The organism is Streptomyces sp. NPDC052687 (assembly GCF_040678395.1).
GTDB lineage: Bacteria > Actinomycetota > Actinomycetes > Streptomycetales > Streptomycetaceae > Streptomyces.
Genome location: NZ_JBFATR010000045.1, coordinates 1 through 48,426 on the forward strand (window position 1 = coordinate 1; position 48,426 = coordinate 48,426).

The window sequence follows — 48,426 nt, forward strand, 5'->3', positions numbered from 1 at the left end:
CTGCTCGTGCCGGGCGGAGAACGCCTGGAGCGTGGCGGGGACGGTGCGGTGGCGGGCGAGTTCCTCGGCGAGCACCAGCGCGTCCTCGACGGCGAGCCGCGATGCGCCGCAGGCCGGCCGCTGCCACGAGGTGCCGGAGGCCGCCACGCGGCGCGTGCGGTGGCGGCCGCCGCGGCCGTGACGCCCGGCGCGGGTCAGGCCAGGCTCTGAACCGACGTCTTGCGGCGCGCGGCGTACAGGCCGAGACCGGCGACGGCCAGGACCCCGAGGCCGCCCGCGGTCACCGTCGGGGCGTCCAGGGCGCCGCCGCCGGTGTGCATGCCGCCACGGGGCTTGTCGTGGCCGCCGCCCCAGGACTCCTTCTCGCTCCGGGAGTCCTTGCCGTACCCGCTGTCCTCGTGGCTGCCGGAGTCGCCGCCCTTCTGGTAGCCGCCCGACTCGTGCTTGCTCTCCTTGGAGGAGGAGCCCGAGTCGTACGTGCTGTCCTTCTCCTGCTCCTTGCCGTACGAAGAGCCTCACGGTCCGAGCCGTAGTCGTCCGCGTAGGCGCCGGGTGCGCCCAGGGCGAGGGCAACCGTGGCCCCCGCGGTGACCGGACGCGTCTGTCGGAGTGTCTGCGCGCCGCGAGGCCCCGGATGCGGTAGGGCGAAGGGCGCCGAGCGGCGCGCTGAGCGCTCTGCCGCCCCGCGGCGGAAGACCATTACGCTGAGTGCCCGATGCGCGACGCACCGGCGGCGACCGTACGGCGGGTCGACGGGGCGGCGGCGGCCGTACGGTTCGGGAGGCGGACACACATGGACTACTACGATCTCGGCACGCACACCCGTCCGGTGACGACCACGTCGGCCGAGGCGCAGCTGTGGTTCGACCGGGGCCTGGTGTGGACGTACGCCTTCCACCACGAGGAGGCCGTCCGCTGCTTCGAGGCCGCCGCGGCGGCCGATCCCGGGTGCGCCATGGCGTACTGGGGCATCGCCTACGCCCTCGGCCCCAACTACAACAAGCCGTGGGACTTCTTCGACGAACGGGAACTGGCCCGGACCGTCGAGCGCACGCACACCGCCGTCGAGCGGGCCCACGAGCGGGCCGCCGACGCCGCCACGCCCGTCGAGCGGGCCCTGATCGGCGCGCTGCGCGCCCGCTACCCGCAGGCCCGGCCGGCCGAGGACTGCTCCGTGTGGAACGCGCCGTACGCCGACAGCATGCGCGCCGCCTACGACCTCGCCCCCGACGATCCTGACGTCGCCACCCTGTACGCCGACGCGCTGATGAACCTGACGCCGTGGCAGCTGTGGGACCTGCGCACCGGGGAGCCCGCCGAGGGCGCGCGCACGCTGGAGGCACGGGCGGTCCTGGAGCGGGCGCTGCGCGCGCCGGGCGGACGCGACCATCCGGGTGTCCTCCATCTGTACATCCACCTGATGGAGATGTCGCCGACACCCGAGACGGCGCTGCCGGTCGCCGACCGGCTGCGCGGCCTGGTCCCGGACGCAGGTCACCTCCAGCACATGCCCTCGCACCTCGAAGTGCTGTGCGGGGACTACCGGCAGGTCGTCGCGGACAACAGCGCCGCGATCGCCGCGGACGAGAAATACCGCGCGTGGGCCGGGGCGATGAACTTCTACACCCTCTACCGCTCGCACAACTATCACTTCAAGATCTACGGCGCGATGTTCCTCGGCCGGTCGGACGTCGCCCTGGAGACGGCGGCCCGGCTGGAGGCGTCCATCCCGGAGGAGCTGCTGCGGGTGGAGAGCCCGCCCATGGCCGACTGGCTGGAGGGGTTCCTCGCCATGCGCGTGCACGTGCTGATCCGGTTCGGCCGGTGGGACGACATCCTCGCCCTGCCGCTGCCCGAGGACCCGGAGCTGTACAGCGTCACCACGGCGATGCTGCGGTACGCCCGGGGCGTCGCCCTCGCCGCGACCGGCCGGGTCGCCGAGGCCGAGGCGGAGCGGGAGCTGTTCCGCGCGGCGGTCGGCCGGGTGCCCGGGACGCGGATGCTGTTCAACAACACCTGCCTCGACATCCTGCCCATCGCCTCCGCGATGCTGGACGGCGAACTCGCCTACCGCAAGGGCGAGTTCGACGCGGCCTTCGCCGCACTGGAGCGGTCCGTCGCCCTGGACGACGGCCTGCCCTACGACGAGCCGTGGGGCTGGATGCAGCCCACCCGGCACGCCCTGGGCGCCCTGCTGCTGGAGCAGGGCCGGGTCGCCGAGGCGGAGGCGGTCTACCGAGCCGACCTCGGCCTGGACGACACTCTGCCGCGCCCCTGCCGCCACCCCGGCAACGTCTGGGCCCTGCACGGCTTCCACGAGTGCCTGCAGCGGCAGGGCAGGACCGCGGAGGCGGCGATCGTCGCCCAGCAGCTCACCGTCGCCACCGCCCTGGCCGACGTCCCCGTCACAGCCTCCTGCTTCTGCCGCACCGAGCCCGCCGGGCCAGGCGTGGGGGTGACGCCGTCCCACTGCTGCGGCACGGACGGGTGAGGCCGGCGCCGGTGCGGATGCCGATGTCGGTGCCCGTGCCGGGCCGATGCCGTGTCCGTGACGGCGCCGGTGCCCATGCCGGTGCGCGGCGGGCGTCGCGCGGTCGGTGGGACGCGACGGCCGGCGCGACGCGTGAGGACCCGATCAGCTGCCGGCACCCCTCGGCGCACACCGGCGAGCTGCTGGTGCCGGACGGCCACCCCGAACTCCGATCGGCTCGAACACTCGCACCAAAGGTGAATCCAGGAGGATGCGCGGACCGCGGACGCCGGTCGCTGTCAGTCTGCTGCTGACGATCGCGGGCGGCGCGGCGCCGGGACAAGCCCGTGGCGTCGGGCAGGCCCGGCGGTGACGTACCTGCCTCGGGGGCTTGGAGGAGCGGGCGTGACAGTGCGGCAGTCCACGGACGGCGGGATGTCCTCCGCACCGGCTGTTCGCCGGGAAACCACGGCGGCGACTGCGGGCCCGGCCCACTCGGCGCGGGCGGCGGCGACTCCACGGGACGTGCCGCGTCATGTGGCGTGTGTCATGGACGGCAACGGCCGGTGGGCGCAGCAGCGTTCGCTGCCGCGCACGGTCGGGCACCGGGCCGCGGAGACGACGGTGATCGACGTCATCGAGGCGGCGCGTTCGGCGGGTGTGGGCTGGCTGAGTCTGTTCGCGTTCTCCACCGAGAACTGGCGCCGCCCGGACACCGAGGTCGCCTTCCTCATGCACCTGGTGCGCCGGGTGGTGCGCAAGCACGCGCCACTGCTGCACGCGCGGGGCATCCGCTGCCGCTTCCTCGGCATGACGGACCCCCGCATCCCGCCGGAGCTCAGCCGGGACATCGAGGACCTGACGACGCTGACCGCGGCGAACCGGGGCATGACGCTGACCGTCGCGTTCGACCACGGCGGCCGCCGCGACATCGTCGAGGCCGCACGGTCACTGATCCGCAGCGGTGTGCCGGCCGAGACCGTGGACGAGGAGATGTTCGCCGCTCACCTGCCCATGGCCGACACCCCGGACGTGGACCTGGTCATCCGCACCTCCGGGGAACAACGCATCTCCAACTTCATGCTCTGGCAGGTCGCCTACGCCGAATGGCTCTTCCCGCCGGTGCTGTGGCCCGACTTCCGCGCACCGGACTTCCTTCAGTGCCTGCACGCCTACCGGCAACGCGAGCGCCGCTTCGGCGCCGTGCCCACGGACGAGAACGGAGCCCCCCGATCGTGACCACCACCGACAACGGCCGGACCGAGACCGACGACGCCGCTTCCACACCCCCGGGCGGCGGGGACGGCGGTGCTCCGAACGAGGTGCTGTTCGGGCCCGGCTCGGAATTCCACGCGCTCTTCAACGATCCGCGCTGGGCGCTGGCCATGGTCCGGGCGACCGTACTGGAGGCCGCTCACCCGCAGATCGGCGCCGCTCTGGCGGACAACTCCACCTTCGTCGCCCACCCTTGGCGGCGGCTGAAGAACACCTTCCTCAGCATGCAGCGCATGCTCGGCGCCGACGAGCAGGTACGGCAGCGGGAGGCCGCACGGCTCAACCGCCTGCACGCCCGCCTGCGCGGCGCCAGCACCGGCACCGACGCCGGCGCTGGCACTGGCACTGGCACTGGCACCGGCACGGGCACGGGCACGGGCACGGGCACGGGCACTGGCCAACGGCCCTATGACGCGATGGACCCGGCTGTGCGGGCCTGGGTGGTGGCGACCCTGTTCGAAAGCGCCGTCACCATGTGCAGGCTCAGCGGACAGCCCCTCGAACAGCGCGCCATGGAGCGGTTGTACGCCGAGTTCCGCGCCTACCTGGCCGCCATGGGCGACGAATCCGGGCATCTGCCGGACGCTCTCGCTGACTTCTGGCCCTACTTCGACCAGGTGGTCGAGCGGGAACTGGAGAGCACGGACGCCATGCACATCATCCTGTTCAAGCTCTTCGACCACCTCCCTGCCCCGCCGGTGCTCAGCGGGTTTCCCGCCCTGTGGGCCGCCGGCCGGGCCGTGGCCGGCCCGGTCATCGGAGCGATCACCGTGGCCTCGCTGCCCGAATCGTTCCGCCGCAAGGCCGGACTGCCCGAGATCGCGGGAGTGCAGACGCTGATGCAGGGCGCCTACCTCGCCGCCGGCCTGGCGCGTTTCCTGCCCGACGGCTGGATCCAGGCGGCCGGCATCGTCGACCTGCTCGCGACCTCCCCGCACAGCGACGACCCCCGCGCCCGCACCGTCACCGCCCTGCGCGAGCAGATGAAACGCGCCGGCGCCCTCCTGAGGCTCCTCACCCCCCTTCCCGCGCAGCCGGAACCGGAACCCGCGGGGGACACGGCGACGCGGCGCAGCGCGCAGGAGTTCTTCGCCGAAGTCCTCGACCAGACCGGCGACGGCTACCTGGACTGGCCAGACCTCGCCGCCATGGCCCGCGAAATGGCCGGCCGTCTCGACCTGGACGAACCAGAGGAGACCAGGCTCTACGACGCCTGTGCCGACTGGTGGCGCGAACTGCAGGCGGCGCTCGACACGGACGGCGACGGACGCGTCAGCGCCCGCGAGTACGCCGCCGCGGTTCCCGCCATGGCCTGCCCCGCGCTGATCAGGTTCGCCGAGGTCCTGTTCGACGTCACCGACAAGGACGGCAACCAGCGCATCGACGCCGGCGAATACCGGGCCCTGTTCCGGACCGCCTTCCACCGCGACACCACCCACGGCGACGGCACTTACACCCGCGGTGCGTTCGTCAGCGAGTTCCTGTCCTTCATGTCCGGCCGCCACCGCACCACCCCCTACGACCCGTTGCTCGCCGAGGCCTGATCACGCGGGCTGCTAGCGTCACCACCGTGGCAAACCGTTCATACCTCTACTCCGCGGACTCCCTGCCGAACGAGGCGGAGATTCCCCAGTGGATCCGGTGCATATCCGAACACAACTGGGACATCCCACTCGCGCACAAGCTCATGGTGGGGCGCGGAACGACGATCGTCCCCTCCATGATCTGGAACCCTCCGATCGGCATCGCCGCGGACTACGCCGACGGGGCGGCCCTGCTGCGTGACCTCCTGCGCGCGGTCGGCAAGGGCCTGGAGGACGACGCCGAGTTCGCCGAGTGCGTTGCCAGGACCACGGCGCACCTCGAGAAGCAGCAGGCGCGGTACTTCGTCCTCGAGACCGGGGAGATCGTCTCGATGACGAGTGACGATCCGGCAGCGAGCGTGCGGCGTCTGGTGTCCGTGGACATCCCCGACGCCGTCGCCAGGGCGGAGGCGGCGATCGCCGGCCGGAACGACGACTGGCTGGCCTCGGTCCGAGCCGACTGGCAAAGGCACTTCGCGTCCTTCTACAGCGAAGCGCTCCACTTCTCCTTCCCCGACTGACGCAACCCGCGGCCGAGGGCGCCACGGCAGAGGCTGGAGCCCCGCACTCGCAGCAGGGGTCCCCCGCTCGCGCCGTGGTGTCCTGCGCCTCCCGCCCCGACGAACTGATCGAGTCACGGGCGTCCGTGTGGTCTCCAACCCTGCGGCCGAGGGCTTGCATCGGAGCTGAGGGCCGACACCGAACACGTCGCGGAGCGCGCCTCCGCGCACCCCGATGAGCGCCACCGCCGCCGGCCAAGTGTCGGTCCGGCGGCGGTTCAGCCGCTCGCGGCGGCGTAGTGTGCAGAGATCGAAGTCGGCAGCGGAGAACTTTTCAAGGCGTCCTGGGCCACTGGACGACACCGGCACGGCCGGTGACGGGATTCGAACCCGCGTACCCGCTTTCGAGGCGAAGTATCCGCAGCCTGCGCACCTGCACGGCAGCGACTGTAGCAAGCGGGGTGATGGCCGGCACCAGGTTTTCGCGCCGCCCGGAGTTCTCCGAGGGCCCCGCCACGCCCGCCCCCACCGCGTCGTCGGCCGCACCGCTGCAGGGATATTGCCACCGCGTCGGCCACCGCTCTATCCTCGCCGTCCAGAAAGCGCTTTCCCCAGTGGCGTGCGGGGCCGCTGTCGAAGCGAGTGCAGCAGTGCGTCCGGGCTTCACCCGGCATTCGGCGACGCGTGGCGCATGCCGTACGTCGAGTGCCGCGTGGCGAGTGACGCCTGACGAATGGGGAGACGACATGAGACGACCAGCGGCCCTGCGCGTCTACGCGGCGCTGGGCACACTCGCCCTCGCGGCCGCGGCCGGTGCGGTGGTGTCGGCGCCGGACGCGTCGGCGGCGGTGACCGGCAGCGCGACCGGTTACGCGACGCAGAACGGCGGCACGACCGGCGGCGCGGGCGGGCAGACGGTGCGGGCCACGACGGGCACCGCGATCCACCAGGCCCTGTGCGGCCGGGCCGGCAGCAGCACTCCGATCACCATCCAGGTCGAGGGCACCATCAACCACGGCAACACCAGCAAGGTGTCGGGGTCCAGTTGCAGCACCGCGGACGGGGTGATCGAGCTCAAGCAGATCAGCAACGTCACGATCGTCGGCGTCGGCAGTGGTGCCGTCTTCGACCAAGTGGGCATCCACATCCGCGAGTCGAAGAACATCATCATCCAGAACGTGACGGTCCGGAACGTCAAGAAGTCCGGCTCGCCCACGTCCAACGGCGGTGACGCCATCGGCATGGAGAGCAACGTCCGCAACGTGTGGGTGGACCACGTCACGCTGGAGGCCTCGGGCGGGGAGTCGGAGGGCTACGACGGCCTCTTCGACATGAAGGACAACACCCAGTACGTGACCCTGTCCTACAGCATTCTGCGCAACTCCGGCCGGGGCGGCCTCATCGGCTCCAGCGAGAGCGACGTCTCGAACGGGTACGTCACGTTCCACCACAACAAGTACGAGAACATCGACTCCCGCACGCCCCTGCTGCGCGGCGGCGTCGCCCACATGTACAACAACCACTACTTCAGCCTGAACGAGTCCGGGATCAACTCCCGCGCCGGCGCCCGCGCCAAGGTGGACAACAACTACTTCGAGGACTCCAAGGACGTCCTGGGCACCTTCTACACCGACGCCGCCGGTTACTGGCAGGTGAGCGGCAACGTCTTCGACAACGTCACCTGGTCCCAGCCCGGCACCGACAACAACCCCGCCGGGCCGAACCCCCAGTCCAACACCACCGTCAGCATCCCGTATTCCTACCGCCTCGACGCCGCGAGCTGCGTGCCGGGTGTCGTGAGCCAGACCGCGGGTGCCAACAAGGGGCTGCGGGTGTCGGACGGCAACTGCACCCCGCAGACGCCCACTCCGACGCCGACCACCCCGGCGCCCACCCCCACCACGCCCACCCCGACGCCGACGACGCCCACGCCCACGCCCACCCAGCCCGCCGGCACCAACCTCTCCATCGGAGCCGGTTCCGACGGCTCCAGCAAGGCGGACGGGACCAGCTACGGCAACGTGCGCGACGGCAACCTGAGCACCTACTGGTCACCGGCCGGCTCCACCGGTTCCATCTCCATCAAGTGGGGCTCCCCCACGACCGTGTCGGCCATCAACATCCGGGAGACGTCGGCGGCCGCGGGCCGGATCGGCTCCTGGCGGGTCGTCAACGCCGACACCGGAGCGGTCCTCGCGTCCGGCAGCAAGGCCGGGGTGATCGCCGTACCCCGGACCACACTGAGCAAGATCACCTTCGAGATCACCGGCTCCAGCGGCACACCGCAGGTCGCCGAGTTCGAGACCTACGCCGGGCAGTGACGGCGGGCCGCCGCCCCGCCTGTCCTCCGCTCATGCCGAATGGTGGAGGACAGGCCGCGGCACCGGAGACGGTGCCGGCCGGGGGCGGCGGCATCGCGCCTCCCCGCTGACGGTCAGGAAGCCGGCCCGGTCCACAGGTCGCAGTGGTGGGCCTGCGGGAAGGTGTCCACCGGGGTGATGGCCTCCGGGGCGAGCGTCTGCACCTTCGGGTATTGGGGCCAGCGCGGCGCGTTCGCGGCGTACGGCACCCCCGTCCTGGCGAAGTTGGTCCAGTAGCCGAGCATCTTCTCCGACAAGGCGGTCTGGGCGGGGGTCCCGGTGACGCCGCCGAAGACGTAGCGGATCTCGGAGCCGTGGGGTGCGCCGAGGGGGAAGCTGACGGGGAGGTTCAGATAGTCCATGGCGTGCCGGTCGGCGAACTCGTACTGGTAGGAGCGGGTGTGCTCGGCCATGAGTCCGGCGGTGCGCGACTGGAGGCAGGCGAACTGGGAGTCCGTGAGGACCGCGCCGAGCGCTTCGGCGGGTGAGCCGTACTCGGACAGGGGATAGCGGGCCAGGATCGTCTCGGCCCGGTCGCCGTGGAGCGCGCGGACGGCCGCCGGGTAGCCCTCGGCGGTGAGCCGGCGGCCGGCGAGGTCGTAGGTGGTCGCGACGGTCAGCCGCCCTTCGTCGGCGGTGGTGCCCTGGAGCACGGGGACCCGGTGGAAGCGTCCGCTCTTCAGCGCGTCCGTCACCTGCGAGGGAAGGATCGCGCCGTCGACGTTGGGCACCCAGCGCGCGGTGGGGCGGGCCGAGGCCGCGAGGAGTTCGGCGGCGGGTTCGGCGCGCAGGCAGGCGACGTCGGCGCAGCCGAGGGAGTCGGCCCAGGCCTTGCCGCTGCTCTCCTGCGACTCCTGGGTGGGCAGCGGGAAGCCGCAGCCGGACTGGGCGATGGCCCGGTCGAACAGGCCGGTCGCGGCCGGTGAGACGAGGTGCTGGCAGACGCTGCCGCCGCCCGCGGACTCGCCGAACACGGTCACGTTGCCGGGGTCGCCGCCGAACGCCGCGATGTTGTCGCGCACCCAGCGCAGCGCGGCCTGCTGGTCCAGGAGGCCGTAGTTGCCGGACAGTCCGCGCGGCGACTCTCCGGTCAGCCCGGGGTGGGCGAGGTAACCGAACACGCCGAGGCGGTAGTTGAGGTGGACGGTGATCACGTCGCCCTTGGCGGCCAGGGTGCCGCCGTCGTAGAAGGAGCCGGAGCCGACGGTGAAGCCGCCGCCGTGGATCCACACCATCACCGGCCGCTGCCGGTGCGAGGGCTGTGCGGGGGTGTGGACGTTCAGGTAGAGGCAGTCCTCACTGGGCGTGCCGGGTCCGGCGAGGTTCCCCCAGGGCGTGGACGACGGCTGCTGCATGCAGGGGTTGCCGGGGGCCGTGGCGTCGCGGACGCCGGACCAGCGGGCGGGCGGGGACGGCGGTTTCCACCGCAGGGATCCGACGGGCGGCGCGGCGTACGGGATCCCCAGGTAGGAGTGGGCGGCGCCGCTCGCCTTGCCCCGCAGCTGCCCGTACCGGGTGGAGACCGTCGGGCCGTCGCCCGCCGCCGGAGCGGGGGCGACGGCGGCCACCGGTACGGCGGCCACCGGCTCCGCGGCCTCCCGTACGGCGGCCTCGGACGACGGCAGCGCGCCCGACAGCCCGCCGGACAGCAGTAACGCTCCCGCGAGCAGGGTCGGGTGACTCTTCGTCAAGTACCTTCTCAGCGGACCGGACATCGGCACCTCGGATACGGCTGGACGACATGGTCCGTGCAGTGTCGTGGGGCACCGGGAACGCCCGGACCGCGTAAATCACCAGTCCCTGACCGCGTCGGGAGACGACGCGGGTCAGTGGGACGGGTGGGAGTCGTAGCAGTGCCGGACGGCGGGACCTCCGGCCTCAGCCGACCCGGTCCGCGGGCTGCCGGGGCTCGGCCGCGGTGGCGGCTGCCTCCTCGGCGAGGCGTTCCATGCCGCTGGTGGTCTTCAGAGGCTTCTCCTTGATGAAGAGGACGGCGACGAGGGCGAGCAGCGCGAAGGGGGTCGCGACGAGGAAGAGGTCGGCGGTGGCGACACCGTAGGCGTGTTCCACGATGGCCCGCATCGGCGCCGGCAGTGTGGTCATGTCCGGGACGCCGTGCCCGGCGGCCTGTCCGGTGCCGGCGGGGGTGCCCGCCTCGGCGAGGCTCTTGGTGATCTCGTCGGTGACGCGGTTGGCGAGGATCGCGCCGAGCACACTGGTGCCGATGGTGCCGCCCATGCTGCGGAAGAACGACAGCACGGAGGTGGCGGCGCCGAGTTCGGCGGCGGGCACGTCGTTCTGCGCGGCGAGCACCAGGTTCTGCATCAGCATGCCGACGCCGATGCCGAGGACCGCCATGTAGAGGCTGAGCAGGGCGAAGTGGGTGTCGGTGCCGATGGTGGAGAGCAGGGCGAGGCCGGCGGTCATCACGGCGGCGCCCGCGACGAGGTACACCTTCCACCTGCCGGTGGCGCTGATGATCTGCCCGGCGACGGTGGAGGACACCAGCAGGCCGAGGACCATCGGCAGGCTCATCAGGCCCGCGACGGTCGCGGACTTGCCCAGGGAGACCTGGAAGTACTGGGAGAGGAACACGGTGCCGCCGAACATGGCGACGCCGACGAGCAGGCTGGCGACGGTGGTCAGGGTGACCGTGCGGTTGCGGAAGATGTCCAGCGGGATGACCGGTTCGGCGGCGCGCGACTCGACGTAGACGGCGATCGCGAGCAGAACCACGCCCGTGCCCGTCAGGGCGGCGGTCTGCCAGGAGGCCCAGTCGAACTGGTTGCCCGCGAGCGAGACCCAGATGAGCAGCGCGCAGACGCCGGCGACGATCAGGAAGGCGCCCAGGAAGTCGATCTTCACTTCGCGGCGCTGCACGGCCAGCAGCTTCAGGGTGCGCTGGAGCAGCACGATGGCCAGCAGCGCGAAGGGGACGCCGATGAAGAAGCACCAGCGCCAGCCGAGCCACGAGGTGTCCACCAGGACGCCGCCGATGAGCGGCCCGGCGACGGTGCCGACGGCGAAGACGGCGCCGAAGAGGCCGGAGTACTTGCCGAGGCGGCGCGGCGGGATGATGGCGGCCATCACGACCTGCGCGAGCGCGGTGAGACCGCCCGCGCCGATGCCCTGCGCGACGCGGCTGAAGATGAGCAGGCCCACCTCGTGGGAGAACCCGGCCAGCAGCGAGCCCACCACGAACATGCCCAGGGAGAGCTGGAGCAGCAGTTTCTGGTTGTAGAGGTCGGACAGCTTGCCCCACAGGGGCACGGTCGCCGTCATGGCCAGCAGTTCGGCGGTGACGACCCAGGTGTACGAGGACTGGCTGGCGCCGAGGTCGGCGATGATCCGGGGCAGGGCGTTGGACACGACGGTGCCCGCGAGGATGGCGACGAACATGCCGGCCATCAGCCCGGACATCGCCTGGAGTATCTGCCGGTCGGACATGGCGGTGGGAGGCGCCTGCTCGGGCGCCGGTGTTGCGTTCACGAGGTCTCTCTCGGTTCAGGGGCGGTTCACGACAGGTCCGGGCGGGCGCCGACGGCGTCAGGGCGCGCCCGGGGACACATGAGGGCCGCGGTGCGGGGTGCGGGAGGGGGAGGCGGGGATCGGCCGAGGACACGGTGGCCGAGGGGACGGGCAGGCGTCAGTCCTGTCCGTCGACCGTCCCGGACGGTGTCCCGGACGGTGTTCCGGACGGTGCCCGCAGACCGGCGGCGAGAAGGTCGAACGCCTCCTCGAAGACGTCCGCGAAGGGCCGTTCCTCCTGGCGTACGCACCAGTGCTCGAAGGCGACCCGGACGGCGGTCACGCCGACGGCGGCCAGCAGCCGCGGATACAGGTCCAGGGCGAGCCTGCGGCTGACGTCGTCGGCGGACGACGCGGTGGACCCGGCGGATGCGGCGGACGGTTCGGCGGGTGCGGAGGACGGTTCGGCGGAGGCGGAGGACGGTTCGGCGGAGGCGCCGGCGCGGAGCCGTTCGGCGAGGGTCTCGGCGAGCCCGAGCTCGTCGGAGGCGTACACGCCGAGGCTGCGCACCAGGAGCCGCGGTGACCGGCGCAGCACCTCCGCGTGGAGCCGCCACAGCTCATGCTGCTGCTCCACCTCCGCCAGCTCGGCGGCCATGGCCCGGCGCAGTGCCTGGAGCGGCGGGAGGTCCGCGGGGGCGGCGAGGACCGCGTCCCGGATCCGGGTGCGGGAGTCCGCGCCGATCATCACGAAGACGTCGTCGCGGGAGTCGAAGTAGTTGAAGAACGTGCGGGGAGACACCCCCGCCGCCTCGCTGATCGCCTCGACGGTGACGTTCTCCGCCCCGTGCTCCGCCGCCAGCCGGACCGCCGCTTCCACGAGGGCGGCCCGCGTCGCCCGCTTCTTGCGCTCACGCAGCCCGCCCGGCGGGGCACTCTCCTCTGTCACATCCTGCATAGTACGCAAACTTGCAGGCCCTGCATAAACATCGCCATCTGAGCGCCACGACCAGGAGACAGCACGGCGCGACGTTTGTTCGGGCGTAATCGGTGCAGACGATGAGCTGACACAGCCTTTATATGGAACGGAGAGGCACCATGGGCATCATCGCGTGGATCATCATCGGCCTGCTCGCCGGCGCCATCGCCAAGGCGCTGATGCCGGGCAAGGACCCCGGCGGCATCATCATCACCATGCTCATCGGCATCGCGGGTGGTCTGCTCGGCGGCTGGCTCGGCAAGGTCATCTTCGGCGTCGACTCGGTCGACGGCTTCTTCGAACTCTCCACCTGGATCGCCGCGATCATCGGCTCCGTCATCCTGCTCGCCCTCTACCGCCTCGTCACCGGCAACCGGCACACGCACCGCCACGCATAACCCGCTGAAGGCTCAACGCCTCCGGCACCTACACGCTGACGGCTCCCTTCCTTCGGACGGGAGCCGTCAGCGTGTCCGGACCGGGCGAGCAGCCGGGTTGGCCAGACGCCGGCAGGGGGTGCCGGGGACCTACTTCACGTCCACGTAGTCACCGGCGGAGTCGGCGGCGCCGGTCGTGGCGTTGCCGTTGTAGCGCCAGCGCCATGTGCCGTCCTGGGAGGCGGTCACCGTTGCCTTCAGATTTCCGGTGCTGCCGGCGGTGACCGTCTTGACCGTGGTGTAGGTGGTGGAACCGGCGGGCTTGAACTGCAGGTTCACCAGCCGGCCGCCGCAGTTGTCGTAGCGGTGCGCACTCCAGTTGGCGCGCTGCACGGTGCCGGTGACGGTGATCGGGCTGCCCTTGGCGGCCGGCTCCGGGGAGGCGTTCGCCTTCACGATGCGCGAGGCGCGCTGGAGACGGACCGTCGCGGAGAGCCCGTCCCTGTCGTAGCCGCCGTTCTTCTTGATCGCCAGGCCGTAGCTCTTCCAGTCGGTGGCGTCGCTGTTGACGAGGTGACCGCCGTTGCCGACCGGCATGCCGTCGGGGTCCACCTCGATCGTCTCGTCGCAGTGGTGATACGTGTAGCCGCCCGAGGAGGTCCGCGAGCAGCCCCACCGGGTCGTGGAGATTGCGAGCGTGTACGAGTCGGGATCGGTCCCCCGGTAGGCGTCGACGGACCAGGAGTCGAGCGTCACGTCGGTCTTCATGGTGTACGTCAGCGGGGCCTCGACCTCGGCGCTCAGGCCGACGACGATGGGCTTCCCGTGGTTGAACACGACGTTCGAGAACGCGATGTCGCTGTCGGCGGCGTGCGCGTTCGGCGCGGTGAGCCCCACGCCCGCCAGCGTCATCCCGGCAGTCACCGCCGCGGCGGCCGCGCGCCGTGCAGCCGAAAGTCCGCGCCGCTGGGAAGCAGCAGCCGATGCCGAAGTGGTCATTCCCCGCCCCTGAGTCGCGTGTCTGCGCGGCGAACCGACTGCCCGCCGCGGCGACTGTAGTTCATCCGCCGGCCACCGCCCGGCGTGGGGGCGACTGTCCGCTCCGACGACCACGGCGTCTGCCCGGCGCCGTCCCCGGGAGTCAGTGGGGAGCGTAGTCCGGGAGTCGGATCGCTTCCGGGCGGGTGTTCTCCGGGGCGTTGGCTGCGATCATGTCCAGCACTTCCTGGCTGGGAGCGGGCATGAAGAACCGCTGCGCGCCCTCGCGGCCCACGGCCTGGTGCTCGGTGACGAAGGGCCGCATCGTCTGCTCGTAGGCCGCGAACGCAGCCGTGTGGTCGCTGCCGGCCCGCGCCAGCTCGCCGGCCAGGACGTACGCGCCGATCAGCGCCTGTGACGTGCCGCGGCCCGAGGTCGGGGCCGCGCAGTAGCCGGCATCGCCGACCAGGACGACCCGGCCGTCGGCCCAGGTGTCCATCACCACCAGGGCGTTGGTGTCGAACCAGAAGTCCTCGGCCGTCCGCATCTCCGTCAACAGCCGCGGGATCTCCCAGCCCTCACCGGCGAACCGTTCGGCGATGATGCGCTGCTGCTCGCCGATGTCGTGGCGGTCGTACTCCAGATGCTCGGCTGCCAGGTGGAGGGCGGCCCGGGCCCGGCCGGCCGCGTCGTCGGCGAACATGTTGGCCGCCTTCCCGGGGGAGACGTAGAGCCGCCCGGTGTGGTGCAGTCCCAGATAGTTCGGCAGGCTGAAGACGGCGGTGTGGATCCCCAGAGGTTCGACGAAGCGCTCCTCGGGGCCGAAGGTCAGTGACCGGACCCGCGAGTGCAGCCCGTCGGCGCCGACCAGCAGGTCGAACCGGCGGGACGCCCCGCTCTCGAAGGTGACGTGCACGCCGTCGGCGTCCTGCTCCACCGCGAGGAGGGAGTCGTCGAAGAGGTACTCCGCCCTGTCCTGCGCGGCCGCGTACAGCAGGCGGGTCAGTTCCGCCTTGGGGACCTCCAGGTCGCCCGCGAAGACCTCGGCCGGCAGGGTGGCGTACTGCCTGCCTTCGGCGTCCACCATCGCGGCGTCGCCCATCTTGGTGTCCAGTGCCCGGACCGGCTCCAGCAGGTTCATCCGGTCCAGGACGTGAAGGGCTGCACCGCGGAAGTCGACGGTATAGCCGCCGTGCCGGACCCGCGGGGCGCGTTCGACCACCGTGACATGGAAGCCGTGGCGGTCCAGCCAGTAGGCGAGTGTCAGTCCCGCGACACCGGCGCCGGAGATCAGGACGTTCTTGTTCGTCGTCATGAGTGCACCGTACGAACACCGAGACCGCTGCTGAAGTGCTCTTTCCTGGAAAGCGATCTAGTGCAGGCAGAGTGGGGCGCACTAGTGCACTACGCTTCGAGACCATGACTCAGCCGCCCTACGCACGGATCGCGGCGGAACTGCGCCGCCGTATCCAGGCGGGCGAACTCGCTCCAGGTGACCGCGTCCCCTCCACCCGGGCCATCACCCAGCGATGGGGAGTGGCCATGGCCACGGCCACCAAAGCGCTGACCGCGCTCCGCCACGAAGGCCTGGTGCGGGCTGTTCCCGGAGTCGGGACCGTGGTCGCCGACACCGCGCCGCAGGCCCGCTCGGCCAGCTCCACCGCCGAGGACCCGGCCGTACGGACCCGCGTCGTCCGCGCGGCCATGGCCCTCGCCGACGCCGAGGGGACTGCCGGGCTGACGATGCGCCGGGTCGCCGCGGAACTCGGCATACCGACCATGTCGCTCTACCGGCACGTCGCGAACAAGGAACAGCTGCTCGCCCTGATGGTGGACGCCGCTTTCGCCGGTGAGCCGCTGCCCACGCGGCCGCCGGAGGGCTGGCGGGCCCGGCTGGAGCTGTCCGCGGCCATCCAGTGGCGCCTGTACCGAGCCCATCCGTGGCTGGCTGCCGCCCTGAACCTCAGCCGCCCCCTGCTCGTGCCGCACGGCATGCGGCACATCGAATGGGCCCTGGCCGCCCTGGACGGCCTCGGGCTGGACGCCGACACCCGCATGCACGCGGCGGTCACCCTCTTCGGATACGTCCGCGGCCAGGCGATCGACACGGAACCCGAAGCACGCGCCACCCGGTCCAGCGGGATCACCGGGGAACAGTGGATGGACGCCCAGCACGACCGCATGACCGCACTGCTCGCTCAGGGACGCCTGCCGCATTTCGCCTCCGTCGCCGATGAGGTCGCCCTCTCGTCCACGTCCCTGTACGAGTTCGGCCTGACCACCCTCCTCGACGGCCTCGCCACGCGCATCAGCATGGTGAAGCCCACGGCACAGTGACCTGAGGCATGGTCACGACGACGGCGCGCCGTCATCGCGCGGGACGCGCCGCCGGTGGGCGGCGCGTCCCTGGGCGTGGTCGGGCGTCAGGGGAAGGAGACGACGGTCGAGGGGATGGTCTCGGTGCCCTGGGTGGGGGCGCCGACGTCGTTGATGACGTGTTCGAAGTGGCCGTTGCCGCCGAGGGAGACGGTGAGCAGGCTGTGGAACCTCACGCCGGGCTTCACCGGGGCCTTGAAGCCGTGGTCCTGACGGATCGTCGGGTCGACGTTGTAGTAGCAGTAGCTGCCCATCCCCCAGCCCTCGTGGGTGCTCACCGAGTCGTCGACCCGGTAGGCCGCGTAGCCCTTGGTGCTGCCGTTCTGGATGGCGGCCTGGTTGGGAGCGTCGTACGCCTTCTCGTTCTGGAAGAAGATGGTGCGGCCGCGCTCGCCGTACCACTCCACGTCGTACTTGTTGAAGTGCTCGACGAACAGGCCGGTGGCCAGCACGTCGTCGCCGTTGACGCGGACGCCGTAGTCGGCGCGGTTGGTCTCCCAGCCGACGCCGTCACCGTGGTCGGCGCGCCACACCCAGGTGTGGTCGATGATGGTGTCGTCGCTGTTGACGACCATGCTGGTGGTCGCCTTGCCGGCGCCCGCGCCGCCGATGCGGATGTACACGTCCTGGACGGTGGTGGGGTTGGCCGAGTGGTCGGCTGCGGCGTTCTGCGGGCCGACTTCCAGCAGGGTCGGCGAGTTGACCGGCCCGGCGTCGATGAGGAAGCCCGCGAGGCGTACGCCGTCGACATCGGCGACCCGCATGGCGGTCACGCCGTTGTCCGGGATGATGGTGGCGAGGCCGAGGCCGAGCACGATGGTGTCGGGCCGGTTGATTTCGATCGTCCGGTCGACGTGGTAGACGCCGGGCGTGAACAGCAGGTGCAGGCCCTGCGCGAGCGCCTGGTTGATGGTGGTCGCGGTGGCGCCGGGCTTGACGACGTAGAAGCGGCTCAGCGGGATGGACTGGCCCTGCGGGGTGCCGCTCGCCCAGGTGGTGCCGCGGGCGTTGGTCCGCTTGGCGGGGGCGAACACCTTGTACTCGTTGCCGTCGAGGTAGAGGAACGGCTTCTCACGGGAGATCGGGGTGTTCGCCAGGGTGGTGTAGCGCGGCTCGGGGAAGCTGTTCGCCGGGGCGCCCTCCACACCGGAGAAGACCTGGTTCCACACGGAGTTGGACCAGCCGCCGATGGAGCTGTCGCGCGTGTACCACTGCTGCTGCGAGTAGTTGCCGACCTGCCCGTCGATCTTCGAGTCGGCGATGTAGCCGCCGCTGGCCCAGCCGTAGCCGTTCGGGGCGAGGTTGAGGCCGCCCTTGACGTGCATCCGGCGGAAGGAGGAGGCCTGGGAGACCGCCCACCGGTTGGTGCCGTTGACCGGGTTGACCGCGAGATTCTCCGCGCCGCGCCAGAAGTTCTGGGTGGCGTTGCCGTTGAACCAGCCCGCGTCGACGGTGATGTCACCGTTGATGAGGGTGTCGTCGGGCTTCAGGCCGAGGCCCGCGATCTGGGTGTAGAAGCCGATCTGGGCGTTGAGGTTGTTGTAGGTGCCCGGCTTGAAGAGGAACGCGTGCCGGCCGCTGCCGAACTGCGCGGACTCCTGCTGCTTGAACACCGCGTCGAGCTTGCCCTGGATGTCGGGCGTGGACGGGTCGATGACGTGCACGTTGGGGCCGAGGTCGCCGCCGCCGGGCAGCTGGGGGGTGTCGCCGGTCGTGCCGTAGACCTGGAACTCCCACAGGGAGTAGCCGTAGCCGGTGGCGCGGGAGATGCCCTGGAGGCGGACGTAGCGGCCGGTGCCGGAGACCGTCAGGTCGTCGGTGCCGCCGTCGCCGGCCGTCACGGACCTGACGGTGCGCCAGTCGGTTCCGTTGTCCGACAGCTGGATGTCGTAGGCCTTGCCGTACGCCGCTTCCCAGGTCAGCACGGCGCGGCTGATCTGGGCGCTGCGGCCGAGGTCGACCTGGAACCACTGGTTGTCGCTCCACTGGCTCGACCAGCGGGTGCTCGTCAGGTTGCCGTCCACCGCGGCGGACGCGGCGAAGGCCGGTGCCTCGGTGGAGGAGGCCGTGGCCGGCTTGCCCTGGGAGAGGAGGACGGGGTCGGCGTGGGCGGTGGCGGCCGGGACGAGCGTGAGCAGTGTGCCGAGCAGGGTCGAGACCAGGGCGCCGGCAGTGGCGCGTCTGGCTGCTGAAGGCATGGGGGCTCCTCAAGTGGGGAGGGGAGAAGGAGAGTTGAGAGAGCGCTCTGCGGGAACCTTGCCGCCCTGTCGGTGAACGGTCAAGCATCCCGGCACACTTTTCTTTAGGCTTGGCTTAAGCCTTCTTGACCGTCTCGCGGCCGGTGGCAATGCGACCGACCCGCTGCCGTTGGTGCTGGTGGCAGCGGGTTACGGAAACGCGGGCGGCGGTGGCCCGCCCGCTCAGGACACGGCCTCGCGGTGGGCGCGGATGATCTCCGCGTAGCGGCGGCCGCTGCTCTTGACGGTGCGCTTCTGCGTCGCGTAGTCGACGTGGACCAGGCCGAACCGCTTGTCGTAGCCGTACGCCCACTCGAAGTTGTCCAGCAGCGACCACGCGTAGTACCCGGCCAGCGGCACCCCCTTGCGCAGGGCGCGGGCGCAGGCGGCGAGGTGGTCCTCCAGGTAGCGGATGCGCTCGGGGTCGTGGACCGTGCCGTCGGCGGCGACGGTGTCCGGGTAGGCGGAGCCGTTCTCGGTGACGAGGATGCGGCGCACGCCGTAGTCCTCGGTCAGCCGCAGCAGCATGCCCTCCAGGCCCGCCGCGTCGACCGGCCAGTCCATGCCGGAGCGCGGCACGCCGGGCACCTTGATCTCACGGGCGTGGGGCACGGGCCCGTCGGGGTCGTCGGCGACGACCGCCGGGAAGTAGTAGTTGAGGCCGTGCCAGTCGGTCGGGGTCGCCATCACCTCCAGGTCGCCGGGGCGTTCGGGCAGCTCGACGCCGTACAGCTCGCGCATGTCGGCGGGGAAGCCGCGGCCGTAGACCGGGTCGAGCCACCAGCGGTTGGTGTGGCCGTCGAGGCGTACGGCCGCGGCGGCGTCCTCGGGGCGGGCGGAGGCCGGTTCGACGGTGGAGTGGTTGGTGACCAGGCCGATCCGTGCGCCGGGGGCGGCGGCGCGGACCGCCTGGACGGCCAGGCCGTGCGCGAGGAGCAGGTGGTAGGAGGCGTGGACGGCGGCGGTGAGGTCGGTCAGGCCGGGCGCCATCCGGCCCTCCAGGTGGCCGATCCAGCCGGAGCACAGCGGCTCGTTGAGCGTGGCCCACTGGGTGACCCGGTCGCCGAGCCGGCCGGCGACGGCGGAGGCGTAGGCGGCGAGGTGCTCGGCGGTGTCGCGCCGGGTCCAGCCGCCGCGGTCCTGGAGGGCCTGGGGCAGGTCCCAGTGGTAGAGGGTGACGGACGGGGTGATGCCGGCGGCGAGCAGGGCGTCGACGAGCCGGTCGTAGAAGTCGAGGCCCGCCGGGTTGACGGGGCCGTCGCCCGCGGGCACGACCCGGGGCCAGGCCACGGACATCCGGTAGCCGTTGGTGCCCAGTTCCTTCATCAGGGCGATGTCCTCGGGCCAGCGGTGGTAGTGGTCGCAGGCGATGTCGCCGTGGTCGTCGTTGTCCACCTTGCCGGGGGTGTGGCTGAAGGTGTCCCAGATGGACGGGGCGCGGCCGTCCTCGGCCACCGCGCCCTCGATCTGGTACGCGGATGTCGCGGTGCCCCAGGTGAAGTCGGCGGGGAACGCCGCCAGGTCGAGGGCGTGCGGGGCTGTGGATTCGGACACGGAGAACCTTTCGCGGAGGGAGGGATGCGGGAGGGGATCCGGGAGGAGGAGGGAGCGCGGGAGGCGGGTGAGGGCCGGGTGCTCCGGGGGCGGTGCCGCGCTCGCTACTTCACGGCGCCCGCGGTCAGGCCGGTGATCAGATAGCGCTGCAGGAGCAGGAAGCCGGCGACGACGGGCACGCTCACCACGAGCGAGGCGGCCATGATCTGGTTCCAGTACACGTCGTTGAGCGTGGAGTAGCCCTGGAGGCCGACGGCGAGGGTGCGGGTGGTGTCGTTCGTCATGACGGAGGCGAACAGGACCTCGCCCCAGGCGGTCATGAAGGCGTAGACGGCGACCGCGACGATGCCGGGCACCGCCGCCGGGACGATCACCCGGAACAGCGCGCCGACCGGGCCGCACCCGTCGACCTTGGCGGCCTCGTCCAGGTCGCGCGGAATGGAGTCGAAGTAGCCGATGAGCATCCAGATGGAGAAGGGCAGCGAGAAGGTCAGATAGGTGAGGATCAGTCCGCCGCGCGAGCCGAACAGGGCGATGCCGGTGGCGTTGCCGATGTTGACGTAGAGCAGGAACAGCGGCAGCAGGAAGAGGATGCCGGGGAACATCTGCGTCGAGAGCACCGTCACCGTGAAGACGCGCTTGCCGCGGAAGGAGTAGCGGCTGACGGCGTACGCCGCGAACACGGCGATGACGACCGAGCAGACCGTCGCCGCGCCCGCCACGATCAGGGAGTTCACGAAGTACCGGGCGAGCGGGACCGTCGACCAGATGTCGATGTACGGACGGATCGTCAGTTCGCTGGGGAGCCAGCGGAACTGTCCCGAGACGTCCGCGAGCGGCTTGAGCGAGCTGGAGACCATGACGTACACCGGCAGGAGCACGAAGCCGGCGAGCAGGGTGAGGAAGATCCGCCGGGTCCACAGGAACGAGCGGGGCGGCGCCATGGGCGACCTGCGGGTCCGCGCGGTGGCCGGGGCGGTCGTCGGGCTAGGCATCGGCGGTCCTCCGTCCGCGTGAGGTGACGGCCAGATAGCCGCCGGTCACGACCAGCAGGAACAGCAGCAGCAGGACGGACATCGCCGAGCCCGTGCCGAAGTTCCAGGTCACGAACGACGCCTGGTAGATGTGCACCGAGATGAGGTCCGCGGCCTGCGGTGCGGCCTTGCCGAACAGGACGTACGGCGTGTTGAAGTCGTTGAACGTCCACAGGAACAGTACGAGCACCAGCACCTGGTTGACGGGGCGCAGCGACGGCAGGGTGATGCGGCGGATCTGCTGCCATGTCCCGGCGCCGTCCAGTGCGGCCGCCTCGTACAGCTCCCGCGGGATGTTCTGCAGTCCGGCCATCACGATGAGGAAGGCGAACGGCCAGCCCTTCCACACCGAGACCGTCAGCAGCGCGAAGAAGCTGTTGTCGCCGATGAGCCAGAAGGACGGCTTGTCGGTGAGGCCCAGCTGGTCGTGCAGGACGTGGTTCACCAGGCCGTTGTCGTGCTGGAACATGAACACCCAGGTGATGACCGCGGTGTAGACGGGCAGCGCGTACGGCACGAGGAACAGCGCCCGCAGCAGGCCCCGGCCGCGGAAGGTGTCCTGCAGGCAGATGGCCGCGGCGGTGCCGATCAGCCAGCACAGGCCGACCGACAGCAGGGTGAAGGCCACGGTGACGAGGAAGGAGTGCAGCAGGGCCTCGCCGACCGGGGCGTCGAAGTCGACCGACACCGAGTAGTTGTCGAGGCCGGACCAGGGGGCGGCGCCCCAGTCGCGGATGTGGAACTGGGTGAGCTGCTTGAAGCTCATCACGATGCCGACGGCCATCGGCACCAGGTGGACGAGGAGTTCGAGGGCCAGGGCGGGCAGCAGGAGCAGATACGGCAGTCCGATGCGGCGGAGCCGCCCGGTGCGGCGGCGGGGAGTGCCCGGAGGCGCCGCACCGGGGGTGCTCTCGCGCACCGCCTGCTCGGCGGTGGTGGTGGTCATCGCGCTCACTTCGCCGGCATCTGCTGCTGGGCCTTCTCCAGCTTCGCCTTCACCGACTCGGCGGTCACCGGGCGGCCGGCGGCGGCGTCCGCGAACAGCTCCTTGACGGCCGTACCGACCGCCGTCTCGAACTGTGACTCGTCGGGGACCTGGGGCAGGGCGGCGGCACTGCGCGCGAGGGTGTCCTTCAGGACGGTGTTCGCGGGGGTGTTGAAGGCGGGGTCGGACTGGGCGGCCTTGACCGGCGGGATGGAGCTGTAGGCCTTGTTGAGGATCTTCTGCTCCTCCTCGCTGGTCATGAACTTCACGAACTCGGTGGCGCCGTCGAGGTTGTCGGTGTTCTTGAAGACGGCCAGGTTGATGCCGGCGACCATCGAGTTGACCTGGGTGCCGCCGCCCGGGGTGCCGGACTGCACGGGCACGGGGGCGATGCCGTAGGCGTCCTCGCTCATGCCCTGCGACGTGAGGTTGGCGGAGGCGGACTGCCACAGGAGCATCGCGGTGCGGCCCTTGGCGAAGTCGCTGACGGACTGGTTCTGCGCGTACTCGGCGTTGCCCGCCGGGATGACCTTGTCCTCGGCCATCAGGTCGACGTACTGCTCGATGGCCTTGACCACACCGTCGTTGGTGAAGTCGGGCTTGCCGTCGGGGGTGAAGAAGTCGGCGCCGTGCTGCTTAGCGAAGACGAAGACGTGGTGGATGTTCTCCGCGACGTTGGCGCCCTCGGCGCCGAGGACCTGCTTGCCCAGCTTCCGGATCTTCTTGCCGTCGGCGACGAGTTCGTCCCAGGTGGCGGGCGGCCGGGATATGCCGGCGTCGGCGAGGATCTTCTTGTTGTAGTAGAGGGCGTACGCCATCGAGTACAGCGGCACCGCCGCCGGGTCCTGTCCCGCCACGCCGGTCGAGCCGAGCGCGGAGTCGACGAAGCGGTCCCTGCCGCCGATCTTCGCGAAGTTCTTCTCGTCCCAGGGCAGCAGCGCGCCGGTCGACTGGAGGGACGCCGACCAGGTGTTGCCGATGTTGAGGACGTCCGGGCCCTGGCCGGAGGTGGTGGCGGTGAGGATCCGGTTCAGCAGGTCCGACCAGGGCACGACCTCCAGTTCCACCTTGATGCCGGTCCGCTTCTCGAACTTGTCGAGTTCCGGCTGGAGGACCTTCTTGTCGATCTCGATGCTCGCGCCCTGGTTGGAGGCCCAGTACGTGAGGGTCTTCGGCGAGTCGTTGGAGCCCTCACCGGTCGCGCTGCCACCGCCGCAGGCCGTGGCGGTGAGCGCGAGGGACAAGGTGACGGCACCGGTGAGTGCGGCTCTGAGTCTGCGCATGCTCCTGGGACCCTTCCGGGGGAACGGCGTGGGGAACCGGCACGGCGAGCGCCCCGCGACAGGTCGTCGTGCCGACTTAATTTATGGCGTGAGTTAATAGCCGCGCGGAGAGCGCGTCAAGGCCTTGGCGACGGGTACGTCGCGCTCGCCGCATCCGGTCGTCCGGGCGATGCGCCCTCGGCGGGCGGCCGCACGGGGTGTGACCTGCGGTGCGAGTGCCGGGCGAGCGCCGTGGGAGTGCGGTGCGGGGTGTGCAACGGTTGTGTCGCGGCGGGCGGTTCGGGCGTCCACCGGCGCCGACGGCACCGCCGGTGGGCTCGGTGCGGGCTCGGTGCCGGTTCCCCGGCCGTGCGGCACTTCCCGTCACTCCGTTCCGGACTCGCATCCGCGTCCGTGCGGCAGCCGCCTCTCCCCCGGCTCTGTTTCGCAAGCCAGTTCACTCGCTACGTCGCAGGTGGCAGGCGCGGGGCGCACCCTCGGGCCCGGACCGATCGGCCCTCGTGTCGCGGCGGGGCGCGTCCTGTCATCCCCATAGGATCCGGGCGTGGCACACACCATCGACGAGCTCGTGGAGCTACAGCGGGCGGCCAACGCGGCCCAGGCCGAGATGCAGCGCATCCGGGACGCCTTCGGCAGACCGACCGAGGGCAGGTGGGCCGCCGAGCAGCACACCGAGTGGGAGACTGCCTGGCGGGCCTGGAGCGACCTCTCCCGCCAGGTGCAACTGGCCGTCACCGAGCACGCGGAGGCCGAGGGCCTGCCGCGCAGCACGGTGGAGGCGGAGGTCCAGCGCAGGGCCCGCCGCCCGGAGCCCGGAGCGGGCGGGACCGGCGGATCGTAGACCGGCGGCGGTGGAGCGTGGGGGGAGCGCACGGTGCGGTGGCGGGTTCGGGGTGACGGCGACGGGGCCCCGGGCGCGCTGAACGGCGGGACCAGGCACGTGCGGGACAGCGGTCCCAGGCGCGTGCGGGACTCCGGGACCGGGGACGCGCGGGACCCACACACCAGCGACGCACGGGACAGCGCAGGCAAGGCCGCGCGGGACAGCGGGACCAAGGGCGCGCGAGGCGCCGGCACCCGGGCCGCGCCCGGCGGACCGTCGCTCCGGGCGCGGGGCCGGGTCCTCGCCGGACTCGCGGCGCTCCTCACCGCCCTGCTGCTCCTGCACCGTGCGATACCCAACTCCCCCGGCCGCCTGGGCAGCCTGCTGGAGACGTTCCTTCCATGGCTCGGCGCGGTGGCCGCGGTCCTGTTCGCCCTCGCGTTGCTGCGCCGCTCGGTTGCCGCCCTGCTGGCGTCACTGGCGCCGATGGCGGCGTGGACGTATCTCTTCGGCGGGCTGCTGCTGCCCGGTGCCGAGGCGGGCGGGCACGGCCTGCTCGTGGTGCAGCACAACGTCAGCGACGAGAACCCCGACCCGGCCGGCACCGCCCGCGCCCTGGCCCGTGCCCGGCCGGACCTGATAGCGCTGGAGGAGCTGGTCCCGCCGGCGTCGGCGGTCTACGAGCGGACTCTCGCCGCCGACTACCCGTTCCACGCCGTCCGGGGCACCGTCGGGCTGTGGTCCCGGTATCCGCTGCGCGACGTCCGGACGCTGGACATCAGACCCCGGCAGATCACGGAGCCGTGGAGCCGGGGACTGCGGGCCGTGGTGCGCACCCCGCGCGGCGAACTCGCCGCATACGTCGCTCACCTGCCCTCGGTCCGCGTCGGGGCCGGCGGCCTCGCGTCGGCGGCGCGGGACGAGAGCGCCCGGCTGCTGGGCGCGGCCGTCGCCGCCGAGGAACTGAGCACGGTGATCCTGCTCGGGGATCTCAACGGCACGGTCGAGGACCGCGGGCTCGCCCCGCTGACCGCGCGGCTGGCCGAGCCGCGCCGGGGCTTCGCCCTCAGCTATCCGGCCGCCTTCCCGCTGGTCCGCATCGACCATGTCATGGCCCGCTCGGCGAGCGTCGGACGCATCCGTACCCTGCCCGCCACCGGCAGCGACCACCGGCCGGTGGCGGTCCGCGTGAAACCGCTTGGCACCTGAGGCGACGGTCTGTACGGTGGGGCCGTTCGTGTCGATCAGGGTGACGAGACGTGATGAGACGGCGGGAGGTGAGGCGGATGACCGTGTACGAGGCCACCGCGTCCGGCGTCCGGGTCCCCCTCACGTCCCGGGTCGTGGCCTGACCCCGTCCTGTCCGTCCTCGCCGGGAGCGTGAGCCCGCGAGGACCCTTCACACGAACACTTCTACGGAACGGATCCGTATCTGTCATGAGCGACACCTGGATCACGCGCGCCGAGGCACCCGGCGACGCCGCCGTCATCCGTGAGGTCCTCCTCGCCACCTTCCCCACGGCGGAGGAGGCGGACCTGGTCGACGCCCTGCGCGCCGACCCGGACGCGTGGATCGACGGACTGTCCGTCGTCGCGACGGACGAGATCGGGCGGATCGCCGGCCACGCGCTGCTGACCCGCTGTCACATCGGTGAGGTCCCGGCGCTGGCCCTGGCCCCGTGCGCCGTACGGCCGGAGCGGCAGCGCACCGGTGCCGGTTCGGCGGCCGTCCGCGCCGCCCTGCGCGCGGCCACCGACCACGGCGAGCGGTACGTCGTCGTCCTCGGTCACCCCGGCTACTACCCGAGGTTCGGCTTCACCCGGGCCTCCCAGCACGGGATCCGGCTGAGCATCGACGTGCCGGACGAGGCGCTGATGGCGCTGGCCCTGGACGCCGCGCATCCGCTGCCGGGCGGCACCGTACGCTACGCCGCGGCCTTCGGCATCTGACCGCCCGCCGGGCGGGGACACTCCGGTGCCCCGCCCGGCACTCGTTCACCGTGCGCCGGCCGCCTCGGCCGCAGCGCCGCGCAGCCGGTCCTGAACCACTCCGCTGCCGTCCTGGAACCACTCCCCCGCGGCCCCCGTACTCGTACTCAGCCCGCGGTCACCGGCCGCTCGCCGCCGCCCGGCCGCGCGGTCCCGCTCCTCGTGTCCGCGTGGAACCTCAGCGCCAGGCTGTCCGGCTTGACGGTGACCACGGCCTGCGGGCGGGGTGCGCGGGAGGCGAGGGTGATACGCGGCCAGGCCTGGAGGACGGTCGCGAGGATGATCTGCAGTTCGGCCCAGGCGAAGTTCTCGCCGATGCACTTGCGCCGGCCGTCACCGAAGGCGAGGAACGATCCGCGGGTGGCCTGGACGCGTTCGGGGGTCCAGCGGTCCGGGTCGAAGGTGTCCGCGTCGGGGAAGTGGGCCGGGTCGTGCTGGTGGAGGTAGGGGCTCCACACGACGTCGGCGCCGGCGGGGATGCGGTGCCCGCCGAGGTCCATGTCCCGGGCGGCGGTGCGCGTCACCATCCAGGCGGGCCCGTACTTGCGGATGGCCTCCTGCAACACCCGTCGCGCGTACGGGAGTTGTACCACGTCCTCGTAGCGCAAGGGCCGGTCCTGGCAGACGGCGGCGAGTTCGGCGCGCAGCCGTCGCTCGACCTCGGGGTGGCGGGTGATCTCGTACAGGGTCCAGGCGAGTGTCGTCCCGGTCGTCTCGATGGCGCCGGTGAGCAGGGTGATCGCCTCGTCCTGCAGCTGCTGCCGGGTCAGCGGCTCCTCGGCGTTGAGGAGCGTGCTGAACAGACCGTCCGCCTCACCCGAGCCGGCCGCCGCCGCGTGCGGGCAGCCGGCCGCCGCCGCGGCGTCCTCCGCGAGGTCAGAGGGCTTCGTGGAGCGGTGGTCGATGGCCTGGTCGATGAGGGCGCGCAGGCGGGCGACGCGACGGGCGTGGGCGCGGTTGGCGGGCAGGGGCAGCCGGGTGATCCAGGACGGCAGGACGGTCTGGCGGATGGTGCCCTTCATGATGGCGGGCATCAGGGCGGTGAACTCGGTCCGCAGGCGCGGCGGCAGGTCCGTGCCGAACAGGGCGACCAGGAACGCGGCGAGGGTGATGTCGTTCATGTCCGCGTAGACGTCGCGGGGCTGGTCCGCGGGCCAGGCGGCGACCATCTCGCGGACCTGCGCGATCATCGCCTCGCCGCGGGTGGCGATGTGCGCCTTGTTGAACATGGGCTGCATCAGGCGGCGGTTGCGCAGGTGGGTGTCGCCGTCGGCGACCGTGGCCAGCCCGTCGCCGAAGAACACCCGCAGCGCGTCGATGATCTTGCCGCCCTTGGTGTAGTGGCCGGCGTCGGTGACGAGGACGCGGCGGGTGAGCGCGGGGTCGGTGACGACGTAGGCGGGTGTGGGGCCTATGTGGATGCGGACCACGCTGCCGTACTCGCGCAGTGAGGTCATGAACGGCAGTGGCGTGCGGGCGAGATGGTGGGCGTGGCCGATCAAGGGTAGGCCGCCCGGCGCGGTCGGTGTGGGGGTGGGTGTGGCCTGGGTGCTCACTGTGTTCGGCGCTCCTGGTGTGAGGCTCCGGGGGGGGAGGTGCGGCCGATGCATTCCCAAGATCCACCACGGCAATGCGGCCCCACAGTGATCACTGCGTCACACCGCCGCCTCTTTTGCAGGCATATCCCACATCTGCAAGCATCGGTAACAGACAACCTGTACGACCATCAGCGCGCGGTCCGCCATCCGCGCGCCCCCACGGCAGACCCGACGCCTTCGGCGGACCCGACGCCTTCGGCGGACCCGAGGCCTTCACCGGACGCCGTCCCGCCTGTCCCCCGAAGAACCGTGTCCCACGGGCACGACCGCCACATCATTGCAGGCCAGGAGGCGGATCATGGCCACGGCGGAACTCGCTGCCGAACGAGAGTCGGCCTATCTGTCGCAACTGACGATGGCCGCGGCGCGCTATGCGAACCGCACCGAGCAGCGGGAGCGGAACCAGTCCGTTCTCGAGACGCGGGGCGTGCTCTACGCGGACACCCCCGAGCGGGTCGAGAGGCGGCTGGCGCGGCTCGGCGCCGACTGGTCGCTGGCGCGGGCCATCGAGCTGACACCGACGGAACCGGCCGCCACGGCGGGCAGCACCCTGCAGCTGCCCCCGGAGAGCTTCACCAGTGACGTGCTGGGGCTGGAGCGGCTCATCGGGCGCAACAACCTGACGCCCGTCGCGTTCCTGGAGGCCGGTGTCGCGGTTTCCCGGTCGGTCGGCCGGGTCACCATCAGCGGGCCGGGCGGCGGTCACGGCACCGGCTTCATGGTGTCGCCGTCCCTGCTGCTGACCAACAACCACGTGCTGCGCGGAGCGCCGGAGGCGAGCCGCAGCAAGGTGGCGTTCGCGTTCCAGGACTGCGCCGACGGCAGCCCGCTGGTGCCGGCGGTCTTCCCGCTGGAGCCGCACCGGTTCTTCGTCACCGACCGGGCGCTGGACTTCAGTGTCGTGGCGGTCGCTCCGCGCGGGGTGCGGGGCGAGGCGCTGTCCTCGTTCGGCTGGCTGGCCGTCACCGCGACCCAGGGCAAGCTGGTCATCGGGGAGTTCGTCAACATCATCCAGCACCCGAGGGGCGAGCCCAAGCAGATCGCGCTGCGCGACAACCAGGTCGTCGACGTGCTGGAGCGGTTCCTGCACTACGAGTCCGACACCCGTGAGGGCTCGTCGGGTTCTCCCGTCTTCAACGACCAGTGGGAGGTCGTCGCGCTGCACCACTCGGCCGTCCCGAAGACCGACGCCGAGGGCCGGCCGCTGAGCGTCGACGGCACGGTGTGGCGCCCGGAGATGGGCGAGCAGCAGGTGGCGTGGCGGGCCAACGAGGGGGTGCGGATCAGCCGTGTCCTGGAGGCGCTGCGCAAGGTGCCGCTGACCGGTGAGGCGGCCCGGCTGCGGGACGAGGCGTTCACCGCCGGGCTCACCGCCTCCCCCGTGACGGCCGCCGCGTCCCTGCCCGCCGGGTCCCAGCCCGCCGCGCCCGCGGCCGCCGCGTCCGCCTCGTCCGCCGTCCCGCTGACGACCGCCCTCGCGGGCACCGACGGAGCAGTGGCCGGGTCGCGGGAGCGGGCCCGTACGGCCGACGGCACCGTCCAGCTCACCCTTCCGCTGCGGATCACCGTCGGCTTCGACGCCTCCTCGTCCTCGCCGGCCACCTTCCTCGCCGCGCTGCCCGCGGCGGCGGCCCCGGCACCGGCCGCGTCCGCCCCGACGGCCGCGCCCCCGCCCCTCTCGTCGTTCCCGTCGTTCCCGCCGTCCCCGGCCGGGCCGCCGGACATCGCGTCGTCCGTCGACAGGAGCGCGGAGACGGCCCTCCTCAGCCACCGGCTCACACAGGAACGCCCCTACTACGACGGCCCCGCGGACGCCGCCGCCCGCGAGGCGTACTACGAGGACGTCCACACCGGTGACGGGGACGCGCTGCGCCGGGCGCTGACCCAACTCCTGACGGACACGCACACCCCCCGGCCCCGGTACGACCCGACGAAGCTGGTGTATCCGTGGGTCGACCTGCACAAGGACCGCAAGCTGCGCAGCATCTACTCCGGGCGGACCTTCACCGCCGAGGAACTCATACGCGCCGACGCGGCCGTCGCGAAGGCCCGCCTGGCCCGCGTACGGGAGCTGCTGCTCCAGGAGAGCACCGCGGGACCGGCCGAGTTCGCGGCGGAGTTCGACGCACTGGAGAAGTCGATGCCGTTCAACTGCGAGCACGTGGTGCCGCAGTCGTGGTTCGCCCACCGCGAGCCGATGCGGGGCGACCTGCACCATCTGTTCGCCTGCGAGGTGGGCTGCAACAGCTTCCGGGGCAACTACCCCTACTTCGACTTCCCCGACTTCATGGAAGCGGTCCGGGACGACTGCGGGATGCGTGAGGACGTGGGGTTCGAGCCCGAGCAGGGCAAGGGCGCGGCAGCGCGCGCCACGCTGTACTTCCTGCTGCGCTATCCGCGCGAGGTCGGCGACGCCGCACGCGAGTTCCCGAAGGAGCGGCTGCCCGTCCTGCTGCGCTGGCACGAGAGCGAGGCCGTCACCGAGTACGAGCGGCACCGCAACGCGGCGATCGCCCAGCTCCAGGGCAACCGGAACCCGCTGATCGACCACCCCGAATGGGCCCGCGAGATCGACTTCTCCGGCGTCTGGCCCTGACCGCTCGGGCACCGGCGTGCGCCGACCGTTGCGGCGGCGGGCACCACGGGCGCCCTGGACCGGGCGGGGCGGCACCTGGACCGGGCGGGGGCCCGGTCATCCTGGGATGCCGCTGCCGTAGGGGGCGTACAGGTCGAGCAGGCGGGTGCGGGCCGCGTGGAGGCGGTGGACGAGCACCAGGCCGACCCAGCGCGCGACCGCCTCGGCGAACCTCGGGTCGTCGCGGAACAGCTCACGGACGGCCCTCGCGTCGAACTCCCAGGCGCGCACCGGGGTCACCGCCTCGGCGCCCAGGTGCCAGACGCGCGGCGAGAACAGCCAGGACGAGCCGACGAGGTCACCGAAGCCGAGGGTCTCGATGACGGCGGGGCGGCGGCCGGGGATCCGGACGTCGAGGACGACGGTCCCGGTGCGGACGATCCAGAAGCGGTCCGCCCGTCCGCCCTCGTCGAACAGCCGGCCGCCCTGCGGGAAGGTCACCTCGCGGGCGAGGCTCATCAGCGTGCCCCGGTGTTCGGCGGGCAGGGACCGGGTCATGCGGGGCGTGGTCGTGGTGGTCATGACTGCACCTCCTCGTGCGGCGTCCGGAGCCCCGGACTCACCGCTTACGGCACCTGACTCCAGCCTTGCGACCGGGGGCGCCGCCGACTTGGGCCGAGCGGCCCTGAGTGGCCCGCCGTTGGACCCGGCGTTGCACCCGGCGGCGGGCCGGCGAGCCGACCGGCCGGCGCGGACCACCCCCGCCCACCCACGCCCGCCCCGCCACCCGGTCCCGGCCACCAGCCGGCTCGGCGAGCGCCCTTCCGTCCCGGGAGCCTGGTTCGGTCGGCCCCCGGTCATGGGGCCGAAGGTCCCTTTCTCCGGGGCCGCTGGTCCCGTGTTGCCCCTCCGGGCCCAGCAGCCGCCCGGAATGGCCGGACGCGGTTGCTATACAGAGGCGGCCGGCCGCTCGCTCGCGGCGGCTGTCCCCTGTCTTTCCCGTCCCGTCCCGTCCCGTCCAGGGAGGCTTCATGCTGTCCGCAGAGTCCGCCGCCGTCCTACGCGCCACCCTTCCCGCCGTGGCCGGCGCGCTCGACGAGATCACCGAGCGCTTCTACGGGACGATGTTCCGCGACCGCCCGGAGCTGCTGGACGGCATGTTCAACCGCGGCAACCAGGCCTCCGGCACCCAGCGCCGGGCGCTGGCCGGGGCGGTGGCGGGTTTCGCGACCGCGCTGCTGGCGGACCCCGGTGCCCGGCCCGACGCCCTGCTGGAACGGATCGCCCACAAGCACACCGCGGTCGGGGTCACCGAGGACCAGTACACGGTCGTCCACAAGTATCTGTTCGGCGCGATCGCCGAGGTGCTGGGCGACGCGGTGACGCCGGAGGTGGCGGCGGCCTGGGACGAGGTGTACTGGCTGATGGCGGGTGCGCTGATCGCCCGGGAGGCGCGGCTGTACCAGGCCGCGGGGGTGGCGCCGGGCGGGATATGGCGGCCGTGGACGGTCGTGGAGCGCCGCGTGGAGACCCCCGACGTGGTGTCGTTCCTGCTGCGGCCCGCCGACGGCGCGCCCGTGCCGGCCGCCCGCGCGGGGCAGTACGTGAGTGTGCGCGCGACCATGCCGGACGGGGTGCGTCAGCTACGCCAGTACAGCCTGTCCTGCGACCCCGGGGGCCAGCTGCGCCGTATCACCGTCAAGCGGGTCGCGGGCGTCGACGGCGCGCCCGAGGGAGAGGTGTCGAACCTGCTGCACCGGACCGTGCGGGTGGGGGACGAACTGACGCTGTCCGCGCCGTTCGGCGACATCGTCCTGGACGCGGACGACACCCCGCTCGTCCTGGTCTCGGCGGGCATCGGCTGCACTCCCCTGGTCGGGATGCTCGACCGGCTCGCGGCGACCGGCTCGGACCGCCCCGTCCTGATCCTGCACGCGGACCGCTCCCCCGAGGACCACGCCCTGCGCGCGGAGACCCGCCGGCTGGCCGATCGTCTGCCCCACGCGCAGACCGTCTTCTGGTACGAGCGCCCCGGCCCCGCCGAACCCGAGGCCCGCGCCGGTCTGATGGACCTCTCCGAGGTGACGGTCCCCGCGGACGCCACCGTGTACCTGTGCGGTCCGCTGCCGTTCATGCGCTCCGCGCGGACGGCGCTGCTGGGCCGGGGGGTGCCGGCCCGGCGCGTGCGCTACGAGGTGTTCGGCCCGGACCTGTGGCAGGCGGACACGGCCGATACGGCCGGGGCGGGCGCGGCCTGATACGGCCGTGGGCACCCCGCCGCCCCGTCGGCCCGTCGCCCCGTCGCCCCGTCGGCCCGTCGCCCCGTCGCCCCGTCGGCCCGTCGGCCCGTCGGCCCACACCAGGCGACCCGCCGCAGGCCCGCGGCTCAGGGCGTCAGCGGTACCCGCCACACCAGCCTGGTGCCGCCGGACGGCGGTGTCGTCCAGGTCAGTTCGCCGCCCAGGTGCTCGGCCCGCTCCGCCATGTTGCGCAGGCCGCTGCGCCGGCCTTCGGGCGGGATGCCGACGCCGTTGTCGGTGACCTCCAGGCGCAGTTCGCGGCCGTCGGTGGCGAGGACGACGTCGGCGCGGCCGGCGTGGGCGTGACGGGCGACGTTGGCGAGGGCCTCGGAGAGGACCGCGACGGCGTGGTCGGCGGTCTCCTTGGGGACGCGGGTGTCGAGCAGGCCGTCCATGCGGAGGCCGGGCGCGAAGCCGAGGACCGGGGCGGCCTCCCCGGCCACGCGGACCGCGCGGGCACGCAGGCCGGTTCCGGCGCCGGTCTCCCGGGAGCGCAGGCCGAAGATCGTGGAGCGGATGATCTTTATGGTTTCGTCGAGGTCGTCCACCGCACGCGTCACCCGCTCGGCGGCTCCGGGGTGCTCGATGAACCGGCCCGCGCTCTGCAGGGTCATCCCGGTGGCGAACAGCCGCTGGATCGCCAGGTCGTGCAGGTCGCGGGCGATCCGGTCGCGGTCCTGGAGCACCGCGATCCGCTCGGCGTCGCGGCGCCGCTCGGCCAGCTCCATGGCGACCGCCGCCTGGCCGGCGAACGACCGCAGCGGCTCGGTCTGCTGCTCGGTGAACAGCGCCTGGCCGGCCTCCCGCACCAGCAGCACCACACCGCGTACGCCGTCGCCGCCGCCGATGGGCACCGCGGCGGCGGGCCCCAGCCCGGTGAACCGCGGCGGGCCGGCCGAGACCCGCTCGTCCCGGGTGATGTCCGCGCTGGTGACGGTCGTGGCCCCGGCGAAGGCCCGGCCGATCAGGCTGGCGCGCACGGGCAGTACCAGGCCCTGATGGACCTCCGCCTCCGGGCCGAAGGCCAGTTCCACGGTGAGGGAGTCGGCGTCGTCCAGGGGCACCGCGACCACCGCGAGGGCCGCTCCGGTGATCTCCCGGGCCCGCTCGGCGATGAGGCCGAGCACCGCGCCGCGGTCGCTGCCGGACAAGATGCTGTGGGTGATCTCCGCGCTGGCGCGCAGCCAGCGTTCCCGCAGCCGGGACTCCTCGTACAGGCGGGCGTTGTCGATGGCCACACCGGCCGCCACGGCCAGGGTGGACAGCACCGACTCGTCCTCCTCGTCGAACTGCGCGCCGCCCCGTTTCTCGGTCAGGTAGAGATTGCCGAAGACCTGGTCGCGCACCCGGATCGGGACGCCGAGGAAGGTGTTCATCGGCGGGTGGTGGGGCGGCAGGCCGTACGAGGCGGGGTGCTCGGAGATCTTCGCCAGCCGCAGCGGCCGGGGGTGGCGGATCAGCTCGCCGAGGATGCCGTGCCCCTCGGGGAAGTTGCCGATCTCGGTGATCTGCTCGTCGGGGACACCGACGGTGTGGAAGTCGGACAGCCGCCTGCCGTCGGGGCCGATGACGCCGAGGGCCGCGTACCGGGCGTCGACCAGCGCGGCGGCGGCCTCCACGATGCTGCGCAGGACCTGTTCCAGGTCCAGTTCCCGGCCGACCGAGAGGACGGCTTCCAGCAGGCTGTGCACCCGGTCGCGGGTGCCGCGCGCGGCGTCGAGCCGGGCCTGCACCTCCTCCAGCAGCTCGTCCAGGCGCAGTTGGGGAAGCCGTATGCGTGCCTCCCGGGACTCCGCGTCCACCGGTGTGCCCTCCCAAGGCCGTATCGCCGTCGCGCCCCAGGCCGGACGCCCTCACCGCCACCGTAGCCGGGCCCGCGGGGCGGGCGCGGCTGGGCTCAGAGGCCGCCGCGGTCCTCGGCCCGGAGCCGGTCCTGGGCCTGGGTGGCGATGACGGCGGCCTGGACGCGCCGTTCGACGCCGAGCTTGGCGAGGAGGCGGGAGATGTGGTTCTTGACGGTCTTCTCGGCGAGGTAGAGGCGCTGCCCGATCTGGCGGTTGGTCAGGCCCTCGCCGATCAGGGCGAGGATCTCCCGCTCGCGCGCGGTGAGTCCGGGCAGGGCGTCGGCCCCGTCCGGCGGCTGCTCGGCGCCGCGCAGCCGGGCCATCACGCGGGTGGTGGCGCTGGGGTCGAGCAGGGACTGGCCGCGGGCCACCGTGCGGACCGCGGTGACCAGGTCGGAGCCCTGGATCTGCTTCAGGACGTACCCGGAGGCGCCCGCCATGATCGAGTCCAGCAGTGCCTCCTCGTCGTCGAAGGAGGTCAGCATCAGGCACGCCAGGCCGGGCATCGCGGAGCGCAGCTCGCGGCAGACGGTGACGCCGTCGCCGTCGGGGAGGCGCACGTCGAGAATGGCCACCCGCGGGCGCAGGGCGGGCACCCGCACCAGCGCCTGCTCGACGGTGGCGGCCTCGCCGACGACGGTGATGTCGGGTTCGTCGTCCAGCAGGTCGCGCACCCCGCGCCGTACCACCTCGTGGTCGTCCAGCAGGAACACCCGGATCGGCCCGCCCGGGCCGGGCCGCTCGCTGTCCGCCATCGTTCTCTCCTCGTCCTGGTGCCGCGGGGGTGGGCTCCCTGTGCAGGATCCTCGTCGCTGTCGGGGCCGGACGACCAGGGCCGTTCGGCCCCGATCGAGGCGGTTCAGCGACGGTCGGTGATTCATCCCTCTCACCCGACCGGACGTCCCGCACCGCCCTCTCACCCGACCGGACGTCCCGCGCCGCCCTCTCACCCGACCGGACGTCCCGCACCGCCTTCTCACGCGTCCGCGCCGGACACCCCGCGCCGGTGTCGCCCTCAGCCGTGGGCCCGGATCTCCGCCAGGACCTCCCGGATCACATGGCGGGCGTTGCGGGCCATCGCCGGGTTGGTCTTCCGGTAGTACGGCAGGGCGATCAGCGCCTGGGAGAGGGTGCGGGCGCGGCCGCGGGTCCAGGAGGCGCCGTCCTCGCCGAGGCCGTCGCGGAACACCTTGCGCGCCTCGGCGGGCAGCAGGTTCCACGCGGGGAACAGATCGCAGGCCGGGTCGCCCACGCCCAGGCATCCGAAGTCGATGACGGCGACGAGCCGGCCGTCGGCGACCAGGAGGTTGCCCGGCATCAGGTCGGCGTGCAGCCATACCGGAGGCCCGTCCCACTCCGGGGTCCGCAGGGCGTCCTCCCACACGGCGGTCACCGCGTCGCAGTCGACGCCCTCCTCGGGGAGGCGGCGCAGTTCCTCGATCGCGGCGCGGGTCTCGGCGTCGAGCGAGGCGAGCGGGCCGCCGCGGTGGGCCGCCGGGGCTCCCGGCAGGGTCACGGTGCGCATCGCCGCGACGAACGCGGCCAGCTCCCCGGCCAGCCGGACGGGCTCGCTCAGGGCACCCGCCACGGGGTTCTCCCCCGGCAGCCACCGGTACACCGACCACGGCCACGGGTAGCCCTCGCCGGGCTCGCCGGCCGCGAGGACCTCCGGGACGGGGGTGGGCAGCAGGGGCGCGAGGCGCGGGAGCCACTCCCGCTCGACGGCCACGTCCTTCGCTCCGCCCGCCACGAGCGGCAGACGTACGACCATGTCGTCGCCCAGCCGGTACATGGCGTTGACCGTGCCGCCGGACGGGACCCGCCTCAGCGGGAGCCGGGCCCAGCGCGGGAACCGCGCGGCGATCAGCCGGCGGACGAGGTCGTCGTCGAACGGAGTGCCGGCCGGCTGCCCGGTGGGTGCGGGGTCACTGCTCATGGCGTCACTTCTCCGCCTTGCAGAGCTGGATGTCACAGGTCATCCAGATGTCGCCGATCGCGGCCCGAACCGGTTTGCGCGCCATGGCGCCTCCCCCCTCTTCCGCTCCCGTCCGGCCTGGTCAGGGCCGGTGAGGAGACAGGTTACCGGTGCGTGCGCGGGGCGAAGGGGCTGAGGGGCTGAGGGGCTGAGGGGCGAAGGCCCGGCTGGGGAGCGGCCCGCACAGGGGCCGCTCCCGCCGCGACCGCCGGGCCCGCCGCGACCGCCGGACCGGCACGGACGTCACATGTCCGCGGCGTCCACCACGTCGCCCAGGTCGACGAACTTGAAGCCGGTCGCGGTGCGGGTGCCGCCCTCGCCGTCGGGGACCTCGGGGGTCTCGTGGCCGTCCTGGACGACCAGCAGGCCGTTCGGGTAGCGGCTGCCGAGCGGGGCGTTCAGGACGGCGGCTCCGTCGCACTCCTCGCTGCCGTCGAGGGTGGCGGAGGCGGCGCCGACGCGGAAGCCGCCCTCGTACTCGTTGTCCTCGCTCACCTCGCGGTCGTAGAGGGCGAAGGTGTCGTCGCCCTGGCTGGAGGCGAGGAGGTAGCCGTCGCCGTCGGGCTCCTGGAACAGGGTCAGGCCCTCGACGTCGGCGGACAGGTGCTCGCCGCCGTACCCGGGGTCGGCGCCGGCGGCGCACTCCTCGGTGGCCTCGTCGTAGACACCGGGGACGCCGTACTCGCGGACCTTGTCCACCAGGACCGGCTTGGTGGTGAGGTCGGCGCGCATGCGCCAGATGCCGATGTCCTCCTGGCCGGCGTAGAGGGTGCCGGTGGCCGGGTCGACGACCATGCCCTCGACCTGGGGCAGCTCACCGGGTTCCGCGCAGGGGGACCAGGTGGTGCCGTTCGGCAGGCGGAAGGACGACGGCAGGTCGAGGGTGCGGACCTTGCGGTAGCCGACGGTGCCGTTCGCGGCCGGGGTCAGTTCGACGAGGGCGACGCGGGTGCGCTCGCGCTGGCTGACCAGGGCGTACGTGCGGCCGGTGGCCTTGTCCTGCCAGGTGGCGAGGCCGTACGCGGTGCGCTGGTCGTTGATCTCGGCCTGGCCGGTGGAGAAGACCGGGGCGGCGGCGGGGTCGGTGATGTCGGTGAGCGGGGCGCCGGGCTTGGCCGGATCGACGCGGTAGATCCGCAGCCGGTCGTTGCCGCGGTCGCTGACGACGGCGACGTCGGCGCGGCCGGCGGAGGTGCGCAGGCCGGTGACGAGGTCGACGTTGTTGAAGCGGCCCGGGGCGTCGTCCTCGGCGGGCGGGCGCGGGGCGGGCAGCGACTGCACGAGGCGGGCGTCGAGGTCGTACACGCGCAGGCCGCCTTCCTTGGCGGTGGCGATGACGAGGCTGCGGTCGGGGTCGGCCGCGTTGCGCCAGATCGCCGGGTCGTCCGCGTCGGAGTTGCCGCCCGCCTCGTCGTCGTAGAGGGCGGAGGTCTCGCTGGTGGGTGTGACCGTCGGCAGGCTCCGGCCGTCGTCGGCCCCCGCGGGGGCGGCGGTCAGGACGGCGAGCAGGGCGGTGCCCAGGGCGAGGGTGGCGGCGGTGCGCGGCGCGCGGTGCGTTCTCACAAGCGCTTCCTTCGTCGGTGTCGAGGACAGGCCGATGCTGGGAGGAGAAGCTTGCGCGCAGAAGACCATGATCTGTACGGACGAGACAGGTGATGTGGCCGGATGCCGACGCGGTGCCAACGGCCCGCGACGGAAGGTCGAATATCAGCCACCCCCTTTGTGTGACGCAGATCACACTGGAAGGTTTGGAACAGGACATTCCGGACCACGCTGCGATTACCGAATATCGAACAGCGGCTTCAACGTTTTGGAAGGGAAGTTTCCCGTCCCGGAACACCCTTCGAAACGCAGGCGGCGAGGGCGGCAACGCCCTTGAAAGGGCGGATCATGAAGCGCCGATACCTGAATGTCACACACCGTTGCCGCGAAAACCGCAGCACTTAACGTCCTGTTCATGACTCAGCTGGACGTACGGCCGCTGGCCGGAAACGACGACGGAGGCCCCGCCGACGGCATGCGTGCCAAGGGGCTGAGCGGGAACTCCGTCGGGCTGCTCGGCAGCGCCGTGATCGGCGTCTCGACGGTGGCCCCGGTGTACTGCCTCACCTCCACCCTCGGGTCGACCGCGGGCGAGGTCGGTCTGCAGATGCCGGCGGTGTTCCTCGCGGGCTTCCTGCCGATGCTGCTCGTCGCCTTCGCCTACCGCGAGCTGAACAGGGTGATGCCGGACTGCGGCACCTCCTTCACCTGGACGGTGAAGGCCTTCGGCCCGAAGGTGGGCTGGATGTGCGGGTGGGGCCTGGTGATCGCCACGATCATCGTGCTCTCCAACCTCGCCGGCGTGGCGACGTCGTACTTCTGGCTGCTCGCCGGGGAGATCACCGGCAGCGAGGACGTGGCGGCCCTCGACGGGAACAAGGCGGTGCACATCCTCACCTGCCTGGCCCTGGTCGCCGTCGCGACCGTGATCAGCTACCGGGGGATGACCGCGACCAAGGGCGTGCAGTACGCGCTGGTCGGACTCCAGCTGGTCGTGCTCGCCGTCTTCGTGGTGCTGGCCTTCGCCCAGGCCGGCAGCGCCGACTTCCCGACCTCCGCGGACTTCTCCTGGTCCTGGCTGAACCCGTTCGCGGTGCAGTCCTTCGGCGCCTTCACCGCCGGTCTGTCCCTGTCGATCTTCATGTACTGGGGCTGGGACGCGTGTCTGACCGCCAACGAGGAGACCACCGGCTCCACCAGGACCCCCGGCCGTGCGGCGCTGCTCGCCATGGTCGTGCTGGTCGGCTCCTACCTGGCCACGGGCGTCGCGGCACAGATGATCGTCGGCTCCGGCGACAAGGGGCTGGGCCTCGCCAACCCCGACACCTCCGACAACGTCTTCGCCGCGCTGGCCGGCCCGGTGATGGGCCCGGCGCTGGGCATCGCGCTCTTCGTCGCCGTCCTCGCCTCGGCCGCGGCGAGCCTGCAGACCACCTTCATCCCGGTGGCCCGTACGGTGCTGGCGATGTCGGCGTACGAGGCGCTGCCCGCCTCCTACTCCAAGGTCCACGAGCGGTTCCGCACCCCGGGCCGGGCCACGGTCATGGCCGGCATCGCGACGGGCGTGTTCTACACCGTCATGACGCTGGTCAGCGAGCACGTCCTGGTCGACACGATCTACGCGCTCGGCCTGATGATCTGCTTCTACTACGCCCTCACCGCCTTCGCCTGCGTCTGGTACTTCCGCGCCGACCTGCTGCGCTCCGGCCGCGACCTGCTCTTCAAGGGCCTCTTCCCGCTGGTCGGCGGCGTGCTGCTGAGCGCGGTGTTCGCCAAGACGCTGGTGGACATGTGGGACCCGGCGTACGGCAGCGGCTCCTCGGTGTTCGGCGTGGGCTCGGTGTTCGTGATCGGCGTGGGTCTGCTCCTCCTGGGCGTCGTGATCATGTACGTGATGCGGTGGCGCAGCCCGGCGTTCTTCCAGGGCAGGACCCTCACGGGGTCGACGCCCGCGCTGGTCGCCGAGGACTGACGGCCGCGCCGCCGAGAGGCTGAGGGGGGCGGGACACCATTCGGTGCCCCGCCTCTCGCACGTCGTGTGATCCCTTTCGGGGAGTGAGTGAGCCCGCGGTCCGGGGGTTACTCGGGGCTCATGGCGAAGCTGCATCTCCCCGGGCGCACCGGGCACAAGGAGCGGGACGAAGAGCCCCGGCGGCCGACTCCCGAGGAGGCCGGGCCCGGGCCGGAGGTGGAGCGGGCGGCACCCGCGTCTCCGACCGGGCTGCCCAAGGGGGCCTGGCGCGCGGTGTTCAAGGGCAGTCTCCGCGAGTTCAAGGACGACGAGCTCACCGACCGCGCGGCGGCCCTGACGTACTACGGGGTGCTGTCGCTGTTCCCGGCGCTGCTGGTGCTGGTGTCGCTGCTGGGCATCTCCGGCAGATCCACGACGGACAAGCTGATGCAGAACGTGGAGGCGCTGGCTCCCGGCGCCGCGCGGGACATCATCGGACGGGCCGTCGAGCAGTTGCAGGGCAACGCGGGCACCGGGTCCCTGATGGCGATCATCGGTCTCGTCCTGGCGGTGTGGTCCGCCTCCGGCTATGTGGCGGCGTTCATGCGCACGGCCAACGCGGTCTACGACATCCCGGAGGGCCGGCCGGTCTGGACCATCCTGCCGGTGCGGCTGGGGCTGACCGTGGCGCTGATGCTCATGGCCGTGATCAGCGCGCTGATCGTGGTCTTCACCGGGGGTCTCGCCCGCCGGGCGGGTGACGTGCTCGGTCTCGGTGAGACGGCGCTGACGGTGTGGTCCATCGCCAAGTGGCCCGTGCTCGTGCTGCTGGTCACGCTGATGATCGCGCTGCTGTACTGGGCCAGTCCCAACGCGCGGGTGCGCGGCTGGCGCTGGATCACTCCGGGCAGCTTCCTGGCCCTGGTGATCTGGATGATCGCCTCCGCCGGGTTCGCGTTCTACGTCGCCAACTTCGGCTCGTACAACAAGACGTACGGGACCATGGCCGCCGTCATCGTGTTCCTCGTCTGGCTGTGGATCACCAATCTGGCGATCCTGCTGGGCCTGGAGTTCGACGCGGAGACCGCCCGGCAGCGGGCCATCGCCGGCGGCCACCCGCCGGACGCCGAGCCGTACACCGAGCCCCGCTCGACCCGCACCTGGGACGAGGACGACTACACGCCCCGCGAGGAGCGGGAACACGAACGGGAAGCGGAAGGGGAAGGGGAACGGCCGCCGGGCCGCTCGTCCTGAGCCGTCGGGCGCTGTCGGGTCGCCAGCCGTCCGGCAGTGCCCGGTCGCCAGCCGTCCGGCCGTGCCCGGTCGTCAGCCGTCCGGCAGTGCCCGGTCGTCAGCCGTCGGGCCCTGCCCGGTCGTCAGCCGTCGGGCCCTGCCCGGTCGTCAAGAACTGCCCTCGGGTCCGCCAACGACGGCCCAACGGCCGGCCAGTGATCGGCCATGGCGGGTCATGAGCGGGTCATGATGCGGCGGCACACGGCGACCGGACAGGTTTTCGGATTTACGTTCGTGCCGTGAACCTCGACGACACCCCGCTCAGAGCCGCCGAGGCGGCTCCCGCGCGCCGCTCCCTGCTGCGCGCCGCCGTGACCGGAGCCGCCGTGACCGGCGCCGGCCTCGCCCTGGACGTCTCCCCCGCCGCCGCGGCCCCGCCCGCCGCCCGCCCGCGGCCCACCACCGCGACGGAGGCGCTGCGGGCGCTGGCCGTCGGGAACGCGCGCTGGCGGGCCTACCGGGAGCGGCATCCGGACGAGACCCCGGCCGTGCGGCAGGAGCTGGTCTCGGGCCAGCACCCGTTCGCGATCGTGCTGGGCTGTGTCGACTCGCGGGTGCCGCCGGAGCTGGTCTTCGACCAGGGTCTCGGCGATCTGCTCACCGTGCGCAGCGCCGGTGAGGTGCTGGACGAGGCGGTGCTCGGCAGCATCGCCTACGGGGTGCTGGAGCTGGACATACCGCTGGTGATGGTGCTGGGCCACCATTCGTGCGGGGCCGTGCGGGCCGCGGTGGAGGCCGACGCGTCCGGCGGGCGGCTGCCCGCGCACATCCAGTACCTGGCCGACCGGATAGCCCCGGCCATCGACCGCACCACGGAGGGCGAAGCCCGCGTCGACGCGACCATAGACGCCAACGTCCGGCTGGTACGGTCCCTGCTCGCGGCCGAGCCGGACCTCGCCCAGCGGGTGGCGGACGGGCGGCTCGCCATCGTCGGCGCGCGCTACGAGCTGACCAGCCAGGCGGTACGGCGCCTGGCCTGACGTACGATCACCGCGAAGCGCGTGCCGGCCGGTCCGGTGACACTGCCAGGAGGGCGGGGCGAGCAGCAGGACCATGCCGACGAACTGGATCACCACTCCCCTCACCGAGGACGTCACCGCGGGTCTCCTGCGCGGCGCCCTCGACCTGGAGGGCACCGCGCGCGGTGTGCTGCCGCACCGGCTGCCCGCCCGGGCCCGCGCGCAGTGCGCCGACCCGCAGCTCGCCATGGCCGAGTCCCAGCCGTCCGGCGTACGGCTGGTGTTCCGCACCCGCGCCACCGCCGTGGAGCTGGACACCGTGCCCACCAAGCGCGTCTACGTGGGCGCCCCGCCGCGCCCGGACGGCGTCTACGACCTGCTCGTGGACGGCGCACCGGCCGGCCGGGCCACCGTGGCCGGCCGGCCGGTGCGGGCCGGGCCACCGTGGCCGGCGGCGACACCCTGACCATCGACATGACCACCGGGTCCGTCGAGGTCCGGCGCGGGCCGGTCGGCACCGTGCGTTTCGCGGGGCTGCCCGGCCGGCCGAAGGTGGTGGAGATCTGGCTGCCGCACAACGAGACGACCGAGCTGGTCGCGCTGCGCACCGACGCCCCGGTCGAACCCGTGCCGAGGGAGCCGGACCGCCGGGCCTGGCTGCACCACGGCAGCTCGATCAGCCACGGCTCGGACGCGGCGAGCCCCACCACGACCTGGCCCGCGCTCGCCGCCTCCCTCGGCGGCGTGGAGCTGATCGATCTTGGCCTGGGCGGCAGCGCCCTGCTCGACCCGTTCACCGCGCGGACCATCCGTGACGCCCCGGCCGACCTGATCAGTCTGAAGATCGGGATCAATCTGGTGAACACCGACCTGATGCGGCTGCGGGCGTTCACGCCCGCCGTCCACGGGTTCCTCGACACCGTCCGGGACGGCCATCCGGACACGCCGCTGCTGGTGGTCTCCCCCATCCTGTGCCCCCTCCACGAGGACACCCCGGGTCCCACCGTCCCCGACGAGTCCTCCCTGGGCAGCGGCCGGCTGCGGTTCCGGGCGGCCGGCGACCCGGCCGAGCGCGCGGCCGGCAAGCTCACCCTGAGCGTCATCCGCGAGGAACTCGCCCGCGTCGTCGCACAGCGCGCGGCCGAGGACCCTCACCTCCACCACCTCGACGGCCGCGCCCTGTACGGCGAGTCCGACGCCGCCGAACTGCCGCTGCCGGACGGGCTGCACCCGGACGCCGCCACCCACCGGCGCATGGGTGAGCGGTTCGCCCGGCTCGCGTTCGGGGACGCGGGAATCCTCACCGGCGCCTGACGTCCGCTTCCCCGCCCGTACGCCCGCTCCGGCCGCCACCCCTCTCCCCTGGTCCCCCTCTTGGCCGCACCCCTATGTCAGGTAGCCTGACATCCGTCGTCCGCAGCCGGAGGTTTCCCCATGACCATCGAGTACGCCACGCGGTACCGGTCCCGCTCCTTGATCCCGCCGGAGCCCGGAAAGCCGTACTTCATCGAGAAGGGGCTGGGCGACCGGGCGCACCTCTTCGGTGACCTCGTCACGGTCTACGCGGGCGGCGAGCAGACGGAGAACACCTTCAACTTCTTCACCGTGGAAGGGCCGAAGGGCGATCTCATCCCCGCGCACTCGCACCCGGACACTCACGAGGTCTTCTACATCGCCCAGGGCGCGGTGCGCCTGTTCGTCGAGGACCTGGACGGTGAGCAGCACGAACGGCTGCTCACGCCGGGCGACTTCGGCTTCGTACCGAAGAACTGCCCGCACGCCTACCGCATGGAGCGCCACCACTCGGTGGTCGTCGGCGTGGCCGCCGGACCGGGCGGCACCTTCGAGCGGTTCTTCGAGACCCTGGGCACGCCGAGCGACGAACTCGGCCTGCCCGCCCGGCCGTACGTGCCCGCGCCGGAGAAGTTCGCCACCGTGCCGGACCGGTACGACGTGCGGTTCCTGCCCGACCACCGGTGGCGCACCGGGAGCGGACAGCGGTGACCTACGTCCAGGTGCTGCTGGCGGGCGGGCTGGTCGGGGTGCTCTACGGGGCACTGCGCGTGACCTCGCCCGCCCCGCCCCCGGTCCCCCTGTTCGGGCTGCTGGGCATGGTGCTGGGGCAGTCGCTGCTGGAGGCGGCTTCGTGTCCCGGTGCGCCGGGCCGGCGGCGAGGGGATAATTCCCGGATCCGCCGTCCCGCCGAGGCCCCCGAGGAGCCATGAGTCACCGCGCCGCCAATCTGCCCCAACTGCTCGGCGAAGGCCGGCGCTGGTTCGAGGACGCCCTGTTCGCCAGCATGGAGGCCGCAGGGGAACAGCCGGTGACCACCGCGCAGGCGTCCGTCTTCGCGATGCTCGACGCCGAGGGGACGACGGTCTCCGAGCTCGCCCGCCGGATCGGCGTCACCCGCCAGACGGTCCATCAGGCGGTGCACGGGCTGATCGACATGGGGCTGCTGGAGCAGGTCCCCGACCCCGGCTCCGCCCGCCGCCGGCTGATCCGCACCACCCCCGAGGGCCGGCGGGTGCACGAGCGGGCCCAGACGGTGATCGCGGTGATCGAGTCGGTCCTGGCCGAGCGCATCGGCCGGTCCGGCGTCGACGCCGTGCGGCGGGCGCTGGCCGCCGACTGGGGCGAGCCGCCGCTCGTCGCGGCGCCCTGAGCACGCCGCACCCCTGTCCGTCCCGCCGGTTCGCGCACGCCGGCGCGGCGGGATCGCGCCGCCCGGTGTCAGGCGATGAGCGCCTGGTCGGGGCCGAGGCGGTCCAGAAGGTGGTCCAGATGCAGTTCGGCCACGGGGGCGACCAGGTCGGGGTGGCGCAGCAGCGCCGCGGCGTCACGGTCGCGTATGCCGGGCTCGGTCAGGCGGCGGAACTCGGCCGGCGTGCCCAGGGGCTCCGGGCCGCGGGTGAGCTTGGTCACCGCCTGCCGGGCCAGCTCCGGGTCGGTGAGCAGGCTGGCGGCCCAGCTGGCCACGACCTCGTCCACCCAGGTCCGCCACGCGCTGTCCTCGGTGTGCGCGCCGCCCACCGCGTCCGCGCCGGTGACCCAGTCCAGGCGGGCCGAGCCGCCGGGGCCGGCCAGCGCGACCAGCGCCGCGTCCGTCCGCGTCGGGTAGCGCAGGCAGGCCGCGACCGTCACCGCCTGCCGCGCCTGCACCTCGCACAGGGCGGCGGCCAGCGCACCGCCGGACGCGGGGTAGGCGCGCGTCAGCCACTGAGCGGTCGCCGCGATGAGCGGGCTGAGTTCTGTGAGCACTGGCTGGCCGTCCGGACTGCGGGGGAACAGGGACCGGACAAAACGGTATCCCGCACACCGCGGGCAAGGACATGCCCTGTCTCGCATCGCGGGCGTGGCCTCGCCCACATTCGCCGGGCGCGGGGTTTACGCCCGGACGGGTGCCCGGACTGGTGCCCGGACGGGCACGCGGGGCCGCCGGTCACCCGGGCATCAGGCCGGCCGCGACCGTCGCGCCCAGTTCCCAGCAGGCCTCCAGGTCGGCCTTGCCGGGTGCGCCGGTGAGGGTCAGGGGATCGGCGGCGCGGCGCCAGGCGAGGCCCGTGGTGATCGACTCGATGCCGCGGACGGCTCCGGTGACGTCGCTGCCGCCGTGCACCCAGTAGCCGAAGGGGCGGCCGCGGGTGTCGTCCAGGCACGGGTAGTAGACCTGGTCGAAGAAGTGCTTCAGCGCGCCGGACATGTAGCCGAGGTTGGCGGGCGTGCCCAGGAGGTAGCCGTCGGCGGCGAGCACGTCGGACGCGGTGGCGGACAGCGCCGCGCGCCGCTCGACGCGCACGTTCTCGATCTCCGGCGTCGTCGCCCCGGCGACGACGGCTTCGAGGATCGCCTGGCAGTTGGGCGACGGCGTGTGATGGACGATCAGCAAGGTGGCCACGGCGGAACCCTAACGCCCGTTGTCACACGGCTGCCCGAGTGCGAGGATGCCCGCCACGACCACGCCGGAGGAGGCATCGTGACCGAGGGGGACCACCGGCCGCCCGCCGGAGCGCCGGACGCCGCGGCGGTGTTCGACGCGCTCGGCTCGGCGTACGAGAGGGCGTTCGCGGGATCAGCGGCGCACCGCGCGTCGCTCGACTGGCTGCTGGAGCGGCTGGAGCCCGGCAGCAGCGTGCTGGACGTGGGCAGCGGGACGGGCCGGCCGACCGCCGAGACCCTGGCCGGAGCCGGCCACCGGGTGCTCGGCGTGGACGTCTCGCCGGTGATGGTGGAGCTGGCAACGCGGCAGGTGCCGGATGCCGCCTTCCGCTGCGCCGACATCCGCGAGGTGCCGCTCGCGGAGGGCTCCTACGACGCGGTGTGCGTCTACTTCTCCCTGCTCCAGATGACCCGCGACGAACAGTCCGGACTGCTGGAGCGGCTGGTGCGGGCGCTGCGGCCGGGCGGGCACATGGTGCTGGCGACGGTGCCCGTGGACGTGGAGGGCGTGGACGCCGTGTTCATGGGCCGCCCGGTGCGGGTCACCAGCTTCGCCGCCGAGGACTTCACCGCCCTCGCGGCCGGCGCGGGCCTGACGGTGCTGCGCGCCGAGGAGTCCCTGTTCACCCCGGCCCACCCCGAGGCCGTACCGGAACCGCACCTGTTCGTGTACGCCCGGCGCGACTGAGCCGGGGGGTTGGCGCCGGTCGGCGTGCGCCGGGGTGGACGGCACGGCCGCCGACCCTTCCCGGACCGGAGCGGGCCGGTCCGTTACCGTGGGCGGGTATCGCGTCGCGGTGAGGAAAGGGATCGGGCGTGCGGGTGAGCCGGTGCGTGCGGGCGGGAGGCGCCCTCGGGCAGCTGCTGCTCGTGCTGGTGCTGGCCGTCGGTGTCTTCGTGATGCACACGCTCGGGCACCCGCAGGAGCACTCCGGTGGCGAACACCCCGGCAGCGCGTCGCACGGTGTCGCCGCTGCGTCGCACGTGCCCATGTCCGGGCACGCGGTGCCCGATCACTGGATGCCCGGCCCCTCGGGCGACACGCCGTCCGCTCCGCACGAGCCGGGGATGGCCATGGACATGACCTCGCTGTGCGTGGCGGTCCTGTTCGGCGCGTGGGTGCTGGCCGTGCTGCTCAGGGCGGCGTTCGCCCGGCGTGGCGCATGGCTCGCCGGACTCCTCGCGCGGGTCGCCGTCGTCCGGCGGCCGGATCCCCCGCCTCGCGGACCCGATCTCACCCGGTTGTCGGTGCTGCGGCTGTAGGCCGAACGGCACGCGCGGGCTCGCACACGCGGACCCGTCCCTTCGCGTACGCCTCCCACGGCCACCAGAACAGCAACAGAACCGACATTTAGGGTGAGATTCATCATGACTGGCTTCACGCGCGCCCTGCGCCGCCACCCCGCAACCGCCCGCCGTACCGCCGCGACGGCCCGCCGTACCGCCCCGTCCGCCGGCCTCGTCGCCGCCGGTGCCCTGCTCCTCGCCGCCTGCGGCGGGGACGGCACGGGCGGCATGCACCACGGCGCCGGCGGCTCCACGTCCACGACCGCGACCGCGTCCGAGGCCGCCGAGGCGGCGGCCGGTGGGGCCTTCAACGACACGGACGTCACCTTCGCCCAGCAGATGATCCCCCACCACGAGCAGGCCCTGGAGATGGCCCGGCTCGCCGACGGCCGGGCCTCGGACCCGGAGATCAAGGACCTCGCCGGGCGGATCGAGCAGGCCCAGGATCCCGAGATCCGGACCATGAAGGGCTGGCTGGAGTCCTGGAAGCAGCCGACCGCCGCGCAGTCCGGGTCCGGCATGGACCACGGCGGTCACGGCAGCGGTCACGACGGAGGCCACGGCAGCGGTGACGGCATGATGTCCGCCGCGGACATGGAACAGCTCAAGGGCATGAAGGGCACCGCCTTCGACAAGGCCTTCGCCGAGATGATGATCGAGCACCACAACGGCGCGATCAGCATGGCCCGCGACGAGCAGCGGAACGGCGAGAACCCCGGCGCCAGGAAGATGGCCGGCGACATCGTCGACGGGCAGTCCGCCGAGGTCGAGCAGTTGCGGGACATCCTCGACCGGCTCTGACCGACCGGCCGTCCGGACCCCGCGCGCGGGGGGCGGGCGGCCCCCCCCGCCCCGGCCGGCTCGCGCCCGCCCCCGCCCCAGGAGGGCGGGG

General features: G+C 72.5%; 40 protein-coding genes, 1 tRNA gene and 1 pseudogene. 22 read left to right on the plus strand and 20 right to left on the minus strand.

Features of this window, described 5'->3' with window-relative positions:
* Positions 1-194: 194 nt before the first annotated feature.
* Positions 195-320 (minus strand): hypothetical protein, encoded by a 126-nt coding sequence (locus tag AB0K92_RS27075; protein ID WP_365926999.1) that lies wholly within the window; start codon positions 318-320, stop codon positions 195-197.
* Positions 321-793: 473 nt separating this feature from the next.
* Between AB0K92_RS27075 and AB0K92_RS27080 the strand changes: the two genes are divergently transcribed.
* The 4 genes from AB0K92_RS27080 (at position 794) to AB0K92_RS27095 (ending at position 5,849) form a co-directional block, all read left to right on the plus strand.
* Entirely contained in the window at positions 794-2,491 is a 1,698-nt protein-coding gene (locus AB0K92_RS27080) for a hypothetical protein (RefSeq protein WP_365927083.1), read from the plus strand.
* Between the two features lie 504 nt (positions 2,492-2,995).
* A complete protein-coding gene (uppS, locus tag AB0K92_RS27085; RefSeq protein ID WP_365927001.1) occupies positions 2,996-3,709 on the plus strand; it encodes a polyprenyl diphosphate synthase in 714 nt (237 codons plus the stop codon).
* Between the two features lie 83 nt (positions 3,710-3,792).
* On the plus strand, positions 3,793-5,289 hold the full coding sequence (locus tag AB0K92_RS27090; protein ID WP_365927085.1) for an oxygenase MpaB family protein: 1,497 nt from the start codon (positions 3,793-3,795) through the stop codon (positions 5,287-5,289).
* 26 nt (positions 5,290-5,315) lie between these two features.
* Positions 5,316-5,849 (plus strand): hypothetical protein, encoded by a 534-nt coding sequence (locus tag AB0K92_RS27095; RefSeq protein WP_365927003.1) that lies wholly within the window; start codon positions 5,316-5,318, stop codon positions 5,847-5,849.
* A gap of 348 nt (positions 5,850-6,197) precedes the next feature.
* Here AB0K92_RS27095 and AB0K92_RS27100 read toward each other — a convergent pair.
* Positions 6,198-6,265 (minus strand) — tRNA-Ser (locus tag AB0K92_RS27100).
* Between the two features lie 309 nt (positions 6,266-6,574).
* Between AB0K92_RS27100 and AB0K92_RS27105 the strand changes: the two genes are divergently transcribed.
* Positions 6,575-8,149, plus strand: a complete 1,575-nt coding sequence (locus AB0K92_RS27105) for a pectate lyase (RefSeq protein ID WP_365927005.1) — start codon at positions 6,575-6,577, stop codon at positions 8,147-8,149.
* Between the two features lie 113 nt (positions 8,150-8,262).
* Here AB0K92_RS27105 and AB0K92_RS27110 read toward each other — a convergent pair whose 3' ends face one another.
* From AB0K92_RS27110 to AB0K92_RS27120, 3 genes are all read right to left on the minus strand, one after another.
* On the minus strand, positions 8,263-9,879 hold the full coding sequence (locus tag AB0K92_RS27110; protein WP_365927007.1) for a carboxylesterase/lipase family protein: 1,617 nt from the start codon (positions 9,877-9,879) through the stop codon (positions 8,263-8,265).
* Between the two features lie 187 nt (positions 9,880-10,066).
* On the minus strand, positions 10,067-11,677 hold the full coding sequence (locus AB0K92_RS27115; protein ID WP_365927009.1) for an MDR family MFS transporter: 1,611 nt from the start codon (positions 11,675-11,677) through the stop codon (positions 10,067-10,069).
* Between the two features lie 157 nt (positions 11,678-11,834).
* On the minus strand, positions 11,835-12,614 hold the full coding sequence (locus AB0K92_RS27120; RefSeq protein ID WP_365927011.1) for a TetR/AcrR family transcriptional regulator: 780 nt from the start codon (positions 12,612-12,614) through the stop codon (positions 11,835-11,837).
* 140 nt (positions 12,615-12,754) lie between these two features.
* Between AB0K92_RS27120 and AB0K92_RS27125 the strand changes: the two genes are divergently transcribed.
* Positions 12,755-13,033 (plus strand): GlsB/YeaQ/YmgE family stress response membrane protein, encoded by a 279-nt coding sequence (locus tag AB0K92_RS27125; protein ID WP_166004322.1) that lies wholly within the window; start codon positions 12,755-12,757, stop codon positions 13,031-13,033.
* A 129-nt stretch (positions 13,034-13,162) separates the two neighbouring features.
* Here AB0K92_RS27125 and AB0K92_RS27130 read toward each other — a convergent pair whose 3' ends face one another.
* The gene (locus AB0K92_RS27130) at positions 13,163-13,909 is read right to left on the minus strand and encodes a hypothetical protein (protein WP_365927013.1); all 747 of its coding nucleotides are present in this window, start codon (positions 13,907-13,909) and stop codon (positions 13,163-13,165) included.
* A gap of 244 nt (positions 13,910-14,153) precedes the next feature.
* Complete coding sequence (locus tag AB0K92_RS27135) at positions 14,154-15,305, minus strand: FAD-dependent monooxygenase (protein ID WP_365927015.1); 1,152 nt, start codon at positions 15,303-15,305, stop codon at positions 14,154-14,156.
* 104 nt (positions 15,306-15,409) lie between these two features.
* On the opposite strand from AB0K92_RS27135, the gene AB0K92_RS27140 reads away from it, so the two are divergent.
* Positions 15,410-16,327 carry a TetR/AcrR family transcriptional regulator C-terminal domain-containing protein gene (locus AB0K92_RS27140; RefSeq protein ID WP_365927017.1) on the plus strand — a complete coding sequence of 306 codons (918 nt, stop codon included), beginning with the start codon at positions 15,410-15,412 and terminating at the stop codon, positions 16,325-16,327.
* Positions 16,328-16,413: 86 nt separating this feature from the next.
* Here the strand turns inward: AB0K92_RS27140 and AB0K92_RS27145 are convergent, their stop codons facing one another.
* The 5 genes from AB0K92_RS27145 to AB0K92_RS27165 all read right to left on the minus strand — a co-directional run bounded on the left by AB0K92_RS27145 (position 16,414) and on the right by AB0K92_RS27165 (position 23,459).
* Positions 16,414-18,564: a discoidin domain-containing protein gene (locus AB0K92_RS27145; protein WP_365927019.1), complete on the minus strand. Its 2,151-nt coding sequence runs from the start codon at positions 18,562-18,564 to the stop codon at positions 16,414-16,416.
* A gap of 222 nt (positions 18,565-18,786) precedes the next feature.
* Positions 18,787-20,157: a GH1 family beta-glucosidase gene (locus tag AB0K92_RS27150; protein ID WP_365927021.1), complete on the minus strand. Its 1,371-nt coding sequence runs from the start codon at positions 20,155-20,157 to the stop codon at positions 18,787-18,789.
* A 104-nt stretch (positions 20,158-20,261) separates the two neighbouring features.
* The gene (locus AB0K92_RS27155; protein WP_365927087.1) at positions 20,262-21,101 is read right to left on the minus strand and encodes a carbohydrate ABC transporter permease; all 840 of its coding nucleotides are present in this window, start codon (positions 21,099-21,101) and stop codon (positions 20,262-20,264) included.
* A 43-nt stretch (positions 21,102-21,144) separates the two neighbouring features.
* Complete coding sequence (locus tag AB0K92_RS27160; RefSeq protein ID WP_365927023.1) at positions 21,145-22,137, minus strand: sugar ABC transporter permease; 993 nt, start codon at positions 22,135-22,137, stop codon at positions 21,145-21,147.
* 5 nt (positions 22,138-22,142) lie between these two features.
* The gene (locus AB0K92_RS27165; RefSeq protein ID WP_365927025.1) at positions 22,143-23,459 is read right to left on the minus strand and encodes a sugar ABC transporter substrate-binding protein; all 1,317 of its coding nucleotides are present in this window, start codon (positions 23,457-23,459) and stop codon (positions 22,143-22,145) included.
* 544 nt (positions 23,460-24,003) lie between these two features.
* On the opposite strand from AB0K92_RS27165, the gene AB0K92_RS27170 reads away from it, so the two are divergent.
* The 3 genes from AB0K92_RS27170 (at position 24,004) to AB0K92_RS27180 (ending at position 26,232) form a co-directional block, all read left to right on the plus strand.
* On the plus strand, positions 24,004-24,300 hold the full coding sequence (locus AB0K92_RS27170) for a hypothetical protein (protein WP_365927027.1): 297 nt from the start codon (positions 24,004-24,006) through the stop codon (positions 24,298-24,300).
* 312 nt (positions 24,301-24,612) lie between these two features.
* A complete protein-coding gene (locus AB0K92_RS27175; protein ID WP_365927089.1) occupies positions 24,613-25,491 on the plus strand; it encodes an endonuclease/exonuclease/phosphatase family protein in 879 nt (292 codons plus the stop codon).
* Between the two features lie 228 nt (positions 25,492-25,719).
* Positions 25,720-26,232: an N-acetyltransferase gene (locus AB0K92_RS27180; RefSeq protein WP_365927029.1), complete on the plus strand. Its 513-nt coding sequence runs from the start codon at positions 25,720-25,722 to the stop codon at positions 26,230-26,232.
* A gap of 146 nt (positions 26,233-26,378) precedes the next feature.
* Here AB0K92_RS27180 and AB0K92_RS27185 read toward each other — a convergent pair whose 3' ends face one another.
* Entirely contained in the window at positions 26,379-27,881 is a 1,503-nt protein-coding gene (locus tag AB0K92_RS27185) for a cytochrome P450 (RefSeq protein WP_365927031.1), read from the minus strand.
* A gap of 286 nt (positions 27,882-28,167) precedes the next feature.
* Here AB0K92_RS27185 and AB0K92_RS27190 point away from each other — a divergent pair, with 286 nt between their 5' ends.
* Positions 28,168-30,465, plus strand: a complete 2,298-nt coding sequence (locus AB0K92_RS27190; RefSeq protein WP_365927033.1) for an endonuclease — start codon at positions 28,168-28,170, stop codon at positions 30,463-30,465.
* Positions 30,466-30,561: 96 nt separating this feature from the next.
* Here AB0K92_RS27190 and AB0K92_RS27195 read toward each other — a convergent pair whose 3' ends face one another.
* A complete protein-coding gene (locus tag AB0K92_RS27195) occupies positions 30,562-31,026 on the minus strand; it encodes a cyclic nucleotide-binding domain-containing protein (RefSeq protein ID WP_365927035.1) in 465 nt (154 codons plus the stop codon).
* Between the two features lie 449 nt (positions 31,027-31,475).
* On the opposite strand from AB0K92_RS27195, the gene AB0K92_RS27200 reads away from it, so the two are divergent.
* Positions 31,476-32,702, plus strand: a complete 1,227-nt coding sequence (locus AB0K92_RS27200) for a globin domain-containing protein (RefSeq protein ID WP_365927037.1) — start codon at positions 31,476-31,478, stop codon at positions 32,700-32,702.
* Between the two features lie 128 nt (positions 32,703-32,830).
* Here the strand turns inward: AB0K92_RS27200 and AB0K92_RS27205 are convergent, their stop codons facing one another.
* The 4 genes from AB0K92_RS27205 to AB0K92_RS27220 form a co-directional block, all read right to left on the minus strand.
* Positions 32,831-34,546, minus strand: a complete 1,716-nt coding sequence (locus AB0K92_RS27205; RefSeq protein ID WP_365927039.1) for a GAF domain-containing sensor histidine kinase — start codon at positions 34,544-34,546, stop codon at positions 32,831-32,833.
* Positions 34,547-34,641: 95 nt separating this feature from the next.
* On the minus strand, positions 34,642-35,343 hold the full coding sequence (locus AB0K92_RS27210; RefSeq protein ID WP_365927041.1) for a response regulator transcription factor: 702 nt from the start codon (positions 35,341-35,343) through the stop codon (positions 34,642-34,644).
* A 260-nt stretch (positions 35,344-35,603) separates the two neighbouring features.
* Positions 35,604-36,524 carry an aminoglycoside phosphotransferase family protein gene (locus tag AB0K92_RS27215; protein ID WP_365927043.1) on the minus strand — a complete coding sequence of 307 codons (921 nt, stop codon included), beginning with the start codon at positions 36,522-36,524 and terminating at the stop codon, positions 35,604-35,606.
* Between the two features lie 282 nt (positions 36,525-36,806).
* The gene (locus AB0K92_RS27220) at positions 36,807-38,126 is read right to left on the minus strand and encodes a phytase (RefSeq protein WP_365927045.1); all 1,320 of its coding nucleotides are present in this window, start codon (positions 38,124-38,126) and stop codon (positions 36,807-36,809) included.
* Positions 38,127-38,520: 394 nt separating this feature from the next.
* Between AB0K92_RS27220 and AB0K92_RS27225 the strand changes: the two genes are divergently transcribed.
* The 7 genes and pseudogenes from AB0K92_RS27225 (at position 38,521) to AB0K92_RS27255 (ending at position 44,973) form a co-directional block, all read left to right on the plus strand.
* On the plus strand, positions 38,521-40,077 hold the full coding sequence (locus tag AB0K92_RS27225; protein WP_365927047.1) for an APC family permease: 1,557 nt from the start codon (positions 38,521-38,523) through the stop codon (positions 40,075-40,077).
* Positions 40,078-40,197: 120 nt separating this feature from the next.
* Positions 40,198-41,310 (plus strand): YihY/virulence factor BrkB family protein, encoded by a 1,113-nt coding sequence (locus AB0K92_RS27230; RefSeq protein ID WP_365927049.1) that lies wholly within the window; start codon positions 40,198-40,200, stop codon positions 41,308-41,310.
* Between the two features lie 278 nt (positions 41,311-41,588).
* Positions 41,589-42,329 carry a carbonic anhydrase gene (locus AB0K92_RS27235; RefSeq protein ID WP_365927051.1) on the plus strand — a complete coding sequence of 247 codons (741 nt, stop codon included), beginning with the start codon at positions 41,589-41,591 and terminating at the stop codon, positions 42,327-42,329.
* 73 nt (positions 42,330-42,402) lie between these two features.
* Positions 42,403-43,622, plus strand: a pseudogene (locus AB0K92_RS27240) (GDSL-type esterase/lipase family protein).
* 120 nt (positions 43,623-43,742) lie between these two features.
* Entirely contained in the window at positions 43,743-44,312 is a 570-nt protein-coding gene (locus AB0K92_RS27245) for a quercetin 2,3-dioxygenase (RefSeq protein ID WP_365927053.1), read from the plus strand.
* Complete coding sequence (locus AB0K92_RS27250) at positions 44,309-44,533, plus strand: DUF1427 family protein (RefSeq protein ID WP_365927055.1); 225 nt, start codon at positions 44,309-44,311, stop codon at positions 44,531-44,533. The genes AB0K92_RS27245 and AB0K92_RS27250 overlap by 4 nt, the downstream gene beginning before the upstream one ends.
* Positions 44,530-44,973 carry a MarR family transcriptional regulator gene (locus AB0K92_RS27255; protein ID WP_365927057.1) on the plus strand — a complete coding sequence of 148 codons (444 nt, stop codon included), beginning with the start codon at positions 44,530-44,532 and terminating at the stop codon, positions 44,971-44,973. Before AB0K92_RS27250 ends, AB0K92_RS27255 begins: the two co-directional genes overlap by 4 nt.
* 68 nt (positions 44,974-45,041) lie before the next feature.
* Here the strand turns inward: AB0K92_RS27255 and AB0K92_RS27260 are convergent, their stop codons facing one another.
* Positions 45,042-45,569 (minus strand): hypothetical protein, encoded by a 528-nt coding sequence (locus tag AB0K92_RS27260; protein WP_365927059.1) that lies wholly within the window; start codon positions 45,567-45,569, stop codon positions 45,042-45,044.
* A 181-nt stretch (positions 45,570-45,750) separates the two neighbouring features.
* Positions 45,751-46,206 (minus strand): NAD(P)H-dependent oxidoreductase, encoded by a 456-nt coding sequence (locus tag AB0K92_RS27265; protein WP_365927061.1) that lies wholly within the window; start codon positions 46,204-46,206, stop codon positions 45,751-45,753.
* Positions 46,207-46,284: 78 nt separating this feature from the next.
* On the opposite strand from AB0K92_RS27265, the gene AB0K92_RS27270 reads away from it, so the two are divergent.
* The 3 genes from AB0K92_RS27270 (at position 46,285) to AB0K92_RS27280 (ending at position 48,335) form a co-directional block, all read left to right on the plus strand.
* Positions 46,285-46,935 carry a class I SAM-dependent methyltransferase gene (locus AB0K92_RS27270; RefSeq protein ID WP_365927063.1) on the plus strand — a complete coding sequence of 217 codons (651 nt, stop codon included), beginning with the start codon at positions 46,285-46,287 and terminating at the stop codon, positions 46,933-46,935.
* A gap of 128 nt (positions 46,936-47,063) precedes the next feature.
* The gene (locus AB0K92_RS27275; protein WP_365927065.1) at positions 47,064-47,510 is read left to right on the plus strand and encodes a hypothetical protein; all 447 of its coding nucleotides are present in this window, start codon (positions 47,064-47,066) and stop codon (positions 47,508-47,510) included.
* Between the two features lie 105 nt (positions 47,511-47,615).
* Positions 47,616-48,335 carry a DUF305 domain-containing protein gene (locus tag AB0K92_RS27280; protein WP_365927067.1) on the plus strand — a complete coding sequence of 240 codons (720 nt, stop codon included), beginning with the start codon at positions 47,616-47,618 and terminating at the stop codon, positions 48,333-48,335.
* Positions 48,336-48,426: the final 91 nt, after the last annotated feature.

Coding starts and splice junctions, on each gene's coding strand:
- AB0K92_RS27075 (WP_365926999.1), bottom strand. CDS start 320: ATGCACACCGGCGGCGGCGCCCTGGACGCCCCGACGGTGACCGCGGGC.
- AB0K92_RS27080 (WP_365927083.1), top strand. CDS start 794: ATGGACTACTACGATCTCGGCACGCACACCCGTCCGGTGACGACCACG.
- AB0K92_RS27105 (WP_365927005.1), top strand. CDS start 6,575: ATGAGACGACCAGCGGCCCTGCGCGTCTACGCGGCGCTGGGCACACTC.
- AB0K92_RS27120 (WP_365927011.1), bottom strand. CDS start 12,614: ATGCAGGATGTGACAGAGGAGAGTGCCCCGCCGGGCGGGCTGCGTGAG.
- AB0K92_RS27125 (WP_166004322.1), top strand. CDS start 12,755: ATGGGCATCATCGCGTGGATCATCATCGGCCTGCTCGCCGGCGCCATC.
- AB0K92_RS27135 (WP_365927015.1), bottom strand. CDS start 15,305: ATGACGACGAACAAGAACGTCCTGATCTCCGGCGCCGGTGTCGCGGGA.
- AB0K92_RS27140 (WP_365927017.1), top strand. CDS start 15,410: ATGACTCAGCCGCCCTACGCACGGATCGCGGCGGAACTGCGCCGCCGT.
- AB0K92_RS27145 (WP_365927019.1), bottom strand. CDS start 18,564: ATGCCTTCAGCAGCCAGACGCGCCACTGCCGGCGCCCTGGTCTCGACC.
- AB0K92_RS27155 (WP_365927087.1), bottom strand. CDS start 21,101: ATGGCGCCGCCCCGCTCGTTCCTGTGGACCCGGCGGATCTTCCTCACC.
- AB0K92_RS27160 (WP_365927023.1), bottom strand. CDS start 22,137: ATGACCACCACCACCGCCGAGCAGGCGGTGCGCGAGAGCACCCCCGGT.
- AB0K92_RS27165 (WP_365927025.1), bottom strand. CDS start 23,459: ATGCGCAGACTCAGAGCCGCACTCACCGGTGCCGTCACCTTGTCCCTC.
- AB0K92_RS27180 (WP_365927029.1), top strand. CDS start 25,720: ATGAGCGACACCTGGATCACGCGCGCCGAGGCACCCGGCGACGCCGCC.
- AB0K92_RS27185 (WP_365927031.1), bottom strand. CDS start 27,881: ATGCATCGGCCGCACCTCCCCCCCCGGAGCCTCACACCAGGAGCGCCG.
- AB0K92_RS27190 (WP_365927033.1), top strand. CDS start 28,168: ATGGCCACGGCGGAACTCGCTGCCGAACGAGAGTCGGCCTATCTGTCG.
- AB0K92_RS27195 (WP_365927035.1), bottom strand. CDS start 31,026: ATGACCACCACGACCACGCCCCGCATGACCCGGTCCCTGCCCGCCGAA.
- AB0K92_RS27200 (WP_365927037.1), top strand. CDS start 31,476: ATGCTGTCCGCAGAGTCCGCCGCCGTCCTACGCGCCACCCTTCCCGCC.
- AB0K92_RS27210 (WP_365927041.1), bottom strand. CDS start 35,343: ATGGCGGACAGCGAGCGGCCCGGCCCGGGCGGGCCGATCCGGGTGTTC.
- AB0K92_RS27215 (WP_365927043.1), bottom strand. CDS start 36,524: ATGAGCAGTGACCCCGCACCCACCGGGCAGCCGGCCGGCACTCCGTTC.
- AB0K92_RS27225 (WP_365927047.1), top strand. CDS start 38,521: ATGACTCAGCTGGACGTACGGCCGCTGGCCGGAAACGACGACGGAGGC.
- AB0K92_RS27230 (WP_365927049.1), top strand. CDS start 40,198: ATGGCGAAGCTGCATCTCCCCGGGCGCACCGGGCACAAGGAGCGGGAC.
- AB0K92_RS27245 (WP_365927053.1), top strand. CDS start 43,743: ATGACCATCGAGTACGCCACGCGGTACCGGTCCCGCTCCTTGATCCCG.
- AB0K92_RS27255 (WP_365927057.1), top strand. CDS start 44,530: ATGAGTCACCGCGCCGCCAATCTGCCCCAACTGCTCGGCGAAGGCCGG.
- AB0K92_RS27280 (WP_365927067.1), top strand. CDS start 47,616: ATGACTGGCTTCACGCGCGCCCTGCGCCGCCACCCCGCAACCGCCCGC.